53 protein-coding genes (1 of these 53 only partly in view) are annotated in these 57,671 nt (G+C 50.0%); 14 read left to right on the top strand and 39 right to left on the bottom strand.

What is annotated here, in order from left to right; translation table 11 throughout:
* On the top strand, positions 1-158 hold the 3' portion of the coding sequence (locus BR86_RS16685; RefSeq protein WP_031473541.1) for a flagellin. The gene continues 1,768 nt to the left of window position 1, outside the view; 158 of the gene's 1,926 nt are visible here — the last part of the coding sequence; its start codon lies off the left edge, out of view; it ends in the stop codon at positions 156-158.
* Positions 159-341: 183 nt separating this feature from the next.
* On the opposite strand, the gene BR86_RS0109975 is transcribed toward BR86_RS16685, so the two are convergent.
* Both BR86_RS0109975 and BR86_RS14730 read right to left on the bottom strand, forming a co-directional pair.
* Entirely contained in the window at positions 342-1,736 is a 1,395-nt protein-coding gene (locus BR86_RS0109975; RefSeq protein WP_031473539.1) for a sodium-dependent transporter, read from the bottom strand.
* A 506-nt stretch (positions 1,737-2,242) separates the two neighbouring features.
* Positions 2,243-2,662 (bottom strand): MarR family winged helix-turn-helix transcriptional regulator, encoded by a 420-nt coding sequence (locus BR86_RS14730; protein ID WP_161767313.1) that lies wholly within the window; start codon positions 2,660-2,662, stop codon positions 2,243-2,245.
* Between the two features lie 256 nt (positions 2,663-2,918).
* Between BR86_RS14730 and BR86_RS0109965 the strand changes: the two genes are divergently transcribed.
* The 3 genes from BR86_RS0109965 to BR86_RS0109950 all read left to right on the top strand — a co-directional run bounded on the left by BR86_RS0109965 (position 2,919) and on the right by BR86_RS0109950 (position 6,364).
* A complete protein-coding gene (locus tag BR86_RS0109965; RefSeq protein ID WP_031473537.1) occupies positions 2,919-4,250 on the top strand; it encodes a Na+/H+ antiporter NhaC family protein in 1,332 nt (443 codons plus the stop codon).
* A 373-nt stretch (positions 4,251-4,623) separates the two neighbouring features.
* Complete coding sequence (locus BR86_RS0109955; protein WP_031473535.1) at positions 4,624-5,466, top strand: pyridoxamine kinase; 843 nt, start codon at positions 4,624-4,626, stop codon at positions 5,464-5,466.
* A gap of 157 nt (positions 5,467-5,623) precedes the next feature.
* The gene (locus tag BR86_RS0109950) at positions 5,624-6,364 is read left to right on the top strand and encodes a YggS family pyridoxal phosphate-dependent enzyme (RefSeq protein WP_051684730.1); all 741 of its coding nucleotides are present in this window, start codon (positions 5,624-5,626) and stop codon (positions 6,362-6,364) included.
* 143 nt (positions 6,365-6,507) lie between these two features.
* Here the strand turns inward: BR86_RS0109950 and BR86_RS0109940 are convergent, their stop codons facing one another.
* The 11 genes from BR86_RS0109940 to BR86_RS0109890 all read right to left on the bottom strand — a co-directional run bounded on the left by BR86_RS0109940 (position 6,508) and on the right by BR86_RS0109890 (position 19,513).
* Positions 6,508-8,622, bottom strand: coding sequence for a YgiQ family radical SAM protein (locus BR86_RS0109940; protein ID WP_081844223.1), 2,115 nt, complete (start codon positions 8,620-8,622; stop codon positions 6,508-6,510).
* Positions 8,623-8,891: 269 nt separating this feature from the next.
* Positions 8,892-9,950 carry a metal ABC transporter substrate-binding protein gene (locus BR86_RS0109935; protein ID WP_031473529.1) on the bottom strand — a complete coding sequence of 353 codons (1,059 nt, stop codon included), beginning with the start codon at positions 9,948-9,950 and terminating at the stop codon, positions 8,892-8,894.
* 139 nt (positions 9,951-10,089) lie between these two features.
* Entirely contained in the window at positions 10,090-12,153 is a 2,064-nt protein-coding gene (locus tag BR86_RS0109930) for a glycoside hydrolase family 3 protein (protein ID WP_051684726.1), read from the bottom strand.
* Between the two features lie 134 nt (positions 12,154-12,287).
* Complete coding sequence (locus BR86_RS0109925) at positions 12,288-12,842, bottom strand: TIGR01440 family protein (protein WP_031473525.1); 555 nt, start codon at positions 12,840-12,842, stop codon at positions 12,288-12,290.
* Between the two features lie 45 nt (positions 12,843-12,887).
* On the bottom strand, positions 12,888-13,562 hold the full coding sequence (locus BR86_RS0109920) for a GntR family transcriptional regulator (protein WP_031473523.1): 675 nt from the start codon (positions 13,560-13,562) through the stop codon (positions 12,888-12,890).
* A 222-nt stretch (positions 13,563-13,784) separates the two neighbouring features.
* Positions 13,785-15,056, bottom strand: a complete 1,272-nt coding sequence (locus BR86_RS0109915; RefSeq protein WP_031473521.1) for a TRAP transporter large permease — start codon at positions 15,054-15,056, stop codon at positions 13,785-13,787.
* The gene (locus BR86_RS0109910; RefSeq protein WP_031473519.1) at positions 15,053-15,577 is read right to left on the bottom strand and encodes a TRAP transporter small permease; all 525 of its coding nucleotides are present in this window, start codon (positions 15,575-15,577) and stop codon (positions 15,053-15,055) included. The genes BR86_RS0109915 and BR86_RS0109910 overlap by 4 nt, the downstream gene beginning before the upstream one ends.
* Before the next feature lie 39 nt (positions 15,578-15,616).
* On the bottom strand, positions 15,617-16,714 hold the full coding sequence (locus BR86_RS0109905; RefSeq protein ID WP_031473517.1) for a TRAP transporter substrate-binding protein: 1,098 nt from the start codon (positions 16,712-16,714) through the stop codon (positions 15,617-15,619).
* An 80-nt stretch (positions 16,715-16,794) separates the two neighbouring features.
* A complete protein-coding gene (locus BR86_RS0109900) occupies positions 16,795-17,196 on the bottom strand; it encodes an aconitase X swivel domain-containing protein (protein ID WP_031473515.1) in 402 nt (133 codons plus the stop codon).
* On the bottom strand, positions 17,193-18,404 hold the full coding sequence (locus BR86_RS0109895; protein ID WP_031473513.1) for an aconitase X catalytic domain-containing protein: 1,212 nt from the start codon (positions 18,402-18,404) through the stop codon (positions 17,193-17,195). Before BR86_RS0109895 ends, BR86_RS0109900 begins: the two co-directional genes overlap by 4 nt.
* A gap of 137 nt (positions 18,405-18,541) precedes the next feature.
* Entirely contained in the window at positions 18,542-19,513 is a 972-nt protein-coding gene (locus BR86_RS0109890) for a C-terminal binding protein (protein ID WP_031473511.1), read from the bottom strand.
* Positions 19,514-19,986: 473 nt separating this feature from the next.
* Between BR86_RS0109890 and BR86_RS0109885 the strand changes: the two genes are divergently transcribed.
* The 5 genes from BR86_RS0109885 (at position 19,987) to BR86_RS0109865 (ending at position 24,470) form a co-directional block, all read left to right on the top strand.
* The gene (locus tag BR86_RS0109885; RefSeq protein ID WP_031473509.1) at positions 19,987-21,579 is read left to right on the top strand and encodes a xylulokinase; all 1,593 of its coding nucleotides are present in this window, start codon (positions 19,987-19,989) and stop codon (positions 21,577-21,579) included.
* Positions 21,580-21,597: 18 nt separating this feature from the next.
* Positions 21,598-23,001, top strand: coding sequence for a PP2C family protein-serine/threonine phosphatase (locus BR86_RS15255; protein ID WP_161767311.1), 1,404 nt, complete (start codon positions 21,598-21,600; stop codon positions 22,999-23,001).
* A gap of 63 nt (positions 23,002-23,064) precedes the next feature.
* Positions 23,065-23,370 carry an STAS domain-containing protein gene (locus BR86_RS0109875; protein ID WP_031473505.1) on the top strand — a complete coding sequence of 102 codons (306 nt, stop codon included), beginning with the start codon at positions 23,065-23,067 and terminating at the stop codon, positions 23,368-23,370.
* A 34-nt stretch (positions 23,371-23,404) separates the two neighbouring features.
* Positions 23,405-24,031, top strand: a complete 627-nt coding sequence (locus BR86_RS0109870) for a haloacid dehalogenase-like hydrolase (protein WP_051684724.1) — start codon at positions 23,405-23,407, stop codon at positions 24,029-24,031.
* Positions 24,032-24,050: 19 nt separating this feature from the next.
* Positions 24,051-24,470 carry an ATP-binding protein gene (locus BR86_RS0109865; protein ID WP_031473501.1) on the top strand — a complete coding sequence of 140 codons (420 nt, stop codon included), beginning with the start codon at positions 24,051-24,053 and terminating at the stop codon, positions 24,468-24,470.
* Between the two features lie 154 nt (positions 24,471-24,624).
* On the opposite strand, the gene BR86_RS0109860 is transcribed toward BR86_RS0109865, so the two are convergent.
* The 6 genes from BR86_RS0109860 to BR86_RS0109830 all read right to left on the bottom strand — a co-directional run bounded on the left by BR86_RS0109860 (position 24,625) and on the right by BR86_RS0109830 (position 32,558).
* Complete coding sequence (locus tag BR86_RS0109860; RefSeq protein ID WP_031473499.1) at positions 24,625-25,956, bottom strand: YjiH family protein; 1,332 nt, start codon at positions 25,954-25,956, stop codon at positions 24,625-24,627.
* 268 nt (positions 25,957-26,224) lie between these two features.
* A complete protein-coding gene (locus tag BR86_RS0109855) occupies positions 26,225-27,262 on the bottom strand; it encodes a transglutaminase domain-containing protein (RefSeq protein WP_031473497.1) in 1,038 nt (345 codons plus the stop codon).
* A gap of 87 nt (positions 27,263-27,349) precedes the next feature.
* Entirely contained in the window at positions 27,350-28,297 is a 948-nt protein-coding gene (locus BR86_RS0109850) for a DMT family transporter (RefSeq protein ID WP_031473495.1), read from the bottom strand.
* A gap of 239 nt (positions 28,298-28,536) precedes the next feature.
* On the bottom strand, positions 28,537-30,234 hold the full coding sequence (locus tag BR86_RS0109845) for a sodium:solute symporter family protein (RefSeq protein ID WP_075034472.1): 1,698 nt from the start codon (positions 30,232-30,234) through the stop codon (positions 28,537-28,539).
* Between the two features lie 50 nt (positions 30,235-30,284).
* The gene (locus tag BR86_RS0109840; RefSeq protein ID WP_031473491.1) at positions 30,285-30,827 is read right to left on the bottom strand and encodes a hypothetical protein; all 543 of its coding nucleotides are present in this window, start codon (positions 30,825-30,827) and stop codon (positions 30,285-30,287) included.
* A 204-nt stretch (positions 30,828-31,031) separates the two neighbouring features.
* Entirely contained in the window at positions 31,032-32,558 is a 1,527-nt protein-coding gene (locus BR86_RS0109830) for an HAL/PAL/TAL family ammonia-lyase (RefSeq protein WP_031473489.1), read from the bottom strand.
* A 191-nt stretch (positions 32,559-32,749) separates the two neighbouring features.
* Between BR86_RS0109830 and BR86_RS0109825 the strand changes: the two genes are divergently transcribed.
* The gene (locus tag BR86_RS0109825; protein ID WP_031473487.1) at positions 32,750-34,363 is read left to right on the top strand and encodes a sigma-54-dependent Fis family transcriptional regulator; all 1,614 of its coding nucleotides are present in this window, start codon (positions 32,750-32,752) and stop codon (positions 34,361-34,363) included.
* A gap of 66 nt (positions 34,364-34,429) precedes the next feature.
* On the opposite strand, the gene BR86_RS0109820 is transcribed toward BR86_RS0109825, so the two are convergent.
* On the bottom strand, positions 34,430-34,783 hold the full coding sequence (locus BR86_RS0109820; RefSeq protein WP_031473485.1) for an arsenate reductase family protein: 354 nt from the start codon (positions 34,781-34,783) through the stop codon (positions 34,430-34,432).
* A 333-nt stretch (positions 34,784-35,116) separates the two neighbouring features.
* On the opposite strand from BR86_RS0109820, the gene BR86_RS0109815 reads away from it, so the two are divergent.
* The 3 genes from BR86_RS0109815 (at position 35,117) to BR86_RS0109805 (ending at position 38,598) form a co-directional block, all read left to right on the top strand.
* Positions 35,117-36,061, top strand: coding sequence for an L-lactate dehydrogenase (locus BR86_RS0109815; RefSeq protein WP_031473483.1), 945 nt, complete (start codon positions 35,117-35,119; stop codon positions 36,059-36,061).
* A 293-nt stretch (positions 36,062-36,354) separates the two neighbouring features.
* Entirely contained in the window at positions 36,355-36,663 is a 309-nt protein-coding gene (locus tag BR86_RS0109810) for a hypothetical protein (RefSeq protein ID WP_031473481.1), read from the top strand.
* 66 nt (positions 36,664-36,729) lie between these two features.
* Positions 36,730-38,598 carry an ABC transporter permease gene (locus BR86_RS0109805; RefSeq protein ID WP_031473479.1) on the top strand — a complete coding sequence of 623 codons (1,869 nt, stop codon included), beginning with the start codon at positions 36,730-36,732 and terminating at the stop codon, positions 38,596-38,598.
* A gap of 201 nt (positions 38,599-38,799) precedes the next feature.
* Here BR86_RS0109805 and BR86_RS0109800 read toward each other — a convergent pair whose 3' ends face one another.
* The 13 genes from BR86_RS0109800 to BR86_RS0109740 form a co-directional block, all read right to left on the bottom strand.
* Complete coding sequence (locus BR86_RS0109800) at positions 38,800-40,221, bottom strand: alanine/glycine:cation symporter family protein (protein ID WP_031473477.1); 1,422 nt, start codon at positions 40,219-40,221, stop codon at positions 38,800-38,802.
* Positions 40,218-40,406: a hypothetical protein gene (locus BR86_RS0109795; protein ID WP_075034471.1), complete on the bottom strand. Its 189-nt coding sequence runs from the start codon at positions 40,404-40,406 to the stop codon at positions 40,218-40,220. The genes BR86_RS0109800 and BR86_RS0109795 overlap by 4 nt, the downstream gene beginning before the upstream one ends.
* Positions 40,407-40,446: 40 nt before the next feature.
* The gene (locus tag BR86_RS0109790; protein ID WP_161767309.1) at positions 40,447-41,388 is read right to left on the bottom strand and encodes a malate dehydrogenase; all 942 of its coding nucleotides are present in this window, start codon (positions 41,386-41,388) and stop codon (positions 40,447-40,449) included.
* Between the two features lie 225 nt (positions 41,389-41,613).
* Entirely contained in the window at positions 41,614-42,213 is a 600-nt protein-coding gene (locus BR86_RS0109785; RefSeq protein ID WP_051684723.1) for a nucleoside 2-deoxyribosyltransferase, read from the bottom strand.
* Between the two features lie 384 nt (positions 42,214-42,597).
* Positions 42,598-43,563: an ABC transporter permease gene (locus tag BR86_RS0109780; protein WP_031473469.1), complete on the bottom strand. Its 966-nt coding sequence runs from the start codon at positions 43,561-43,563 to the stop codon at positions 42,598-42,600.
* Positions 43,550-45,079, bottom strand: coding sequence for a sugar ABC transporter ATP-binding protein (locus BR86_RS0109775; RefSeq protein WP_031473467.1), 1,530 nt, complete (start codon positions 45,077-45,079; stop codon positions 43,550-43,552). Before BR86_RS0109775 ends, BR86_RS0109780 begins: the two co-directional genes overlap by 14 nt.
* A 3-nt stretch (positions 45,080-45,082) precedes the next feature.
* Positions 45,083-46,039: an ABC transporter permease gene (locus BR86_RS0109770; protein WP_031473465.1), complete on the bottom strand. Its 957-nt coding sequence runs from the start codon at positions 46,037-46,039 to the stop codon at positions 45,083-45,085.
* A gap of 258 nt (positions 46,040-46,297) precedes the next feature.
* Complete coding sequence (locus BR86_RS0109765) at positions 46,298-47,410, bottom strand: sugar ABC transporter substrate-binding protein (RefSeq protein WP_031473463.1); 1,113 nt, start codon at positions 47,408-47,410, stop codon at positions 46,298-46,300.
* Between the two features lie 236 nt (positions 47,411-47,646).
* On the bottom strand, positions 47,647-47,973 hold the full coding sequence (locus BR86_RS0109760; RefSeq protein WP_031473461.1) for a hypothetical protein: 327 nt from the start codon (positions 47,971-47,973) through the stop codon (positions 47,647-47,649).
* A gap of 203 nt (positions 47,974-48,176) precedes the next feature.
* Complete coding sequence (gene lsrF / locus BR86_RS0109755) at positions 48,177-49,055, bottom strand: 3-hydroxy-5-phosphonooxypentane-2,4-dione thiolase (RefSeq protein WP_031473459.1); 879 nt, start codon at positions 49,053-49,055, stop codon at positions 48,177-48,179.
* A gap of 88 nt (positions 49,056-49,143) precedes the next feature.
* Positions 49,144-50,142, bottom strand: a complete 999-nt coding sequence (locus BR86_RS0109750) for a dihydroxyacetone kinase subunit DhaK (RefSeq protein WP_031473457.1) — start codon at positions 50,140-50,142, stop codon at positions 49,144-49,146.
* A gap of 56 nt (positions 50,143-50,198) precedes the next feature.
* Positions 50,199-50,813 (bottom strand): DAK2 domain-containing protein, encoded by a 615-nt coding sequence (locus BR86_RS0109745; protein ID WP_031473455.1) that lies wholly within the window; start codon positions 50,811-50,813, stop codon positions 50,199-50,201.
* Positions 50,814-51,046: 233 nt separating this feature from the next.
* A complete protein-coding gene (locus tag BR86_RS0109740; RefSeq protein WP_031473453.1) occupies positions 51,047-51,988 on the bottom strand; it encodes a sugar-binding transcriptional regulator in 942 nt (313 codons plus the stop codon).
* 330 nt (positions 51,989-52,318) lie between these two features.
* On the opposite strand from BR86_RS0109740, the gene BR86_RS0109735 reads away from it, so the two are divergent.
* Positions 52,319-52,747: an RNHCP domain-containing protein gene (locus tag BR86_RS0109735; RefSeq protein ID WP_031473451.1), complete on the top strand. Its 429-nt coding sequence runs from the start codon at positions 52,319-52,321 to the stop codon at positions 52,745-52,747.
* A gap of 103 nt (positions 52,748-52,850) precedes the next feature.
* Here BR86_RS0109735 and BR86_RS14725 read toward each other — a convergent pair whose 3' ends face one another.
* The 6 genes from BR86_RS14725 to BR86_RS0109705 form a co-directional block, all read right to left on the bottom strand.
* On the bottom strand, positions 52,851-53,054 hold the full coding sequence (locus tag BR86_RS14725) for a macro domain-containing protein (RefSeq protein ID WP_038288452.1): 204 nt from the start codon (positions 53,052-53,054) through the stop codon (positions 52,851-52,853).
* Between the two features lie 49 nt (positions 53,055-53,103).
* Positions 53,104-53,850: a TraX family protein gene (locus tag BR86_RS0109725; RefSeq protein ID WP_031473449.1), complete on the bottom strand. Its 747-nt coding sequence runs from the start codon at positions 53,848-53,850 to the stop codon at positions 53,104-53,106.
* A 14-nt stretch (positions 53,851-53,864) separates the two neighbouring features.
* The gene (locus BR86_RS0109720; protein WP_031473447.1) at positions 53,865-54,080 is read right to left on the bottom strand and encodes a hypothetical protein; all 216 of its coding nucleotides are present in this window, start codon (positions 54,078-54,080) and stop codon (positions 53,865-53,867) included.
* Between the two features lie 182 nt (positions 54,081-54,262).
* Complete coding sequence (locus BR86_RS0109715) at positions 54,263-55,081, bottom strand: ADP-ribosylglycohydrolase family protein (RefSeq protein WP_038288450.1); 819 nt, start codon at positions 55,079-55,081, stop codon at positions 54,263-54,265.
* Positions 55,082-55,254: 173 nt separating this feature from the next.
* Positions 55,255-56,679 carry an AAA family ATPase gene (locus BR86_RS0109710; RefSeq protein WP_031473443.1) on the bottom strand — a complete coding sequence of 475 codons (1,425 nt, stop codon included), beginning with the start codon at positions 56,677-56,679 and terminating at the stop codon, positions 55,255-55,257.
* Positions 56,680-56,824: 145 nt separating this feature from the next.
* Positions 56,825-57,502 (bottom strand): vWA domain-containing protein, encoded by a 678-nt coding sequence (locus BR86_RS0109705; RefSeq protein WP_031473441.1) that lies wholly within the window; start codon positions 57,500-57,502, stop codon positions 56,825-56,827.
* Between the last annotated feature and the right edge of the window lie 169 nt (positions 57,503-57,671).

The raw sequence follows: 57,671 nt of genomic DNA, 5'->3' as shown, positions 1-57,671 counted from the left end.
ATGAAAACATCACTGCTTCCGAATCCCGGATCCGGGATACCGATATGGCAAAAGAAGTTGCAGCATTTACTAAAAACAATATTCTCTCTGAAGCGGCTCAGGCCATGCTCTCTCAGGCCAATCAAACCGGACAGGGGGTACTGTCTCTACTCCGGTAGTCTTCCAAATCCGGCAGGAGAGCTCCTGCTCGGTTTTGCAGGCTGACACTTCACGCTTTGCGTTCTTTCGACCGGAGAATACCAAAGCGGGCCGACGCACCATCTCTGATGCGTCAGCCCGCTTCTTTTTGCGTTTATCCAGTATAGCGGTCAAAGCCGCTTTCATCACTGCTGTATTAGGTTTTACAGTGTCAGCAGTCCGAATGCGCTTGCCACAGAACTTGCGAGAATGATCGCCGTGAACAGCGGAGCGACATAACGGATGCAGATATGGAAAACCGGCTTTCTCTTAAATTCAGAGGACTGCTCGATCTCCGCATCCAGCCTGACCAGAGTGATGACCTTCACGATCAGCACGCAGTTGCAGAATGCTGCGATCGGCATCATCACGGAATTGGTCAGGAAATCAAAGAAATCAAGAATCTGCATTCCGATGATGGTAAAGGAACTCCAGATGCTGTATCCGAAAGTGGACAGCGTTCCGAGACCGATAATGACAACACCCATTATAATGGATGCTTTCTTGCGGTCCCAGCCAAGCTCATCCTCGAATGTGGATACCGCACTCTCCGTGAGTGCAATCGCACTGGTCAGCGCTGCAAACAGAACCAGCAGGAAGAACATGATTCCGCCAAGTCTTCCGAGTCCCATGCTGGCAAATACCTGCGGAAGCGTGATAAACATCAGGGACGGACCTGCTTTCAGTGTGTTCGGATCGCCGCCGTTGAAGGCAAATACCGCCGGAATGATCATCAGACCTGCAAGGATCGCAATTCCGGTATCGAAGATCTCAACCTGAGTGGTGGATTTCTCCACGTCCAGTTCATTTTTCATATAGGAACCGAAGGTTACCAGAATTCCCATCGCAATGGAGAGGGAGTAGAACATCTGTCCCATCGCGGAGACAACCGTCATCCAGGAGAAATGCTCAAAATTCGGAACCAGGAAGTACTTTACGCCTTCCATCGCGCCCGGTCTGGTCACGGAATAGGCCGCAACGAAAATCGCCAGAATGACGAGAAGCGGCATCATTGCCTTCGATACACGCTCGATTCCGTTCTGAACGCCCATATAGATGGTAACGATGTTGGCCAGAGAGAAGAGCACAAAGAAGAGCTCCACCGGCGCCGCCTGCGTAATGAATCCTCCGAAATATCCGTCTGCCGCAACCGCCTGTGTGTTGCCGATCACATACTCAAAAAGATACTTCAGAACCCATCCGCCGATAACCGAATAATACGGAACGATCAGAATCGGGATGATCGCATTGATCCAGCCGCCGAATTTCAGGAAACCGGTCTTGCCGAAATGCTGGTACGCGCCCACCGGGCTCTTTTTTGTCATACGTCCCAGCGCGGTCTCCGCCATGATCATGGTGTATCCGAATGTAAGCATCAGAATCAGGTAGACCAACAGAAAAATGCCGCCGCCGTATTTTGCCGCGAGATACGGAAATCTCCAAATATTTCCCAGTCCAACCGCAGAACCTGCGGCTGAAAGAACAAAGCCCAGTCTTCCCGAGAAGGTGCTTCTGCCAGGTCCCTGGTAGAGCGGTTGTACGTTTTTCTTGTCTGCCATGATATTTTCCTCACCTTAATATTGAATATTTTGTAACACGATTGAATGGATTGTATCACTCCCATCATCTTTTGGCAATAGTTTCTATGAAAATTCATTATATCTGTCCATGAAAGAAAATACACACGGCACTTTCCACTCTATGACGTGCGCATCCTCGCGGGATATTTTGGGGTTTTCATAGGAAATGCGAAGCACTTTCTCAATGGGATAAGAACAAAGTCCGCGGAGCGTTTTAGTTTCATAGGGAATTTCGGAGAAATTCCTATGAAATGAAAAAACAGAACCGCATTTCACGGTCCTGTCTTCTCTTCCTTATATCCTCGATTTTCAGCCCTGTTTTCCCGGATTGTTTTCAGTTTTTGCCCTGATTATCTCAGGTTTCTTCCGGATTATTCACCGGTTTCTCCCCGGATTATCTCAGATTTCCTCTCTGCTCTTCTCCGGTTTCTCCCCGGATTATCTCAGATTTCTTTTCTGCTTTTATCAGATCTCTCCTGTTCCTCTCAGGAATTCAGCACCTGCAGAATCCTCTGTGTAATTCTCAGATACTCGGCTGCATCCCCCTCACCGAGTGCTTCGAGAATCTCGGCGCGCTTGGCAACATTGCGCTTATTGATCTTCTCGATGTGTTTTTTTCCGGCCGTCGTGAGCGTCACAAGAACCTTTCGTCCGTCGTTCAGATCCGTAGAGCGCGTGACAAACTTTTTCTGCTCCAGCGTCCGGAGGATATTTGCAATCCGCCCCGAAGTCAGCGAAAGTTTCTTTGCCAGATCGCCGGAATACAGCGGAGTCCCGATGCGATAAAGCCACATCAGAACACAGTCCTCGCCCTTTACCGAAAACTCTTCCTGAAGCCGACAGAAACCGTTTTCATATTCAAAATCCAAAGTATAAAGCTTTTCTGCAATTTCTTTAATCGCCATATTTTTTTCCATAATTATAATTTTCCCCAAACCAGATAATGTCAGCTTTTCGCTACGTTTTTCCTATAATTTAGTCTATTCCGGGCATCGCCTTTTGTCAACTTATTACGATTAAAATTAACTCATATAATCATAATACATAATTCATTTTATTTTATTCATATCTGTCTGTTTACTGTTACCTTGACGCATGAAAGCGTTAACCATATAATGTTTCCGAATGTCCGAAATCAGGCACACAGGAGGAATATAATATATGAATGAACGCAGACCGAATGCAGCGGCGCTGCTGCCGATTCTCGTTTTTCTTGTAATCTATCTGGGAAACGGAATCTATTTTGAATACATTTCCCCGGCTCCGGGCGGCATGGGCTTTTACATCATGTCCGTTGTAGTAGCATTTTCCATCGCCCTCTTCACCGCTTTTTTTCAGAACCGGAAGCTGACCTTTGACGAGAAAATCCATGTCTGTGCCACCGGCATCGGCGATGACAACATCACCATCATGCTCTTCATCTTCCTGATGGCGGGTGCGTTCAGCGGCATTGCACAGAAAGCGGGCGGCGCGTCCAGTGCGGCAGGTCTTCTGCTCAGCATTCTTCCGGGGAAAATGGCGATTCCGGGACTTTTTGTCATCGCCTGCCTGATCTCCATGGCAATGGGAACCAGCGTCGGCACCATCACGGTTCTTGTCCCGATCGCGGCGGCCGTTGCACAGAATGCCGGCTATAACCTCGCGTTCTGCACCGCCACCGTTGTCGGCGGTGCCATGTTCGGCGACAATCTGTCCTTTATCTCCGACACCACCATCGCCGCGACGAAGACGCAGGGTGTTGCGATGAAAGACAAGTTCCGCACCAATTTCCGGATTGCATTCCCGGCCGCGGTAATCACCCTGATCCTCCTTCTCATCCGTGCGCTGCAGGACGGCGAAGGTATCATTGATCACTATGCCTTCTCTACATCGGAGGCGCTTCCGTACTTCATCGTTCTGATGCTCTCCATCCTCGGAATCAATGTTTTCATCGTCCTGAGCATCGGGATCCTGCTGTTCCTTGCTGCCGGTGTATACAGCGGTTCTCTCACCATTTCAACCGCAGTCGCCGCGATGGGAACCGGTACCTCCGGCATGTTTGAAACCATGATCGTCACGATCCTTGTCGCAAGCATTGCTGCACTGATGAAAGAAGACGGCGGTTTTGACGCCATTCTCAATTTCATCCGTACCCATTTCGACTCTCGAAAGGGCGGGATGTTCGGGATCGGTCTTCTGACCATCCTGATGGACATCGCAACCGCCAACAATACCGTGGCCATCGTCATCGCGGCTCCGATCGCAAAGCGCATCAGCACGGAATATGATATCGAACCGCAGAAGACCGCATCGCTTCTCGACACCTGCTCCTGCGTCGCACAGGGAATCATCCCCTACGGCGCACAGCTCCTGATCGCAGCCAGTCTTGCGGGAATTCCGGGAATTACCATTCTCCCATATCTCTACTATCCGTATCTTCTGGCCGTTATGGTAATTTTTTCCATCATCACGGACCGGAAGAAAACAATCCCTGATCCGACCAAATCCGTCTGATCTTCCGGATTCTTACGCAGAGGCTGCGCGTGACTTTGCTTTCTGCGTAATCAGGCCAAATCTCTGTCCAATGCCGGAACATCCATGTCCTGCGGATGTTCCGGTTTTCTTTACCCTGTCGATAGTTCTTTCCATTCTTCTATTCCCCTATTCCTCTATTCTTCTCTCCCTCTATTCTGCTCTCCCTCTATCCCTCTCTCCCCGCATTCTTTCCGGCTACGTCCTGCCTTTCCAATCTGGTTATATATAATTATACTGAACTGTTTCTATCCATATATTCAGTTTCATGCAAAGATATAGATAATCCATGTCATCCTTTTGACAGGCCGGAGAAAAACATACATAATACAAATATTCAGAAAGAAGGGTTTTCATGAAACGAATCGTTACCATTCAGGATATCTCCTGCGTTGGAAAATGCTCTCTCACAGTAGCACTGCCGATCATCTCCGCAATGGGCGTAGAGACGGCGATTCTTCCGACCGCCGTCCTGTCCACCCACACCCAGTTCAGCGGATTCACGGTAAAAGATCTTCAGGATCAGATCGAACCGATCTCCGCTCACTGGAAAAAAGAAGGTTTTCACTTTGACGCCATCTACACCGGCTATCTCGCTTCCGCCGAACAGATCCGTCTGGTCGCCGGTTTCTTCGATAACTTTCATTCCGATGATACCCTTCTCTTCGTCGATCCTGCGATGGCCGACAACGGAAAGCTCTACGCCGGTTTCCCGGACGACTTTCCGAAAGCAATGGCCGAGCTGTGCGGAAAAGCCGACATCATCGTTCCGAATCTGACCGAAGCCTGCTTCATGACCGGCATGGAATATAAGACTGAGTATGACGGTGCCTACATCCGGGAGGTTCTTCGAAAGCTCGCCGCACTCGGCACGAAAAAAGCGGTTGTTCTGACCGGCTGCACCGCAGACCCCGGCATGACCGGAGTTTCGGGGCTGAACGTCGAGACCGGCGAATTCTTCGGCTTCTCGCATGAAAAGCTGTCCGCGAGCTATCACGGCACCGGAGACATTTTCTCCAGTGCAACGGTCGGCGCCCTCATGCGCGGAAAGACGCTGGAAGAATCTCTCAAAATCGCAGCACGCTTCACGGTCGCTTCCATCCGCGAGACCATCGAACACGATCCGGAGAAGACCTACGGCGTCGACTTTGAGGCTGTAATTCCGGAGCTGATCTCCGATCTGAACGCATCCGTCTGAACACGCAAATTACCTCTCGCCCGTGCTGCGTCCGGAATATTTTCTTACCTTGGGCGGCCCCCTTTATCACGGCTCTCCCCGTCTCCTGCGGGACCGCGATGTACCGTGGCGCATGGGCAATACAAACGAGGATTACACAACAAAAAAGGAGAGTAACATGACACCAGAAATAACGGAGGGCGTGGAGCTCACGCCGGAAGAAATTCGTGAAAACTTGGACCTGATCGAGGAAAATGTAAAAAAAGCATGTGAACGCGCAGGCCGCGCTCCCGAAGAAGTGACCATCTGTGCGGTCAGCAAGCTGAAGCCGGTGGAAGACATCCGCGCCGCCATGTCTGCCGGTCAGAAACTCTTCGGTGAAAACTATGTTCAGGAAATCCAGCAGAAATACGAGATTCTGGGAAATGAAGCGGAATGGCACATGATCGGCCATCTCCAGCGCAACAAGGTCAAATACATCATTGATAAAGTGACACTGATCCACTCCGTCGACAGTATTCCGTTAGCGGAGCAGATCGAGAAAGAGGCTGCCAAACACGACAAGGTGATGGATGTCCTTTTAGAGGTCAATATCGCCGGTGAGGAATCCAAATGGGGCTTTACTGCGGAAGCGACCGAGGAAGCGGCAAAAACCATCGGTGCCCTCCCCCATGTCCGGGTTCTCGGTCTCATGACTTCCGCGCCGTACACAGAGGACGCGGAGACCAACCGGGTACATTTCCGCAATTTAAGACAGCTCTTTGATCAGCTGAAAAAGGATTCCTTCCCGGGCGTCGAACCGGAAATCCTCTCCATGGGCATGACCGGCGATTATGTGGTTGCGGTGGAGGAAGGTTCCACCATGGTCCGCGTCGGCACCGGCATCTTCGGCGCAAGAGACTACTCGAAGAAAAACTGAAGGATGTAAAGCAGTAATTGCGTACATTCGTATCGCAGTCGAAAACAACCGATAAATGAAAAAAACCGGCATCTCATTTCCCGAGATGCCGGTTTTTCTGTACGCCAAACGCTTTTTCCGCAAAATCTTTCATACGCGAGGATTTATCTTCGTCCGCGTGCCGGTTTTTCATATGTTTTTTTGCCGAATCTTCCGTCTTTCTTCGCGGCGTTTCTCCGATCCGGTCCTGCGCTGTTCTTTCTCTGCGTTTCCCCGGACCTGCCGAACGACGTTCCCGATCCCGGAGCATTCTTTTTCCCAAACCGTACGTCTCCTTTTGGCCCTGTCGGACGGGATGTCACTTTGCGTCCTGCCGGACGGGACGTCTCTTTGCGCCCTGCCGGACCGGACATCTCCTTTTGTCCTCCCAGCCCCTTCTTCCCGGATTTTGCCGGATGAACCGACTTTCCCGCCTTATACTCCATTTTCCTCGGAGGGATCAGGAAATCGGCGCCGAATCCGATCAGATCCTCGCGGCCTTCCTGAAGCAGCGCCTCCTTCACCAGCTCGTAGTTCTTCGGATCGCGATACTGAAGAAGTGCTCTCTGCATCGCCTTCTCATGCGGATTGCGCTCCACATAGACCTTCTCCATCGTCAGCGGATTGATGCCGGTGTAGTACATGCAGGTCGATACCGTTCCAGGCGTCGGATAATAATCCTGAACCTGCTCCGGATTCAGATGATTCTTCTGAAGATACTCCGCCAGCTGAATCGCATCCTTAACCGTGCTTCCCGGATGAGAACTCATCAGATACGGAACCACATATTGCTCTTTTCCGAGTTTCTGATTGATCTTCTGAAATTCGTCGACAAATGCCGTGTAGACCGAGAAGGAAGGTTTCCCCATCTCCTTCAGGACATTGTCGCTGATGTGCTCCGGCGCAACGCGGAGCTGACCGGAAACATGATATTTGCATATCTCATAGAGGAACTGCTTGTTCGGATCCGCCATCAGATAATCGAACCGGAAACCGGAACGGACAAACACCTTTTTCACTTTCGGAAGCTCCCGGAGTTTCCGGAGCAGTTTCAGATAATCGCTGTGATCGACAATCAGCTGGCTGCACGGCTTCGGAAAAAGACACTGACGGTTCTTACAGGCACCGAACTTCAGCTGCTTCGCGCAGGCCGGGCCGCGGAACTCCGACGTCGGGCCGCCGACATCGTGAATATATCCCTTGAAATCCGGATCTTCTATCATCTGCTCCGCTTCCCGGATGATGGACTCATGGCTTCTCACCTGAACGATCCGTCCCTCATGGAACGTCAGAGCGCAGAAATTACACTGGCCGTAGCAGCCGCGGCAGGACGTCAGACTGAATTTGATCTCGGAAAGCGCCGGAATCCCTCCGTCCTTATCGTAAACCGGATGCCATCTCCGGGTGTACGGAAGCGCGTAGACATCGTCCATTTCCTGCTCTGTCAGCGGCTTTGACGGCGTATTCTGCACCACAAACGTCTTCCCGTCATAGGTCTCATACATCCGCCGCGACGCGATCGGATCGGTGTTCTCGTACTGAATATGCACGCTCTCCGCCATTTTCCGCTTGTCCCGGAGGATCTCCTCGTAATCCGGCAGACGGATGGCATCCTCCACCAGCATTTCATCCCTCGTCTTGAACACCGTGCCCTCGATCCAGGTGATGTCCTGCACCCCGATGCCGGACGCCAGCGCATCCGCGATCTCCACAATACTGCGCTCTCCCATTCCGTAGGAAATGATGTCGGCGCCGGATTCGAGCAATATGGAACGGCGGACGCTGTCCGACCAGTAGTCGTAGTGTGCCATACGGCGAAGACTCGCCTCTATGCCGCCGATGATGATCGGAGTATGCTTAAATGTCCGCCGGATCAGATTGCAGTATACCGTAACCGCACGGTCGGGGCGTTTGCCCATCTCACCGCCCGGGCTGTAGTAATCGTAGCTTCTGTGCTTTTTGGCAACCGTATAGTGATTGACCATGGAGTCCATATTGCCGGATGAAACCAAAAACCCCAGTCTCGGTTCTCCGAATTCCGCAACGGACGCCGGGTCTTTCCAGTCCGGCTGACAGCACATGGCTACCGTATATCCGTGGGCCGTCAGCACGCGCGAAATGATCGCTGCGCCAAAGCTCGAGTGATCCACGTACGCGTCTCCGCACACATATACAAAGTCAGGCTGCGAGATTCCCTGTTCCAACATATCCTGACGGTTGATCGGTAAAAATCCTTCCATCTGATCCTCTTTTTCTTTTCTCTTTGATCTTTTACTTTTCTCTTTTCATTCGCCCCAGATCTCTCTGCGGTTTGGCTCTCGCGCTATCGTTTTCTCTGCACAATACGCATTGTACGGAATTCGCGCGCTGTCGTTTTCTCCGCACAATACGCATTGTACGGAATTCGCGCGCTGTCGTTTTCTCCGCACAATACGCAATGCACGGCATTCCCGCACCTGGCGGTCATGCCGTGCATCCGCTGTTTATACGAACAACGAGTGTTTTCTTATCATCCGTTCAGCGCTTCCTTCAGCACCTCTGCATTATGCTGCATCAGGTCGACGTAAGTCACGCCTTTTGCAAAATCTTCCGCGCTCACATTGTGAACCGCATTCAGAAGTTCTGCTTTTGCCCCGGTCGCCTCCGCGATCGAATCTGCCATCTGCTCATTGGAGAGCTCCATATGGAATACCATCGGAATCTGATCTTCTTTCACCTTGTCGATCAGAAACGCCACCGTCTGCGCGGACGGCTGTGTGTTGGATGCACATCCCGGGAACGCCGCATAATACTTCAGGCCATATTCCTTTACAAAATACAGGAACGGGAAACGGTCTGCAACGATAATCTCTTTTCTTGCCGCATTTGCCGTAATATCCCTAAACTGCTCGTCGAGATTCCGGATTTTTCCGATGTAATCGGCAGCATTCTTCTCATATTCTTCCTTGTGATCCGGGTCAATGTCCGCGATCTGCGCCGACATCTTCTCCACGATCTGCATCGCGTTGACCGGAGACGCCCAGACATGTTCGTCCAGTTCCGGCTCTTCTTCCTGATCCGATTTTCCGAGATTCTTCTCGTCCTGCTCGGACTTTGTCTCCTCTTCTTCGGCTTCCATTCCTTCCACATGTTCTTCTTGGACGGTATCGACCTGATCCATCAGTTTAAATACATGCATTTTGGACTGATCCATGGAATCCAGAATGTCTGCAACCCACTCATCGGAATCGCCGCCGACATAGACAAACATATCACTGTCCTGAATCCGGATGATATCTTCCGGAGACGGCTCATAAGTATGGCTCTCCGCCCCCGGCTTCAGCAGCATGGTAATCTCTGCCTTATCGCCGGCGATGGCTCTTGCAAAATCATACTCCGCAAAGTTCGTACACACAATAGAAACTTTTGCTTCCGATGCTGCAGCGGACTCCGCTTTCGCTTCCGACGTTGTCTCCGTATTTTTCTCTGCTGCCGAACCGTTACCGGAAGCCGCCTTGTTTCCGCAGCCGATCATCATTGCTGCCGCCAATGCCACAGCCGCTGCAGCTGCAAATAATTTCTTCTTCACTTTACTTCTCCTTCAGAATCCAATCTGAGAACTTTTTTCTCTATAGTATTCGCTTTCATCTTTTTGCCAAAATGAAAACCGTTATCATATTACTCTCCCGAGAGGGATGTGTCAATATGAAAACGGTTTTCATTTTATCTTATTTTGTAATTCCGGAACCGATCGGATAAAGAATGCGGTCGGTGAATTCGAATTTTTCGTTCATTTCCGGAATGCTGACCGGAAGTTTTCCTTCCGCTTTGCTCATCCCGGCAGCCGTGCCGATCGCCGCCGGAATATTCATTCCGTAATGTCCAGCAAACACCGGCTCTTTTCCGGATTCCATCTGAAGCTTTGTAATTCCCCGGCCGCCGTAAGAGATGAGGATTGCATCCGCATCCGAATACGCCACCGCATCGTACGGAAGAAGCGAACTGATCAGGACTACCTTTTTCCCCTGAGCATGTGCTTCCCGGATAACTTCATGCGCATATGCGCAGGCCGGCGTCTTTTGTGGATTCATGCTATCCTTCGAGGTCGTGTACGTAATCAGAATCACCTGCTCCGCCTCCCGGATCGCATCGGAGATCCCGGATGCCGGTGCATTGCCGTAAAATACCCCCTTCAGCTGCTCGCTGCCGTCTGCCGGAGTCCGGAACGTTTGACTCTCCCGAAGCCGGTATTCCGCATATTTTACAGAATTCAGCATATCTTCCATCGGACAGAACACGACGGTAGACGCATCCTTTAACGGAACGGCGGCATCATTTTTCAGCATGGTCACTGCCTTCCGGGAAAGTTCCCATTCTTCCTCCCGGTGTTCCCCGGATCCGACAATTTTCTTTGCTTCCTCACCGGACCTTCTGATCTCTTCTTCCGTCAGTGCCTTCCACGTTTCTGCCTTGGACAGGATTCCGCGATCGTATTTTAAACGAAGTATCCGGGTAACCGATTCATCAATCCGCTTTTCCGGAATCTCTCCTGTCTGAACCCGCTGGGCAATTTTCTCGATATAATCCCCCATTTCAGCGATATTGTCTTCCGTGACCACATCTCCCGGATTCAGAATCAGATCCACGCCGGCATTGATCGCCAGCACACCGGCATCCACCAGATCGAAGTGTTTACGAATCGCCGCCATGCCGAAGGAGTCCGTCACAACGACTCCGTCATATTTCATCTCATCCCGCAGAATCCCGGAAATGACACGTTTGGACAAGGTCGCCGGAAGCGTAATCTCTTTTCCGTCTGCCATCGAAACGTAAGTCTCTTTTTCGATCTCCGGGTACTGAATATGTGCCGTCATGACCATATCCGTTCCCGCTGCAATCGTTTCAGCAAACGGACGAAGTTCTTTCTTCCTCAATTCTTCCAGCGTTTTTCTGACTTTCGGAAGTCCCGTATGACTGTCTGTCTCCGTATCCCCGTGGCCCGGGAAATGTTTCGCTGCCGAGGCAATTCCGTTTGACTGCAGTTCCTTCAAAAACGCCGTTCCCAATTCACCGACGAGATCCGGATCTTCCGAAAAAGAACGGACATGTATGACCGGATTGTTCGGATTGGTATTGGTGTCTACAACCGGTGCGAAGTCCACATTGATGCCCATCGCAGCCAATTCTTCCCCGATAATATCACCTACTTTCGCCGCGGAATCTGCCGTTCCGATCGCTCCCAGCGCCATATTGCCCGGAAAATGTGTTGATTCCGGAATCCGGACTACTTTTCCGCCTTCCTGATCGATTGCCAGAAGGAGCGGAATGTCTGTCCCGTTCCCCTCAGAAAGCTGTGTTTTCTGAAGACCTGCCGTAAGATTCGCAATCTGTTCCGAATTCTTACAGTTCGCCTCGAAAATAATGTATCCCCCAAATCCGTACTCCGCCGCCTTCCGGTTGAAGTCGCTGATTTCCGTGATTCCGCCCTGCTCTTTTGCATGTTCATTCCGGATCGACGGCATCATCATCTGGGCAATCTTCTGTTTCAGCGTCATCCGCGAGAGAAGGTTTTGTACCGTTTCTTCTCTCCTGGCAAACGCTTCTTCTGATTCACTCATGGAAGAAGCAGCTGTACCGCTGTTTTCAGCCGTTTCCTCTGCGCTGCTTTCCTTGGCTGCATTATCCTGCGGTATTCCTCCGGGCCGGGACGCTCCCGCCGAGCATCCCGCAAGGCTCATAAAAGCAAATAATGCGCAGAATATGGCCGCCGCTTTCGCCTTTCTTCGTATCATACGCTTCCTCCCCTGTCTTTCCGCACGGAATCCCTTCCGTCTGCGGTCTATTCCGTTTTTTATACGTTGAAACTGGTTCTCCTCTGTCTTAAAAACGTTTTTCTCAATGGATGGCTGTTCTGACATCTTTTCCGTCACATCAACGTTTCATCATACACAGCTCTCGCTCCGCCCACGTATTTCGGTCTTCTCCTTGCACAGATGATCCTTGCCTCACCGATCCGGTCCACCGAGATCCGAAGAGGAACCACCACCGGTTTAATATGCATCCCGATCAGGGTTCCTCCGATGTCGATGCCGGCCTCCGCTTTTGCTTTCAGATCTTCGACCACCACCGGATCTTCCATCCGCCGGTATGCAACCGTTGCAAACGCACCGCCTGCGTGGTTCGGCTGCGGGATCGCATTGACCTGTACCAGATCATATTTTTCCATCGCTGCCCGCTCCACAACCAGTGCGCGGTTCAGGTGTTCACAGCACTGTGCTGCAAGAAAGACACCGTTTTCCTTCAGTGCTTCCTGAATTCCGGCATACAATTCATCCGCAATCTCCGTGCTGGTATTCGTTCCGATCGCATCGCCCATCACTTCACTGGACGAACATCCGACGACAAACAGATCCCCGGCGCGGAGATGGGCCTTTTCCAGTATTTCCCTGACCGCATTGCGGCTCTCTTCCCTGATATTCATTCTTTATGCTGCCTTTCTTTGCCTTTCCGCTCTCACTGCATTATTTCACAGTTCCATATTGTCCAGCAGAAGCTTCAGCGACCACTCCAGATGCTTTTTCAGATGTTCCTTCAGCTTCTCAAGATTTCTCTCCTGAATGCAGTCCAGAAGATCCAGGTGCTGCTCCGTGCTCGCCACCAGATTCAGCGATACCTTAAAGGAAATGATACGGAACCGGTCCACATTGAAATAAATCTGCTTCACCAGCGATTTGATGTAGGAGTTGTCCGATTTGTTAATGATCATGTCGTGGATATTTCCGTCCAGACGGCTGAATTCCATCCGGTCGATCTCTTCTCCCGCTGCATGCCTTTTTAACAGATTCTTCAGGAGTTTCCGTTCTTCCTCAATCTCCGCATCCGTAATCTTTACGATCGCCGTCTCACACGCGGCCAGTTCCAGCAAAATGCGGATCTGATAGACATCCCGGACATCCTTTGCCGAGATCGGCTTTAAAAATGTTCCCGCTCCCTTGATCGACTCCAGAAGTCCCTCCGCCTGAAGTCTCCGGATTGCTTCGCGGACCGGCGTCCGGCTCATGTGAAGGTACTCCGCCAGCTGATTTTCGCTGAGAAGTGAACCCGGCCGGATCTCTTCGGTCAGAATCAGATTCCGGATCCCCGCATATGCCAGATCAACCATGCTCTCTTTTTTCTTCTGAACGAACGGTCTGTTTTGCATAAAACATTCTCTCCTTAATCTCGAAGTCTAAAAAAAATTATAATAATGAAAATGGCGCCTGTCCATATCAACAGACGCCATACGTTATAATTTCCGCGTTCAAAAGGCCTTAATCCATACTTCCATGAATATCCGGCAGCTGTCATGATAATAAGACATTCTCCTCGACAGACTTGACACATCTGTCATGTTCGGTGACATGCTTTCTTCCTTTTTTCCCGTTCACTGGATAAACATCGTCGTCAGGAACGGCACATAAGTCACGGCCAGCAGAACCAGAATCAATGCCATCAGCGGCTTTGCGATCTGCTTTACGATCGCCTCCAGCGGCACGTCCGAGATGGCCGTGGCGACAAACAGATTGATGCCGTACGGCGGACTGCAGAAACCGATCGCCAGATTCATGGTCAGCATGATGCCGAATGTCACCGGATGCATTCCGACGCCCTGACAGATCGGAAGCAGAATCGGCGTCAGAATGATCGTCGCCGGAATATTGTCAATGAACATTCCGACAATAATGAGCAGCAGATTGATGATGAGCAGAATCAAAATTCCGTTGCTGGTAAAACCGAGAATCGCATCCGCAATCATCCTCGGGATCTGCGCCATGGTCAGAAATGCCGCAAATACGGTGGAAAATCCGACCATAAATGTCGTTGCTCCATTGACCACGATCGCATCACGGAAGGACCGGTACGCGCCCTTCACATCCAGTTCCCGGTAGACAAATACGCCGACCACAAAGGAATAAACCACCGAGACAACGGCCGCCTCCGTCGGCGTAAAGAAACCGGAATAGATTCCGCCGAGAATGATGACCGGCGAGAGAATCGCCCAGACCGCTTCCCGGAATGCCGCCCAGATCTCTTTCGGGGAAGACGCGTGTTCTTTTCCCCGGTATCCGTTCTTTTTGGATACGAGATAACATACGATCATGAGAGCGGCTCCCATCAGAATGCCCGGAAGAAAACCGGCGGTAAACATATCGGTGATCGACGTGCCGGATACAACGCCATAGATAACAAACGGAATGGACGGCGGGATGATGACGCCGATGGTTCCGGCTGCGGCAGTCAGCGCCGCGCAGAATGCCTTGTTGTAGCCGTGTGCGACCATCTGCGGAATCATAAACGCCCCGACCGCCGATACCGTCGCCACCGCCGAGCCGGAGATGGCGGCGAAAAACATGCAGACCACGATGGTAACCATCCCGAGTCCGCCGGTCACATGACCGATCAGCGCATCGAAAAAGTTTACCAGCCGCTTTGCGATGCCGCCGGAACTCATCAGATTTCCGGCGAGCATGAAGAACGGAATCGCCAGAAGCGGGAAGGAATCCACACCGGTGATGCATTTCTGCGCGATAATCATCAGCGGGATATCGGAAAAATAGTAGATCGCAATCAGGCTCGAGATACCGATGGCATACCCGATCGGGACTGTCAGCATCAGCAGAACTACAAAACTTCCAAATAAAACAGCAGCACTCATGCACTCTCACCTCCGTCGCGTTTTCCGGAAATCACGGTTCGAAAATCATCTCTGAGACAGCCCAGAAGCCGAAGCGCCGTGAGGAACGACGCAGTCGGAATTGCAACGTAGATCAGAACCATCGGGATATGCATTCCCGAAGAGACCGCCTTTCTTCCGGCCATGGATTCTAAAAGCTCATATCCGTTCCATATCATATATACATTGAACAGAAACCAGATGATGTCCGCCAGAGCCGTAAGCACCGCTTTCGCCCGCTCGGTTTTCAGAAAACCGAGTGCCATTTCCACACGGATATGTTGTTTTTCTCTCAATGCAATGCTGGCGCCGAGCCAGATCTCCCAGATATAAATATACCGGGAAAGCTCCTCCGACCAGGTCAGTGAATTCCGAAAAACCGTCCTCATGATAACCTGAGCAAACACGAGCACGACGTTCAGCACCAGACTCCCCACCAGAACATATTCTTCGAGATGATCATACAGGCCGGTAATCCGGGCAAGTCCATTCTTCCTATCCATCGATATCCCCCTGTTTCCTGCCACGCAGCATTTAACATCTTATTTGTTGTATTTTTCCGCCATCTCGAACAGATCTTTGCCGAATACCTCGCGGTACTTGGTATACATCGGCTCCAGCGCCTTCTTAAAGGCATCCTTCTGCTCTCCGGTGAGCGCATTGACCTCCACGCCCTCGCTCTTCAGCTTATCCACAAAGGTCTGTGTATCCGCAAGTTCCATCTTCCTCTGCTCGGTGACAAAATGCTGCGCCGCATCCGAGAGAATTTTCTGCTGATCGGCGGTCAGACCGTCATAGAACTTCTTGTTAAAAATGAAAGCGAGGAAGTTGTGTGTATGCTCGGTCAGGCTGAGATACTTCTGTACTTCCTGGAACTTGCTGGCATAGATCAGTGACGGCGGGTTCTCCTGTCCGTCAACCGTGTGCTGCTGAAGGCCTGTGTACAGCTCGTTGAAGCTCATCGGTGTCGCGCTGGCTCCGAGTGTATTGAAGAAATCAATGTAGACCTGGTTCTCCATGACGCGCATCTTTAATCCCTTCAGATCTTCCGGACTTGCGATCGGGCGGGCACTGTTGGTCATGCTTCGAAGGCCGTTGTAGGAATAGCCGAGACACTTGATTCCGACTTCATCCAGTTTCTGGTTGAAATAGACGCCCATATCTCCGTCCATTGCATCGAACGCCGCCTGAGAATCATGGAAAAGCCACGGAATATCCATGATGCCGAAATCATCCGAGTATGTTACCAGAACGGATGTGGACGGAAGCGCCGCTTCCAGCGTTCCCATGGCGACGGACTCTGTCAGCTCCGTATCGCCGCCGAGCGCGCCGTTCGGATGGATATCGACCTGAATCTGCCCGTTCGATTTCTCTTCCACATCTTTCTTGAAACACTCCAAAAGTGCCTGATGCGTCGACCGGTCTTCCGCCTCGACATGGCCGAGCTTGATGGTTACCACAGATCCCGCTCCGCTCGGATCCGCCGCGGCTGCTGTGGATTCCGACGCTGCGGCACCGGTACTCTCACCGGCGGCTTTGGCCGCGGTTTCCGCCGGAGCATTGCCGGAGTTTCTTCCGCCGCACGCGCCCAGCGTCAGCGCTGTCAATACTGCCATTCCCATTGCGATTGTTTTCTTCATAAGCCCTCTCTCCTTTTCCTTTCTGTTTGAATGATTCACATTTATGAAAAAGCAAATGCCTTCCCTCAAGTATGTTCCGGTCACAGAATCTCAATCAATCCGTTGGTCGCGTCCACCTTCACCGTGTCTCCGTCTTTGACTTCCTCGTAAAAGGCCGGATCAACCTTGTCCACCATCGGCACCTCCATGATGATCGCACTCGAAACCAGCACCGTCTCCGGATATTGAATGATCATCGCCGCCGGCATATTTTCATGCATATTCAACTGATAGAGTCCGTCTGCCTGCACCACGGAACTTCCCTTTCCGCCCGGGAATACCAGAATCTTTTTTGCGACGGATCTTCCTTCCAGATCATGTGCTTTCTCAATCACTTCCCCCGTCTCCGGATTCATCAGGTAAAACATGATGTGATCCTTCGAGACAATCACCTGCGCCTCCGCACAGCCTTCGGAAATCTTGTGACATTTATACTGCTTCATCCCTTTACCTCCCCGGTCAGTCCGGCCTCAATACATGTATCCAGATCACGAATGACAAAATGGATTCCGCGGCGCTGCGGATAGTACGCGCATTTCGGCGACTCGGTAATTCCGATCTTTCCTCTCAGATGTCCCCAACACGGCTGATCCGGGCAGGTATCCGGCACGATCGTTCCTCCCGCATTTTCGATGATCTCATCGAGTCCCATGCGGACCGCCATCTCCTTGACCAGACTGGAGGTCAGAATCCACATTTCCTTTTTCAGTTTCTTTCCCCTGACCTTTTCCGCGATATGCTGGACTTCGCTGAGTGTGAAATGCGGACATCCGAACATGACAAAGTCGATCGGCCGGTTTCCGGATACGGAGATCTCTTCCAGAATCTCCTCCATATCCCGGTTGGTCAATGTCACCTCCCGCTTCGGCTTATTTCCGCCGAATGCGGCTTCCAGTGTCGGTGCCTCCGGCGTAAATCCCGGGATGTGATACATCGCGTAGGCTCCGGATGTATTCAGCTCCGCGCCGAGGTTTCGAAGTCCCTCTTTCGTGATCGTCTCTCTCGGAAGTCCTTCAAATACCGGAATTCCCTCTCCGATCTTTTTCCCGAGCATACCGAGAATGTGGTAGTCATAGTCATTTTTGATGTCCGCCTCCACGTGAACCAGAATGTCGCCTTTCCGGTTCTCCTCAAGAAGAAGACCGTATTCCGGAACATAACCGGTCACTGCCGCACACAGCGCACTGTTCGCGCCTTCCCGGTTCGACCGCGCGCCCCAGACCGAGTTAACATACGGCGTTGCGCTGGACTCAGAAAAGGCGACGGTCTCACCGAACATCGGAACGTTCGTATCAATATACGGCGTGCAGTTGTACGTCAGCTGCGCTCCGATCGCCTTGTACGCTTCATTGGTCCGGTGCATCAGATCCGCAAATTTCTCGTCCACCATCTTATGTGATGTGAAAAAGTCATAGCAGAATCCCGGGTTTACCGTCGGCGCAATCCGGCACTTTGCTCCTGCATGCACCAGTTTTTCGCAAAACCACAGATCCGCCTCCTGATTGGACAGTGCAACGTGCGCTCTCGTGATCGGAACCATCCGCTCTGCGTCAAAACATTCGCCGATCGCCACCTGAATCTTCATCGCGTATGCGGTTCCCTCACCGTACTTTCCGTCCAGCATATCCTGCTGTTCTTTTGTGAGAATCATGCTGATATCCTCTCCCTTCTTGACTTGTATAATACTTGTATAATTCTGTTCTAAAAAAATATAAATGCCGAATGACTTCCTGTTCTGCCGCCATTGGCATTTATTCCATGTTTCATTTCTGTTTGGTTCTTCTATTTCTAATTGACCAGATCTCTCGGCGTTTTTCCGTCCAGCATCGCCGTCAGATTGAAGAGCGCAAATTCTTTCAGCGCACGGAACGATTCCACCGATGCATAGGATACATGCGGTGTCACATAGATCCCCGGACAGTCCAGAATCTTCTCGTCACCGGTCGGCGGCTCCTGACGGATTACATCGAGAATCGCTCCTGCAATTCGCTTTTCTTTCACTGCGGCGATCAGATCGTCCTCATGGATCACAAGTCCGCGGGAGGTATTGATCAGCCACGCGGTCTCCTTCATACGGCTCAGTTCGCGTGAGGAAACCTTATACTCATTTTCGGGGCATCCCTTCAGGTTAATGCTGATGTAATCCGATGTCTCGAACAGTTCCTCACAGGATACTTTTCTCACTCCGTACTCATTCATCTGATCCCCGGAAACAAAATCATCACAGGCGATCACCGTCATTCCGACGGCCTGAGCATGCTTTGCCACTTCTTTTCCAATCACTCCGAAACCGTAGATACCGAGAATCTCATCACACAGCCGATGCGGAATCCGGTCCACTGCCATCATTCCCCAGCGGTTTCTCTTTGCGCCTTCCAGAACATTCTGACTGAAACCGGCAATGTTCTTATTGGCAAAATACATGGCTGCGACGACATAGTCCGCCAGATCCGGCGCGCAGTAACCGCTGATGTTGGTCACGCCGATTCCCTTTTCCCGCGCAGCTTTTGTGTCCACGCGCTCATATCCTCCGCCGTATACCGCAATCCCTTTGCAGCACTCCAGCCGATCGATGGTCGCCTTCGGAATCGGCGCATAAACCTGTGCCAGAATCCCGTCCGCCCGGTATCCGAACTCCGTCAGATCCTCTTCATAGTCGTAGGAGGAACATCGGATTTCGACGCCCGGATACACTTTCTCAAGGTATTCCCGTTCCATGTCGTAATCCTTCCACTCCTCGTCAATGATCCATATCAGCACAACTGAACCTCCTCTCGAGCAAATTGCATGACGAATTATTCTTTTAACTTGTATAATCAAATTATACAAGTATGATTTAGAAAGTCTAATGAATATTTTTCTCGTTTTCCTCTGTTTCGATTCCTTATATTCATAATTTCGTATCACTGTTATAATCTATTATTTATATCTTTTTTCTCTTGTTATGTCATGGAAATTTCGAGGAATCCGTCCAATGATGCAGGACATCCGACTGCCCGATGCTCCCGATCAGCCGGATATCCCCCGCCGAATCCCCTGTAAAAGAATGTAATATGACCTTCTTTCTTGTGGTACAATAAAGTTATACATAACACCCAGTATGGGACACTATTTGCCGTTGATCTGTATTCTTCTTCCGATTGTATGTTCTGCATCTGCCGGATCAGACGGCATGTCCCGTAACAGCAGGATATAACCGGGATGTTATCCATTTTCAAAAAGGACAGCATAGCATGTATATTATCATTTATGATTTCGGCACAAGCTGTGTCAAGACCTGCTTGTTTCATATCGATTCCGGGATAGAGCTTTTAGCCAGCTCTTCCGCTTCTTACGGGCTTTATATCACCAAAGACGGAGGCGCCGAACAGGATACGGAAGAATGGTGGGCAGCGCTTTGTTCCACCACGCGGGATCTGTTTCTTAAATCCGATGTACTGCCAAAAGAGATTGCCGGAATGGCATTCTGTACACAGATTCAGGGAACCGTCCTTGTCGATGCGAATGGTAATGCCCTGCGGCGTCCGATGAACTATCTGGATCAGAAGGGGATAAAGGAATATGAAGACTGCATGGGCAGGGGCATCATTAAGGTTTTCGGCTGCAGTCTATATAAACTTATAAGAAATCTGAGCGTGAATTATGCGGCTTCCACCAGTGCCAAGGATCCGGTATGGAAATATAAATGGGTGGAAAAGCATGAGCCGGAGGTTTTCGCCAGAACCGATAAATGGCTGGATATCAATGAGTACCTTGCAGGCCGCTGTACGGGACGGATCATTCGAACCGCCGATACCGCATTTGCAACCTTTCTTTATGATACAAGAAAAGGAAAAGAAGGCTGGAATAAGGGACTCGTAAAAATGTACGGTGTAAAACCGGAGCATCTGCCGGAAATCATTGAAAGCACCGATCTGGTTGGCGGACTTACCCGGAAAGCCGCCGACGATCTGGGGCTGGTGGCCGGGATTCCGGTCTTCGGTGGCGGGGGAGACACTACTTTTGTGAGTATCGGCGCCGGATCCGCCCGCCCCGGAAGAACCCATATCTATGTCGGAACATCCGGATGGGTGTCTACCTTTATGGATCACCAGGCATTTGACCTCCGATCGACGATCACCGGCGTTCTTTCAGCGAAACGCGGGTACTTCAATTATTATGCCGAACTGGAAACCGCCGGAAAATGTTTCGATTGGGCACTGAAACACCTTGCTTTGGATGAGGTGGGAATCTATCTCAAAAAAACCAAAGTGACGGATGATCTGGAGAGCAGGTATACCAGCCTTTATGAATATCTCTGCGAAGAGATCGCTCAGGTCCCGCCGGGGGCAAACGGTGTGATCTTTACTCCATGGATGCACGGAAACCGGTGCCCTTTCGGTGATTCCAACGCGGCGGGAATGTTTTTCAACATCCGGATCGAAAACGGGAAGAAAGATATGCTCCGGGCCGTTCTGGAAGGAATCTGCTACCATTTGCGCTGGATGCTGGAACGCGAGGATGCCAAAATAACGACATCCGATCCGGTCCGTTTTGTGGGAGGCGGCTCTCTGTCTCCGGTCACCTGTCAGATGCTGGCAGATATCACGGGGCGAACCATCGAAACCGTTTATCATGCGCAGGAAGTCGGCGCCATCGGAACGGCGCTCGCCGTTGCTGCCGGAATCAAAGGTACCGATGTTTTACAGCTTTCAGAACAGCTTGTCAAAGTGAAGCAGACTTATCTTCCGAATGCGGAAAACAAAGAGGTTTATGAACGCAATTACCGGGTTTTTCAAACACTCTACCGGTCAAATGCAGCCGCATTTCAGAAAATGAACGGATAAGTTATGGGGGAAAAGAATATGAATTATGATCCCATCTTACGTGAGAATGAGTTGGACGCGAATCGCATGATGGCGCTGGTCCTTAATGTTACCTTCGTGATCGTGGCGATAACCTGGTTTTTATTCGAAGCGGGTGTTTTCTATATCCGGATCCCGTACCGCGGACTGATGATCTTCAACCTTCTTTTAATCAGTCTTGTAAATGGGATCAGCCGGTATCTCCAATATAATAAAGTGTGGATCAAGTATCTTCTGATGACGGCGAGTATCCTCGTTTATGCCGTAACCACGATGGTACTTACCTATAATGTCACTTTTTTGGCGGCAATTCCGATCCTTTTATCCATCCGGTATTTTAATGAAAAATACACGATATACATTTCCGTGATATCTGTCATTGTTTTCTTTTTTGCATATATTCTCGGAGCAAATTACGGAATGCTGGATCTGAATTTTGTCGCGTACAAACCCGGAACCATCATTGTCACCAACGATGCCATGTGGCTTGACGACGCCGTCAGGGGAATTCCGTATGACAGCGTGAAAATGCTCAAGAATACCATTATTTCAAACTATTTTGTCAAATTGTTACAGCTGATCATCATTTCGGTGGCTTCCCGTCAGATGGTGATTTGCTGCCAACATCTGTTGCAGAAGGAGAAAACGCTTGCGGAAGGCAATGCAAGAATCGGAGCCGAACTGGAAATGGCCGAGAAGATCCAGAAGGATATGCTGCCGAACATTTTCCCCACGTTTTCGGAAAAAAAGGAATTTGACCTTTTCGCATCCATGACGACCGCCAGGGAAGTGGGCGGTGACTTCTATGATTTTTTCATGATCGATGAAAACCGTCTTTGTATCGTGATCGCCGATGTCTCCGGAAAGGGGATCCCGGCCGCTATGTTTATGATGACGGCCAAGACGATGATCAAAGATTACGCACTGACCCAGACGGATACGGCGGACATATTTACAACAGTAAATGACCGTCTTTGCGACAATAACGACGCCGGGATGTTTGCAACGGCATGGATCGGAATTCTGGATTTAAGGACGATGATCCTGCAGTTTACCAATGCGGGACACAATTTCCCCATGATCCAGAGAAATGGGATGCCCTGCGAAGCGCTGGAAAAGAAACACGGTCTTTTTCTGGCCGGAATGGAAGGTATCGTATATCGGCAGGATGAAATACAGCTTTCCTCCGGAGACCGTATTTTACTTTATACGGACGGCGTTACCGAGGCTCATAATTCCCAGAAGGAACTCTTCGGAGAGGACCGGCTGATGAATATTCTCAATCATACCGACGATAAAAAAGGAGAAACTGTTCTTTCCGAAATATTGGATCAGGTTGAAACATTTGCAGCGGATACGGAACAGTTTGATGATATCACAATGTTGATTCTGACCATAAAATAAGACGGGATGCTCTTAATGATGGTCATGTGATGCTGAAAAATACAAAAACCGGGAGGAAAGAAAATGGAACTGGAAATGCTGAAAAAAAAGGAAGGAAACCAGCTTGAAATTCTTTTAAAAGGAGAACTGAATACGAATACCGCACCGGAACTGAAAGCGCTTTTTGAAGAAGAACTGGATGTTTCCGGAGTACTGATCCTTGATTTTGAAGGCTGCGATTTCGTCTCCTCCGCCGGACTCCGTGTTCTTTTAAGCACCTTTAAAAACATGAAGAGTGCGCACGGTCAAATGAAGTTTCTGAATATCGGGCCGAATTTCCATGAAGTCCTTTATATCACCGGTCTGGATGCGGTTTTCCAGATCAAGTGACCCCGAATTTCTGCTGAAAGGATGCAATATTGAAATGAATGTGTACGATTTTGACGGTACGATTTATCATCCGGATTGCGCTGTAAGCTTTGCCTTTTGGTGTTTATGGCGGCATCCTTCTTTAGCTTTTACCTATGTACCGAAACTGGTGAAATCTGCGATTCAGCTAAAGCGGAAAAAAATCCCCAGGTTTCTTTTTGAGCGGACGTTTTTCAGTTTCCTTTGTCTGATTGACGATTTTGACGAACAGATAGAAAAATTCTGGGATAAGCATATCAGCAGAGTTTCCGCATGGTATCTGGCGCAAAAACGACCGGATGATCTGATCATCAGCGCTTCTCCGAACTGCATCATCGAACCGGCCGCCAGAAGACTCGGCGTCAATTTCATTGCAACCGAGTATGATCGGGACGTGGGCGCATTTGTGGATAATCTGATGTTTGCAAGAGAAAAAGCGGCATACATTTTCGACCAGGGTTTTCCGGATATTGAGAATTTCTATTCCGATTCTCTGGCCGATACTCCTCTCGCTTTGTGTGCAGAGAAAGCTCATTTAGTGACGCATAAGGCACAACAGGTAGAAGACTGGCCGAAACTGGACATTGACACGGTAAAGAAGATTCATGAAAAAATAGATACGGGATGGTCGGTTCATTTATAGAAAAGAGGTCTTTGTGTAAATGAAAGAATTTCATGTTGATTCCAATGTTGAGAATATTCCGTCCGTAAAGAATTTCGTCCTTTCTGAGCTGGAAAAACTGGGATGCACGGAAAGACTTATGATTCAGATGAAAATGGCGGTGGATGAACTGTTTGCAAATATCAGTTCCTATGCTTACGATTCGGAAGCCGGACCGGTCACCGTACAATTTGATTTCGAGGAGACATCTTCCGCAGCCGTTCTGACGTTCATCGATGAGGGGAAGCCCTATAATCCCCTGGAAGCGGATGAACCGGATGTGGAACTGGAGGCAGATCTTCGCCCGATCGGAGGGCTCGGTATCTTTCTGGTTCGAAATCTGATGGACGATATGCTGTATGAGTATAAGGACGGCAGGAATATCTTAACCTTAAAAAAGTATACCCATGTCCTTTCCTAAACTTCTAAAAATCAACATCGTCCGCAAGCGGGCTTTGGCTCCCGTTTTCCCTTCAACCCTGAGTGGTGCCCGGCGGAACAGACCATGTCAAAATCCGGCCGCTGATTTTCATCAGACGGCCGGATTTTGACATTTCAACACAGTAGAACGATTGTTATAATACCAGCAGAGCAACCGCACCGGCCAGAAGGATCGACAGAATCACTCTCTCAACCCACAGGATCAGAATCTGCGGAATGGTGACCGGAATCTTGGTCGAAAGAATACACGGAATGACCGCCGAGAAGAACAGCAGCTCCGAGATACAGGAAACCGCGATCACGTATCTGGTGCGGATCGACGCTTCCGCGACAAATGCCGCCGGAAGGAACATTTCCGCGATCGACGTGGAAATCGCTTTTGCCGCCGTCATTGCCTCCGGCAGCTGAACCGCCATAGTGAACGGATAGAACACATATCCGATGATGTTGAATACCGGCGTGAACAGCGCAATCAGCATTCCGACAAAGCCGATGGACATGATGGTCGGAAGAATGTTCGCAACCATGCGGCAGCCGTCCTTTGTGTTTCTCACTACATTGTCCACGATTGAGCCGGAATTATGGGATGCGGTCAGCGCATCTTTCCATGCGACATTCAGACGGTCGCTTGTGACAATCTGCTCCGGATCCGGTGTAACGCCTTCCATATACTCATCCGGAACTTTGGATGTCGGATAGATTCTTGCAACGATCGCGGTGACGATAAAGGTGATCACCAGCGTTGTCCAGAAATAGAAGTTCCAGCGATCCATCAGGCCGAGGGTCTTTGCCACAACAACCATGAAAGTGGTCGATACGGTAGAGAATCCCGTTGCGATAATGAAGGCTTCCTTCTTGTTGTAACGTCCGTTCTGATAGAGACGGTCCGTGATCAGAAGAGCCAGTGAATAACTTCCGACAAAGGATGCGACCGCATCAATTGCGCTTCGGCCCGGTGTCTTCCAAATCTTGCGCATGACCGGCTGAAGGAACACTGCCACAAACTCCATCAGACCATAATCCGTCAGAAATGACAGGAATACCGCTCCGATCGGAATCAGGAAACATAACGAACAGCAAAGCGTGACATAGAGGAACGGAAACAGATCCGCATTCGTATGCAATTCTTCCGGTCCGAGATGGAACATATACATAATTCCGCAGATCAGACCAACGACCTTGAAGACCGAAAAGACCACGGACTGTGTGCTCTGGTTCCAGGTTTTCTTCACAAACGGCAGTGCCGCTCCGGCAGCGATGACAGCGAGAACAACCCATTTCTGAGCTTCACCGAGAGCGCCCCTTACAATTGTCGTCAGATGATCCAGCGGAATCGTGGATTTACCGCCAAAACTGACACTGATGAAGAACATAAAGATGCCGAGTGCACTGCAAAGCACAAACTTGGCGATGTCCGTTCCCCTTGAATCAGCTTCATGTTTTGTTTCAACTGCCTGTCCTGTCATAACATTTCTCCTCCTCCAAAATATTTTTTTACAAAGTCCGCAAGCGGACTTCGCCTACCCCATCCCCTCAATCCTGAGAGGATCGCCCCGGACTTTGCGCGCCGCCGATGGTCACCATAAGGTGACCTATTCCATTTCAGCGGCGTGCGCATCCATGACATATAGCCATATCCACTATAACCAGATTATAGTTCCAATATTTTCCAAAAGGCAATACTATTTTGATGGATTTTGAAATTATTTTAATTTTTCTGTAACTTTTATATCTTTACTCTTCGAATTTCTCTGAGATATTCGCTTCCTCCAGAATGATCTCTTCCTGTTTCTCCGGTTCGCGGAAGCTGACTTTCATCACGGCCTGGGCAAAATTCGTGGAAATACAGGCTGTCAGATTCTTCTCTTCCCCTGCTTTCCGCACACAGTTCACCAGATTGAGAAAGATCTCTCTGGTGAAATACCCGCCTCTCCAGTGGAAAATCAGCGTCTTCTTCTTTTTTGCCGCCTGAAGCGCCCGCTTATAGACATCCTCTTCTTTCGTAAAGGACAGTTTCTTTTCCCGATAGTAAAAATGATCTCCTTCCGTGCATTTCGGCGCCGGAGCAATCAGAGGTTCGTGATCCCGGAAGATCTGCTTATCCGGCAAATTAAAGTAATCGTACCGGATGGAGAGCTCTTTTCCGGGTGCTTCCCTGGTCAACGTGTTATCGAAGGTCGCATCCATATGGTAGTACGTCCCCCCGACCCGGACAACGTTCCACACATGACGGTATTTGATCCCCCTTTCCGGGTTGTTTCCGCACAGAACGATAATATTCCAGACCTTCGCCGCATCCAGAAGGATCTTCACCGACTTCGCAATTCCCTCACAGACACCGACGCCCTGTCCGAGCGGTCCGATCACCTCATGCGAATACGGCTTTTTGAGTTTGTCGTAGCGGACATTTTCACAGATAAAATCATGGACGTACTTTTCTTTTTCCAGTTCTGTCATTCCGTCCATCCCGCGGACAATTTTCCGTACTCTCGCATCCATCGCTTTCTGATGTTCCAGAATTTTATCTTTTTGAAAAAGATACTCCGGGCAGAAAATGATATTCGGTGAATCCCGGTAAAACCGGTAATGATAGCCCTTTACCCAGAAGATCTCCGGGTGGTCCATCCGAATCTGAAAGAAAATATCATGGAGTCGGGACGCCTCGCACACCGGGATGAGAAATTCCGTTTCCAGATCCCGGATTCCCTTGAGAATCGCATAATAGACGCCCTGTTCCATTTTGTCAAAGTGATTATAGTAAAACTGTTCCATACCTTATCTTTCTGTCTCTGCGTAATTGAGGGAGATTCCTTTCTTCCTTTCTTCCGGCGGATCAGAGAGATCATTCTCTATTTCATCCTATCCCTGCGGTTTCTGAGCTGGTTTCTGTTCCCGGCTCCCGCGTTTATCCGGCAGACAGCTGATGATAACCGTTGACACAATCATGGCGCCGCCGACAAAGAAACGGCTGCTGAGGGATTCTCCCAGAAGCATGACGCCCAGAAGAGCGGAAAAGACCGGCATCAACGGATAAAACATGGAGCATGTACTGGCCGGAAGTTTTGAAAGTGCAAAACTCCACAAAAACTGCGGAATCGCGGTTCCGCAAATCCCGGAATAGAAAATACAGATTACCGTCATCGGATGAATGACCGGCATTCCCTTCACTGCCACTTCAATCGCCGCAGTCGGAATATGGAAGAGGAGGCTTATGGTGATGACAAGAAATGTGATCATCAAAGCATTGTATCGATCCGACAGCCGGCGAACGTACATCACTGCCCACGCCCAGGTAGTGATCGATCCCATTCCCCAGAGAACACCCGTCAGCTGCCCCGGTTCCGCAGAGGGCCCTCCGGAAACCACCAGCACGCCCAAAAGACCGAGTGCCAGGCAGAATATCTTTTTCACGGTCAGTTTTTCTTTCAGGAAAAATGCGGCAAACACGGAAATGATCACCGGATTCAGCGAATTGATCAGCGATGCCATCGAAGCACCGGTCCACTGAATCGAGAGCATCGCACATTCAATGGAAAAGAAATAACCGATAAACCCGATGCAGAGAAAAGTCTTCCAATCCTTCTTCTCCACATGGATCTTTTCTTTTCGGGGGCGCGAAGTCCGCAGGCGTACCACGGCTCCGCCAAGGGCGATGGCCGCGACTGCAAAACGACAGCAGGCCAGTTCTATGGAACTGAGCGACTGAAGGATATAGCCGTTCGCCACATATACGCTTCCCCAAAGAAAGAAAACGATGAGAAGTGCGATATATGCGATTCCTGTTTTTCCGGATATTGTTTTTTCCATGTTATTCACACCATATCAGTATTGTTTCCCTCGACAGCCGTCAGCGCACTCCTGCTTTCCGCAGGAAGGACAGATAAAATCCGTCGAATCATGAGCAGCCGGCAAACCGGCCGGCCGAAAGAAACACATCCGCGGTCTCCTTTTTATCAGACAGTTTTAATTATAGCATAGAAAACGGATGTACAGAACCATGTCTGACTGCAGACTCCGTTCTGTACATCCTCGGGGGATTCGTTATTTTATCTGTTTTTTCCATTCATCACGGACGCAACTTCCGTGAGATACTTTGCAAATACGCCGATCACAATGCCCATGGCGATGACCGGAGCACCGTATCCGATGATCCATTCCACCTGATTGATAATTCCGTATCCGTAGAAACATCCAAGCAGAATATAGAGCAGGACAAGCGCGCCGTCCATGCCGATCCATTCGATCCGGATCTCTTTCTTATACTCTTCCGAGAGCGTCCGATCCTCTTTGACCAGTTCTTCCGCCGGGGTTCCCTTCGCCAGAAGATCTTCTTTTCTCTTCTCCGTCAGATCAACGCCGAAACGGTTGCCGATGACAAATGCAATCAGCGAAAGCGGCAGGCCGATCAGAACCGGATCAATGACGTATCCGTCGATATCAATCGGGAGAAAATATCCAAAGAAAATCCAGGATGCCGCTCCGACAATCATGGAGGCGAGGCCGGCAACATTGGTCTTTCTTCCGTCGTACATGAGCGCAGCGATCATCGGAACAAAGAGGAGTGTCATGGAAAGACTGGCAATAAAGAGAAACGCGTCATACACGCGCTCAAAACGGAACGCGGTTGCAAGGCCGATAATACCGAACACCACCGCCGAAATCCTTGTCACAAGAATACTGTTCCGGTCAGACAGCCGCTTGTCGCCGCGCAGCATGTAGATGATATCATTGGCAATGATTTCTCCGCCGCAGAGATAGTAACTGTCCAGAGTGGAAATGATGGCGCCCGCCACACCGACGATGAATACGCCGCGGACACCGACCGGAAGATGCATCAGCACCTGACGGATATACTCGACTTCCGGCTGACTGGAGAGCGACGGATCCAGCACACGGATGACGATACCGGTCATCATGATAACAAGGTCAAAGGACATAAAGATGGAGAAACAGGTCAGCATCGCCCTCTTTTCGGTTTTCGGAGATTTTGCCGCCGCAAAACGCTGATAGAATGTGGGGTCCTTGTAGATGTTGATGCAGAGAAGAATCAGAATAATCGCCTGGGGCACCGGAATTCCGCCCAGCGGGGTCATCATCGCCGGATCTACCGTATCGAGCGCTGCATGGAATCCGTGAATTCCTCCCACCTCAAAAAACATCTGCGGGAAAACGGCGCAGACACAGCAGACCATCATCGCGAAGAAAATCATATCCGTGATTGCGACGCCCATGAGACCGGAAAGACAGGTCAGCGCGATGGAAATTCCGACAACGATGACCGCAGCCAGAACCTTGTCGGCATTCCAGCCGGCTTCGCCGATATAACCGATGCAGGCGATCTCACTGATGGAAAGACAGGTGATCACGAGGACGACCGCACCCATAATGGATGTAAATTTTCCGTAATTCAGCCGGAGCAGCTCCGGGATGGTGCCCTTCGCTTTCACGGAAATTCTCGGCGCAACCCAGAGCGCCAGCGGAAAACGAACCGCGTGACACCCGATCGACCACAGGAAAAATGCGGCAAAACCCATCGTGCAGACATAACCGACGGTTCCCATAATTCCGGCTCCGTTATACCAGGAAGCCATGAGTGTGCCGACACATAACGACCACGGAAGCGCATGATTGGCATTAAAGAAACTTTCTGAACTGCTGCTTTTCTTTGAAAGATACGCTCCGATGCCGAAGATCAGACACACGAGAGCCACGACCGCAAGGTCATCCACCAACGTCATTAACATAAATCTTCCTCCAAATCCTTTTCGCATACTCAAAAACTCTGTTTCCTGTTTCACAGCGTGGTATTGATTTCATTGCCGTCTGCTGCGATCGGCAGATACCGCGCTTTTGTCCCCTCTTTCATATCCCCGTATACGGCGATATAAAACGGTCTGTATACTTTTTCCATTGAGAGAGCCCGAATGGATATCTGCTTTCCGACACGGCGCCGGACCATCCGTTTTGCCATATTTGCTCCGCAGTCCTCCAGCCGCTGATCGTCATAATAGGATCCCTGCACACTGAGATCATCGGTCTCCTTCCGGACCGTGACAATCGGATCTGAAGTATAGGACGCCGAACAGGTCGTCGCGTCCACCATGATGCGGATTTTCTGTCTCTTTTCCACTTCCTCCTTTCCAAAGAGACTGGCAATCGGGCTTTTATGGTAGGTGATTTCATAGATGTAATAACGGTTTTCGAGGTACATCAGCCGGAGATTGATCTTCTTTTTTCCGGCCATCATTTTCACAAACGGATTCCGGTATCCTCCGGCAATTTTCAAAGCCTCTTCTTCCGGCATGACTAGCGGAAGTGTCTGTATTGTCGTCATCATGTGCCGTATCTCCTCCTAAGATCCGCGAATCGCGGAACACGCATACCGTATGCTTTTTCTCACTCATCCCGGACTCATTCCTCTTCACTGCATTTTCATTGCAGCGGCCCGGTGAGCACTTCCGTGATTCTCAGCAGTTCCCCGCCGTTTTCACTTAGCGGTCCGGTGATCGCTTCCATAATCCGAAGCATTTCCCCGCGTTTTTCATTGCAGCGGCCCGGTGATCGCTTCCGTGATTCGCAGCAGCTCCCCGCTGTGGATCATCTGCCGTAGGAACTCAATATGCGGGTACAGGAATTCATCCTCTTTCAGCACCGGAACCCGCTCTTCGATCCGGCGGTAAACGGCTTCGGTAACCGCAGCAATCGTTTCGGCCGGCTCCCGGAACGCCTGTGCCTCGTAATCGGTCAGTAGTTCAATCGCAAGCACATACTCAAGTTTTTGAACCATCTCGCAGGCCTTCCGGGCTGCGGTATATCCCATCGCAACATAATCTTCCTGATTCATGCAGGTTGGCGTGTTGTCGACGGAAGCCGGATACGCCAGAACCCGCATGCGGTTGATCAGTCCGGCCTGTGTATACTGGGGCACCATGAGACCGGAATTGAGTCCCGGATTCCGGATCAGAAAGGCCGGTAATCCGGACGTATTGCCATCGATCATCCGGTTATTTCTTCTCTCCGACATTTTGGCCAGCATGACGGCCGCAATGGAGCAGGAATCCATCTCCAGCCCGACATAGGAAGAATCGCAGTTGCAGGCGGAGATAACGTCTTCCGCTCCCGCTTCCGGCCAGATGGTCGGATTGTCGCAGCACGAGTTCATCTCTGTCTCAATCGTCCTTTTCGCGTCATACAGCGTTTTTTTCACCGCTCCGTGGAGCTGCGGAATACAGCGGAGAGAAAGTGCGTCCTGAAGGTGACTGGTCTTCGCGTTCTCGATCACCTTAGAACCGGCCAGAACGGTGCGCACATTTTCCGCGCAGCCCTTCTGCTCCGGATGCGGTCTCACGGACATCACCCGCTCATCAAACGCCGCAAGAAGCCCTCTGCAGTTTTCCAGAGAACAGGCGCCGATCACATCCGCGCTCTTCGCCGCCTGAATCATGTCATATACGGCAATTGCTCCCATCGCGGTCACGGATGTGGTGCCGGAGATCAGCGCGAGTCCCTCCTTGGAGGCGAGCGTGATCGGAGCAAGTCCCGCCCGTTTCAGCGCTTCTCTTCCATCCAGAAGTTCTCCCTTCCAGGTCGCTTTTCCTTCCCCCAAAAGCACCAGCGCCATATGCGCTTCCGGGCAGAGATAACCAACCGATCCGTCTCCCGGCGCCCACGGCGTGAGATCCCGGTTTAAAAACTCCCGGTACATTTCCAGAAGTTCAAACCGGACACCGGAATATCCCTGTCCCAGATTCTGAAGGACCATCAGCATGGTTCCGCGGACTGCCTCCTCCGGGAGCGGTTCGCCGACCGAAACCGAATGAGAGAGAAGAATATTCCGCTGAAGCTGCGCCGCCTCCTCTTTGGATATTGTTTTCGTGCAGAGGGCGCCAAAACCGGTTGTCACACCGTACATCACCCGTTCTTCGGCTGTCCACTGTTCCACGAGTTCTCTGGATCGATTCACCCGTTCTCTGTATTCCCCGGAAAAACGGACCGGCACATGACCGCGGACAATACGGATAAATTCTTCCAGTGTCAGTTTCCCGCCCAGTTCGATGCAGTTATCCATAACCGTCTCCTTTGAAACACCCTTCGTTGGGTTCCTGATTTTGTTGATGCAAAATTTATTTGCATCTGCATAATTTTTTGTTTTCTGAAATATATGTCGTTTTCTGTAGGATGTCAAGTTAATTTGTTGACTTTTTCAATCTTTTAAGTAAGATAATCTATAGTGCAAATATTTTTTGCAGGAGGACACCGATGTTTGACGTTATCATTTCCCTTGATTCAAACGGTTTCATCACAACCATCGAATGGAAGAATCCGGAACTTCAAAAAAGCCTCGGAGACATCTGGTCTGCCTACCCGGGCGCGGTTTTTTCCGATATACCGGCGTTTGTCACCAATCCGGATGAGGAAACCATCTGTTGGAATGATGAGGAATTTCAATACCATCGTTTCGAGATGCCGGGCGGCGAATCCGCGGTCTTTTTAAAGTACAATGATCACATGGAAGAGCTCCTGAAGGCTGCTCTCGATATCTTTCCGGAAAGCATCCAGCTCTACGACCGCAATGCCATGGCGGTGTATTTTAACAATGCCGGTCTTTCCACCATGGATTTTCCGCACAATGAGATCAAGCACAAGCATGTTCTGGAATTATTTGAGGTTGACGCGGATTACAGTACGGTTTTGACCGCCTTGCGGACACAGAACCGTATCGCGAACCGGTTCTGCCGGTATAAAGCGCGCAGCGGCGCGTCCTTTACCACCGTCAATAACGCCTGGCCTGTTTTTCGGGACGGGAAGCTTCTCGGAATCGTCGATACCGAGATGAACATGGAAATGGTAGAAGGGAAAATCAAAGAACTGAGCCGGATTGAGGATGCGCTGAAAGAAAGCCGGCTTCAGGTAAACCAATTCTCTTGGAAGTCTCTGGAGGACATTCCGGCGGAGAGCGTCGCCATGAAAAAACTGATGATCGACGCCGGAAGGGCCGCACAAAAAACGGAGAATCTGCTGATCTCCGGCGAAGAAGGAACGGAGACGGAGCTGCTGGCATACGGGATCTGCAATACCGGTCTGCGGAAGGATCGGCCGGTTCAGGTCATGAACTGCGCCGCAATTCCGGAAGAATTACAGGAACAGGTTCTTCTGGGCACGGAAACCGGAAATGAGGACGAGCGGACCGGACTGCTCGAAAAGGCGGACGGAGGCATTCTTCTTTTGGAGGAAGTCAGTTCCCTCTCCCTTCGCGCCCAGAGCATCCTGCTCCATGTCCTGCAGGGAGATTCCTTCCGGAGAACGGGCGGAAGCGACGACATTTACAGCTCGTTTTCGGTTGTCTCCACGACATCCGAGCTCCTTCCGGAGCTCGTGAAGACAAAAAACTTCCGCATTGACCTGTATTACCGTCTCTCGGTCTGCCCCCTGTATATACCGCCGCTTCGGGAACGCCGAAAGGATATCCGGAATCTCATTCAGGAACGGATTGCAGCCAATGAGAATCTGTCCATTTTCCGAAACCGTTTTTCCGGCATTTCCGGAAAAGCACTGCAGTACATGGAGGCCTATCCTTGGCCCGGCAACCGGAAAGAACTGAATTATGCGGTGGATTATGCGATGTCACGCGGCAAAGGACCGGAGATCCTTCCAGATGATCTCCCGGCATTTCTCACGGATAACAGTGCTGCCGCGGACCTGCCGGATGAGGATTTTAAGCCGGAAGATCTGAAGAAGGCGGTGGAAAAATTCGAACAGACTTACATCCGAAAAACCATGAATCACTATAACGGTAATATATCGAAATCTGCGGAAGCGCTGGGGCTGAAACGGCAGAGTCTCCAATACCGTCTCCGAAAAAGCAGACAATAGCAATCCAACCCGTCAGGGCCTCGTGCAGACATAGGCTCCGGCGGGTTGCCTGTTTCTCTCCGTTCTTCACAGAAGGACGCTCTCCCACTCCTCCTGCTTAAACCCGGTCAGTACATGATCGTCTTTGATCAGAAGCGGTCTTTTTACCAGCATACCGTCGGTCGCCAGAAGCCGGATCTGCTCTTCTTCTGTCATCGCCGGAATCTTTTTGGAGAGTTCCATCTGCCGGTAGATCTGTCCGCTGGTGTTGAAGAACCGCTTTAAGGGAAGCCCGCTCTTCTGATAATACTCTCTCAGCTTCGCTTCATCCGGGTGATGTTCCTTAATATCAATCACTTCATGCGGAATCTTCTTCTCATCCAGCCATTTCAGCGCCTTTTTACACGTTGTGCATCGATCGTAACAATAAACCTGAACCATACTGACCTCCTGTTTTGCTCACAGCAGTTTCCATGCGGGGATATTGACTCAAAAAAAACTAATACATTTTTTCTTAAAAGGTGCATCCGATTTTGTTACTGCTTCTATTATAGCATTTTCGTGATCATTTAATGCTAAACTGCTATTATAATTTTTCGTCACCATTGCAACAGAAAAGCATACCAATTTCATAGTATATTGTACTCAACAAAGGAACCCGCCCGCCAAATGACATCCCCCTAAACCGGATTTCATCGTTTGGTCCCGTAATTCGGAGTTCAGTGACGAGTTTCAAATCTCAGTTTTGATTTTGAAGATTTCAGGAGGCATATTATGGCATTGAATCAGAGAAAAGCAGCGGTGGTTGGATGTGGATTTGTCGGATCGGCGTCAGCGTTTGCCCTGATGGAGAGCGGACTCTTCTCGGAAATGGTGCTGATCGATGTAAACCGTGAAAAAGCGGAAGGCGAGGCGCTGGATATCAGCCATGGTCTGCCGTTTGCAAAACCCATGCAGATCTATGCCGGGGATTACCGGGACGCGGAAGATGCCGCTGTCGTGGTCGTAACCGCCGGTGCCGGTCAGAAGCCGGGAGAAACCCGACTGGATCTGGTGAATAAGAACATCGCCATTTTCAAGTCTATCATCCCGGAAATTGTAAAATTCAACCGGGAAGGAATACTTCTGGTTGTAGCAAATCCGGTTGACATCCTCACATATGTGGCGGCAAAGCTCAGCGGATTTCCGAAGAACCGGGTGTTCGGCTCCGGAACGGTTCTGGATACCGCGCGGCTCAAGTACCTTCTCGGAGAGCATCTGGGAATAGACAGCCGTTCGGTGCACGCCTTTATCATCGGAGAACACGGAGACAGCGAAATTGCGGCCTGGAGCAGTGCCAATGTGTCCGGCATTCCGCTGAATGCTTTCTGCGAAATGAGAGGACATTTCGACCACGATAAAGCGATGAAAGAAATTGCGGAAAGCGTTAAAAACAGCGCCTATGAGATCATTGAGAAGAAGGGAGCTACCTACTATGGTATCGCGATGAGTGTCCGGCGCATCTGTGAGGCAATCATCCGTGATGAAAAATCCATCCTCCCGATCTCGAGCATCCAGAACGGTGACTTCGGAATCGATGACGTCGCATTGAGTATGCCGGCCATTGTCGGGAGGGACGGGGTCGAAGGTGCAGTTCCGATCCGGCTGAGCGAGGATGAAAAAGCAGCACTTCAGGCATCCGCAAAGACGCTGAAAAAAGTATTAGACACCGCTTTCTGAACCAAGCAGAAGTTTCGGTCCTGTTGAATTTGTTTTTTGTGTCCTCACAGGCATCTGTGGTCACAGGCATCTCTGGTCTCAGATGTCTCTGGTCTCAGGCATCTCTGGTCTCAGGCATCTCTGGTCTCAGGTGTCTCTGGTCTCAGGTGTCTCTGGTCACAGGCATCTGTCGGATCACCGGTCGATAATATCCGGTGCATTTCATCGGTACACTGAGCTATAATATATTATAATATACATTATCATAGCACTCACTTTATGTTCTTAACCGGCGAATGCGGAGGACCTCGATTATGCTTGGGATTTTAAAAAATAACGTTCCCAGGGACATCCTGCGGAACAGGAACATCTATCTTCTGATGGCATTGCTTATCGCCATCGGCATGTATATCGCGTCCACCCTGGCCTCCGTGACTTACTCAACCAAAGCTGTCTGTGAGGAGAATTATATCACTTCCAATTATCAGGACGGCCAGTTTTCTCTTCGAAAACCGCTTGCCGAACCGGCAGAAGACCGACTACAGCAAAAAGGATACACCACCGAACGGATCTTTTCCTTTGACAGGGAGATGGAAAACGGCAGTATCCTGCGTTTTTTTTAAGTTCGTAATAAGATCGACCTTCTGGTTCTCGATGAAGGATCTTACCCCGTTCAGAGCGGTGAACTGGTGATCGATAAATGTTACGCTGCGGCATATGGGCTTTCCGCCGGAGATACCATCCATATCGCTTCACGCGCCTTTCGGATCACCGGTCTCGGTTCGGTCACGGATTATGATATGCCTGCCAGGAACATCTCGGATTACAGTTCCAACAGTGAGCTGTTCGGTCTTGCATTCCTGACGGACGAAGATTATGCGGCGTTATTATCCGAACTGGGTTCGGAGACAAGACAGGACTTTGTCTATTCCTATAAACTGGCAGAAGGTTTAACGGATGATGATCTGCGAAAGGAACTGCTGAATATTGGCGATCACAACGACGCTGTCCTGACCTTTGTCCCCCGGGCCAACAATGCCAGAATGTGCCGGGCGATCATCGACGGATATGCATATGAACTGGGAGGGGACATTCTCGGCATCGGACTGGTTGTTCTCGTCTCCGTTGTGTTCTATCTCGGAATAAAGACATCGATTGAGAGAGAAAGCGCATCCATCGGAGCGCTTTACGCCATGGGTGTGAAAAAACACGAGGTGATCCTTATGTATCTTGCGCCCTCCACGCTGATCGCCCTCATCGCCGGATGCGCGGGCTGGACAGCAAGCATATGGTTCAGTGCGGCGACGATCATCTCTCCTTCCAACTATTACTGCATCCCACGGGTGCCGGTCATAGCCTCTCCTTTCAGCATTCCGTATTGTATCCTGATGCCGCCTGTCATCTGCTTTCTGATCAACTGGGTGAGATTGAACAAAACGCTCTCGATGTCCCCCGTGTCATTGCTGAAGGGAACATTTGATACCGGTATCCCCCGGCGCCGGAATCCGGGAAGGGCGCACCGGATTATGTTTGATCTTATATGTTCGCAGTTTATAAAGGATAAAGGCTTATTCCTGATCCTTATGACCGGTTCGCTGGTGGCGGGGCTGATCTATATGCTCGGTACCGGTCTCGACCAGTATCTGGTAAATATCATGGACCGCCTTCCGGCCGAAATCAACTACGAATATGTATATGACCTTTTAGACGATACCGACGTGCCATCCGATACCGGTGAATCCGTATATAAAAAGGTATTTAAAATAAACAACATGGATTATGTGGCAGATGTCCCGTTTATCGGACTGGAATCGCCCAGCGAATTCTTCCCGGTCAATACCGAAAACCTCGACGGCAAAGTCATCATCAGCAACGCACTGGCCTCCCGCTACGGCCTGAAGGAAAATGACGAGCTGAATGTATTTGATGAAGTAACCGGAAAAGAATATGCCTTTACGGTCGCTTCCATCACCGATTACCGGGTCATGTATACCGCTTACATGAATATTGATGATCTGAGGGAACGGCTGGGAAAGGAACGGGTCTACAACAGCGTCTATTCAAACAAAGCCTGCGATTATAAGCCGGCCGAGCTCCTTGGCGCTTACCGGAAAGAAGACTTTATAAGACCGGCCGAAAGCCTGGAACCGGAGTCCAAACGAATGAGCATATTCCTGTATATTGTCGCAACCGTCTTTTACATGGCTGTCGTTGCGTTTATTGTCCGTTTTTCCGTAAGCGCATCACAACGGCAGATTGCGATCTTTTCCGTGCTCGGATACAGCTACCGGGAGCTCAAGACCATCTTTCTCTCCAGCACCGCGGTATTCTCCGCCGTGTGCGGAGCGGTCGGACTGATCGCGGGATTTCATTTATCCAAACTGGCGGTACCCTATCTTCTCGGCACCACCGCGATCGGTGTGTTCTTATACTACTCTCCTGCGGCATTTTTAAGAGATTTTCTTGTGGTCCTTTTGATCTATGTTCTGTCAGCAGGTTTCACCCTGAATCAGATCAAAAAGATCAATGAGCTGGATTACGTCAGTGCGAACGAATGAACAAAGTCCGCTGGTCACCGCATGGTGATATCTTCCGCTCAGCGGCGTGTGCATCCTCTCGGAGCGTTTTTTTTCATCGGAAAGTGTGAAGCACGTTCTGACGAAAAGAAAAACGGGGCACATCGCACCGACTTTTGTGTCAGTGCGATGTGCCCCGTTTTATACTGTGTAAATCTTTTTATGCTGTGTAAATCTCAGAATTCAGAACAAAACGCCTTTCTTCGAGTTCTTCAAAACCGGAATCTCCGTCTCATCCTTGTCCGCAAGATGCTCGCCGGAGTACTTCTTCGTCTCTTCCGTGATCACTTTTGAGAGAAGAAGCACCGCAATAATGTTCGGAATCGCCATCAGACCGTTCAGAAGATCCGCGATATTCCATACCAGATTCAGTTCCACCAGCGATCCCACAAAGATGGAAACAATCCAGAGAATCTTATACAGCAGGATGACTTTCTCGCCAAACAGATAGACCGCGCACCGCTCGCCGTAATAATACCATCCGAGAATGGTCGAGAAGGCAAACGTCACCAGACCGATCACGAGCATCGGCACGCCGATCACCGGAATCATGGAAAACGCCATCGTTGTCAGCTCGGAACCATTGCCCGACAGGCCGTCGATCGCCGGATACTTGATGATACTGGAGACAAGCACCAGTCCCGTCATCAGGCAGACCACCACGGTATCCCAGAACGTTCCGGTCATGGAAACCAGCGCCTGTCGCTTCGGATTACGGGTCTGCGCCGCGGAAGCAACCAACGGAGCCGAGCCCATACCGGATTCATTGGAGAACAGTCCTCTCGCAAAACCGTACCGGCAGGCGGTCGCCACCGTGCTTCCGACAAATCCGCCGCCTGCTGCCGTTGTCGTAAACGCAGAGGTGATGATCGTCCTGACCGCCTCACCGAGAACATCGGCGTTTCGGACCAGAATCACCGAACAGCTGATGACATAGAACAGTGCCATAAACGGAACAAGTTTTTCCGACACGCGGGTGATCGATTTCAGACCGCCGATGATGACCAGACCGACCATCGCGCTGAGCGCAAATGCAGCCGTATACATCAGCATTGTCCCGTTCGGACTCTCATCCCATGCAAAATTCTGTCGAAGATTTGCCACGATCGCATTTGCCTGCACCATGTTGCCGATGCCGAACGCACAGACCGCTGCCAGAGAGGCGAAAACGACGCCGAGCCATTTCTTCCCCAGTCCCCGATCCAGCGCGTACATCGCGCCGCCCAGCATGGAACCGTCCTCACTCTTTACACGGTATTTCACGGAAATCAGTGTCTCCGCGTACTTCGTCGCGATACCGAAAATTCCGGTCAGCCACATCCACAGCACCGCCCCCGGTCCGCCGAGAGCCACCGCCGTTCCGACGCCAATGATATTGCCGGTGCCGATCGTCGAAGAAAGCGCCGTGGTCAGAGCACCGAACTGTGAGACATCGCCCTCCACATCCGGATCTTTGGTCACGGACAGGCGGATTGCCTTAAAAATCTCCTTCTGAATCAGACCGGTTTTCACGGTCATGAAAAGATGCGTGCCGAACAGAAGAATGATCAGCGGCCACCCCCACAGAAAACTGTCAATACTCTCGATAATTGAAGCAAAGCTCAAACGTTTTCCCCCTTTACAGTGTTAAATTGTTTTTTGAGAGCATTATACATTTGTTTTGTATGAAATGGCAAGACTTTCTTAGCAACCGCTTCCTGAAAACGAACGATATCCTTGGGATTTCCTGTCGTTCCTGAAGAATGAAGAATAAACAGCAAAAGCAGCTGCATGGAGATCAAGAGGTCCATATCCGTAAAGCTCATCCAGATAACGAATTCATTTTGGATCTCATACAGGAATCCCGGCGTCCTGAGCCGCCTTCCTCACAACATCCACCGAAGCCAGAAAACCGTTTCTCTCGTCTTCCGTCATCTCATATTCCGGGATCCCCTCGACGCCGTCGCGTCCGATGATCGACGGCACCGAGACGGCAACGCCGTGCACACCGTACTCGCCCTGCAGGACGGTGGAAACCGGCAGAAGCTCCCGGCGATCTTCGGCAACCGCGGAGACAATCCGGCAGACCGTCGCAGAAATGCCGGTGCTGGTATATCCTTTTCCACGAAAGATTTTTAACGCCTCATTTCGGACAATCTCATTCAGCTGACTGCTCTTCAAAACCATCTTCTCACCGGTTGTACTCCTGAGATATTCCTCCACGGTCATCCCCATAATCCGGATCGAACTGAGAAGCGAAACCGCACTCGCTCCATGTTCTCCGACCACTGACAGCTGAATCGACCGGCTTGACACCTCCAGAAACTCCGCCAGAAACCGGGTCAGTCTTCCGCTCTCCAAAAGTGTTCCGGAGCCGATAACCCTGCGCGGATTCCGCCCGGTGAGCTGCCGGACCTTCATGGTAATCACATCCAGCGGGTTGGTCACAGTAATGATCAAACCACCAGTGTTGTACCGGTTGATTTCCGAAAAAACCGTCTCCGCGACAGCGCAGTTTGCCCGAAGCAGATCCATCCGGTCTTCCGTTAAGTTCGGTGCCCCCGCAGTAAAGATCAGAATGTCAGCTCCGCCGGAAGCTTCGTATCCCCCAAAGGAAAGCCTTGGACATCTCGCATCCCTCACCACGGCAGCACTTTCCGCATCCAGAACTTCTGCCTTCACTTTATCCAGATTTCGTCCGATCAGCGTAATCTCATCGATCATATTCACATATTGAAGGTCGTGAAATATCGTTTTTCCTACATTGCCGGCTCCTATAATCGCAACTTTCATTCCGCAATCCTCATATTCTCCTGCATTGTCTGTGCAATAGTATATTTCAAGAAATGCCGCCTGACTCACGACGAACGTCACGAGTGTACAGCGGCAAATCATCCATATGATATCCGTAAACTTCACCGGTCACCGGATAATGCACGGAAGACCGTGTTCTTCCCGGAACCGTGACTTATCCCGTTCTTTCCAGCGGTATAACTTTTTCCCTTTCCTTCGGTCTGCTTACAGATTATTCTCTGCCAGATACTTCCGGATCTCCTCGAGCAATGCATCCCCATCCGTATTCTTGAAAAATCTGTTCATGCAGCCGCTGATCATCGGATTCAGATCCAGTCCCAGCTCCACGGAGCGGGTGTCCGTCTTAAATCCATAGCATCGTTTTCCTTTTCCGAAGGCAATGCCAAGTTCAACGCAGGCTCCCTCATCCGGAACCCGGCCGTCCAGATTCATAAAGATGATATCCGCCTTTTCCACCTCTCCGGAATCCAGATCAAAGATCATCCGCGTCAGCTCTTCTTCGCTTTTCCCCTCCAGAAGTGCCGCCTCAATCCCGTCACGCTGCGGCAAAAAGACCTGATAACCGTTCTCCTCGAGAATTTCCACCACTTTCCGATTAAAATCTTTCTCCGCGTGGTTGAAGAGCGGTCCTGCAAAGTAGACCTTTTTTCCTTCCGCCGCCTTGTTTGCTTCCGTTTTGACTTCCCTGGTCTCTGCAGCGGCGGAGCTTTCAGCCGCCTTCTGATTACCAGCGCATCCGGAGACAAACGTCAGAAGAAACATTACCGCCAGTATCTTCACCAGTTTCATCGATCCTTTTTTCATCTGCAATATCCCCTTTCTGCTTCAACCATCCAAAAAAACATGAAAGCACACCAACCTGCGCAGACATCAAACACTGTTCTTATCCGGGCCGACCTCTTGTTCTCTGCCTGCATCGTCCAATGCAGCCACCATCCACTTTGTTTCATTATATACTATGTCCGAAAAAAAATCCCAGCGAAGGATCACTGTGCATCATCTCGAAGCGTTTTGTGACATAAGAAAAACCGAAGACCCCCGTGAACAAAGTCCGCGGGGCGTTTTAGTTTCATAGGGAATTTCGGAGAAATTTCCTATGAAACTAAAACACAGCAGAGCAATCGCAATACCACCGTATCCGGTCCGGTATTGCCTTTACTCTGCTGTAATATTCTCTGCCTGATTCGCTTATCCAAGCTTGTTTCCCATCATTTTCCTGGTGCGCAGCGCGTCCACATACATCGCTACAAATATAATAATACCGCGGACAAACGGTGTGACAAAGAGGTCGATACCCATATTCGCCATACCGGATGCAAGATACAGGAGAACCATGGAGCCAATGACCGCTCCCGGGAAAATGCTGCCGTGTCCGCCAAGCAGACTGACGCCGCCGAGCACCGCGCCCGCAATGGCGAGGAACTCATAGCCGTTCAGACCGCTCGTCACGATCGAGCCCTGAACCACGATCCAGAAATAGGATCCCGCCATCCCGCAGAGAAGTCCTTCGATCATCAGTGCCTCGGTCTTGACCCGGTCGGCATTGATACCGATTCTCTTCGCGACGTTTTCATCGCAGCCCACCAGAAGCAACCGGCGTCCAAACGCCGTATACTTCAAAATGAACTGAAGAGCCACAATGATCACGATCAGAACGATCAGTGATATCTGCAATCCGCCCAGCGCATCAATTCTCGCCTGGCGGAGCGGTTTTACTTTGTCAAGCGTGATGGTTTTATCATTCGTAAAAATTCTGCCCACCGCGCGTAAGACGAGCATCATACCAAAGGTGACCAGCATGCCGTTCATCTTGAATTTCACGATCAGCAGCGAGTTTATCCACCCAAGGAAGAGACCGACCGCAACGCCTGCCAGAAACGCCACCGGATACGGCACGCTGTACAGATGCAACATCATGCCGGCGACCACACCGGACAGATAACCGATGGCGGCAACCGAGAGGTCGATGATGCCCACCAGAAGTCCGAAGGTGGCCGCACAGGCGATCAGAATCTGTGCAGAACCGTTATTTGCCGTGGCATACAGGCTTTTTAACGTCAGGAAATTGTTGCCTCCGATGCCAAAGACAATCAGGATGGCCAGCAGCACAAAATAAGAAGACATATTGTATAAATCAATCTTATTTTTCTTCATTTTTCCCCTCCTGACTGACAATACCTCTCATCAGATTTTCCTTTGAGAAGTCCTCTTTTTCCACTTCACCGACAAGTCTGCCCTCATAAATCACAATGATCCTGTCGCACAGACTCATGATCTCTTCCAGCTCCGACGATACGATCACAAAAGAGGTACCGTTTTCCGCCTTCTGGAAAATCAGATCTTTGATTTCATTTTTTGCGCCGACGTCAACGCCCTTGGTCGGCTCGTCCATAAACAGAATTTCGGGATTTTTCAGGAACCACTTGGCAATGATGACCTTCTGCTGGTTTCCGCCGGAAAGCTTCGAGACCTTCATGTTCTCGTCGATTGCCTTGACGTTGACATCCTTCATCAGCCTTCGCGCTTCCACATGTTCCTTTGCCGTGTTCAGAATTCCCAATCCTTTTGACGCAAACTGCTCAAGATTGGAACTGGTGATGTTCTGACCGATCGACATATTCAGAAAAAGGCCATCGTAATGTCTGCCCTCAGTCAGATACCCTATATGCCTGTAAAAATCTTTCTGTGAAATTTCGCTGAGTTCTCCGTTCTGCCGGAACCAGAGTTTTCCATCCACCATCCGGTCAATTCCGAGAACAGTATTGAACAACTCGCTTCTTCCCGATCCAAGCAGTCCCCAGACGCCGAGGATCTCTCCTCGATGAAGTTCAAAGCTGAAATCCTTCGGCAGCTTTTCACCGGTGATATGTTCCGCTTTGAAAATCACCTCGCCGATCGAACCGCTGCGGGTATGCGCCGAGCCCTCGATCTGATACCCCAGCATCATTTCAACCAGTTTTTCCTTATTAATATCGCCGATTTCCGCTTTTCCGACGACCTGACCGTCCCGGAGAATGACGACATGATCGCACAGCTCAAAAATCTCGTCGAGGAAATGGGAAATGTAGAATACGATGTGCCCCTGCGCCTTCAGTCTCTTGATGATCTCAAAGAGTTTGGCAGTCTCATGATCGGAAAGAGATGCCGTCGGCTCGTCAAACAGCAGAATCTTCCCGCCCTGACTGAGCGCTCTGGCAATCTGGATAATCTGCTTGTCACCAACCGTAAGAGAATACACCGGCGCATCGACATCGATAGGACTGTCGAGTATATCCAGATATTTCTGTGCCTCTTTTTTCATCGCGGCCCGGTCCAGAATAAACGAATTCTTTTTTCGCCACTTATTCAGATCCGAAGCCAGAATATTCTCGTACACACTCATGGTGTCAAAAGCCTGAACCTCCTGCTGAATAAAGGCAATGCCGTGATCCGTTGCGGATTTCGGGTTCTCAATGACAACCTTTTCTCCGCTGATCAGGATGTCTCCGCCCTCGTCGGGCTGGTGAATACCGCCGAGAATATTCATCAAGGTGGATTTGCCTGCGCCATTGACGCCGACAAGGCCGCACACCTTACCGGGAACGGCCGAGAACGATACGCCGGAGAGTGCCTTTACGCCGGGAAAGGTTTTGCTGATATTTCTCAGCTCCAAAGAAAGATTGTTTTCCATCTCTTACGCTCCCTTCTTTGCGGCCAGATGCCCCCGGAAGGACGCAATCCCCATCGCGCCGATGACGATTCCGCCCTTTACCAGCGTCGTATAATAGTCCGATACGCCGAGCAGATTCATCACGTTGGTCAGACCGACGATCAGAACGGCGCCGAGCGCTGCGTCACGGACACGCCCGCTTCCGCCGTTCAGAGACACACCGCCGATGACCGCTGCGCTGATGATATCAAGAATCTGAGACTGCGGTCCCATGTTCGCTCTTGCGGTGGCAATGGATGCGGTATTGATTACCCCCGCAATGCCTGCACAGAATCCGCTGATGGTATAGGTGAACATGATGAGGTTTTCACTGTCGATACCGGAAATCTTTGCCGTCTTCGCATTGTTGCCGATGTAATAAAGCATTCTGCCGAATTTTGTTCCGGTCAGCACAAAATCGAAAACCGCAACCACGACAAGGAGAATCACAATCACCGCATATTTGTTGAGGAAATTCGAAAAAGACGCCGGAAGAATCGGAAGACCGCGGGTTCCGCTGAGGATCGTGGCAAGACCGGTGCCGATCGTCATCATCGAGAGTGTAACAACCATCGGGACCATCTTCAGTTTTGCGATCGCAAAACCGTTGATCAGCCCAAGAAGCGATGCGACCAATACAATGACAAGAGCGCCGACGACAAGATTTCCGCCCATCGTCGTCATAAAATACACGCCAACCACGGCGGATGCCGCCATAACGGCGGGATTGGAAATGTCCATTCCTCCGATTGCAAGCACATATGTCGCTCCGGTCGACATGACGGCGATCGGCGCAATCTGCTGCAAAAGGTTGGTAAGGTTTCTGGCGGTGCAGAAATTATTGACGGTTAACGAGAGTATGATAAACATGCCTGCGATTACACCCAGCATAATCATCAGCTGTCTGTTGTCACTTGAGTAGCGTTTCAGTTTCTCTGACACAACCGTGTTTCCCCCCATTCTTAGAAGATAGCGATTTCAAAAGATACCAGAAATGATAATGAAACAACACGGAAAAACCGTGAAGCATTCATGCATCATAGTCATATCATCTGACATATGCAGCAATACTTACGATATGGGGCGAGGCAGTCGCCTCGCCCCACAGAGAGTTGTACATCAATGATGTTGCAGAGCTTTCTACAGAATGTGCAGAAAATGATTTCGCTATGTCATTTCCTGTAATCTGTCCCCGGGGGATTAATAATCTGCGTAGTCGTTACCCCACAGCGGGATCTCTTTCAGGATTTTCTCGATATCGTTGATGGTCGCGCGGGTTCCGAGAACCAGCTGTACCTGCTCAACCTTTTTGCCTTCGAGAAGATCAAATGCGCCTTCCGCTGCGTGAACTGCGAAGTTATAGCATCCCTGGTCTACCGCGGTGTCCATGTAACCTTCGCGCAGATGCTGAATGCCGAGCGGATACATATCGGACGCAGAGAAGTAAACGTGACCTTCCTCACCGTGCTTATGCCACATTCCGGCATTTTCCATAGCGGTCTGGATACCGGAGTTCAGGAAGTCGGAAGAAGAATACATGACATTGGCATCCGGGTTTGCAGCGAGGACCGGCTCAAGGTTCTGACCGCATACATCCGGCTCCCAGTGTCCGCACTCAACCTCAACCAGCGGAACATTCTCAAAACCATAGTCCTTCAGCGCTCTCTGAAGTCCCTTTTCTCTGTTGTGAGCGTTCTCATCCGTCTTGTCGCCATAGCAGTCAATGATCTTGACCGGTTCAACGCCTTCGGCCTTCATCATGTCAAAGAGATCCACCATGCCGTAATATGCCTGATCCTCGGAAGCGAAGTTGACTGTCAGATCCGGAACCTGATCGCCGGTTGCGTCATGGGAAACCTCTCGGCAATAAGAAACATAGATGCGTCCGGCATCATGAACTTCCTTTACGGACTGAAGGATAGCCTGAGAGTCAAGGCACGGGCAGAAGATGACCTCGCATCCTGCCGCAATCAGATCACGGATATCGTTTGCCTGTTTGGTGACGTCGTTATCCGCATTGGTCGTGATAAGCTCAACCTCGTAACCGCGATTGGCCGCTTCGTAGTCCAATCTCTGCTGAAGATAATCTGCCCATGCATGGAAGGCCGCAGCCTGAAGGCTCTGCATTGCAAGTCCCATCTTAACGTGCTTGAGTTCGCCTTTCTGCGCCTTCTCCGTGGCTTTTGTCTCTGCCATGTCCTGTGTTGGCGAGCCGGCGTTGCCCGTCTGAGATGTTGCGCCCGACTGCTGTCCGCATGCGCAAAGTGAGAGTGCCGTAACCAAAGCAAGTCCAATCGAAAGTACCTTCTTCATAACTCCTCCTATGATTTTTTGATGATATTGTCCAAATAGAATCTCAATTCTTTGTATAATCCATCCCGAATCCCCGGTTTGTTTTGCGGCTTCCCATGAGGACGCCCTCTGAGGATTCTTCATTTCAATTGATGCTGTTTACGATTATCGGAATGCTCTTTTGATTATCTCTTTATGTCTTTCCCTTTTCTGTTTTCTTTTTCTATTTTCCCTTTTCCTTTTTCGTTCAGAGTTTCTCAGCCCTTATCCTCGTACAGTTCGATGATGGCGTCATCGACGATCACGAACGCAAGGCGCACCGTGTCGGAAACCGCCTCCGGTCCGAAAATGATCTGCTGAGCCTGCGCTGCGTACGGCTCGAGATTATCGACTTTGTACGCTACATGCGGCTGTTTGGAAAGGATCTCCGGGAAACGGGTTCCCTCGTCAAACTTGAGATACTCGATTTTATAGTCATACTCATCGACGCTCTCATTTACCCAGAACCTTCCCCACTCGTTGTAGATCATTCCCGGTTTTTTGTTCAGAACCGGAATGCCTACATGCATATATTCCGCTGACATGACTTATCTCTCCTTCCATATATTTTCCGATAATGGATTCTTCTGTTCGATATCGGAATTTCCTGTTAATTACCGTATACACCTGTCCGATGCAGGAATCTCCTGTTCAATACCGGATTTTCCTGTCTGATGCAGGAATTCCCTGTCTGATGCAGGAATCTCCTGTCCGATACAGGAATTTCCTGTTCATGAACGGATTTTCCTCAGTTGACAGAATCGAGGTAGAACTCGTACGCTTCCTTATCCGTGAAGCCTTCGTGAACAACCTTCCTTACCGCCTGCGCCATCTCGATGGGATGCTGGCTCTGGAAGATATTGCGGCCCATATCGACGCCCGCCGCGCCCTGGCGAATCACGTCATAGGCAAGCGTCAGCGCCTCTTTCTCCGGCAGTTTCTTTCCGCCCGCCACCACGATCGGAACCGGGCACGCTGCCACAACCTCGTCAAAGTGCTCGCAGTTGTAGGTCTTTACGATCTGCACGCCCATTTCCGCCACGATTCGTGTGGCAAGTTTGAAGAAACGGTCGGTGCGTTCCATATCCTTTCCAACCGCTACAACACCGAGCGTCGGAATCCCGTAGCGCATGCCGGCATTGACCACTCGGTTGAGGTTATCCAGGCTGGAGAGCTGACCGTCTGCGCCAATAAAGGTCTGCACCGCCATACAGTCCGCATTCAGCCGCACTGCCTCCTCGATGTCCACTGCCACAACCTCATGGCTTAAATCGTCATTCAGCATCGAACTGCCGGAGGTGACGCGCAGTGCCACGCCGCAATTGTTATTTGCAGGAACACAGGTGCGAAGCGCTCCCCGGGTACACATCAGCACATCCACATAGGGCATCAGATTCGGCACGGTAATGTCGAGACGCTCGAGTCCCGCAGTACTGCCCATAAAATAGCCGTGATCGAATGCGAACATCACGGTCTTTCCCGTCCTGGGGTTAAAAATCTTGCTCATACGGTGCTTCATACCCCAATCGAGTGCTGCAGCGCCCTTGACCTGAAAATTGCCCTGATTCGCAAATGGTTCATTGACCTGATAATCCTTGGCAACCTTCAGCCCATCCTTATCAGCCATACTATGGCCTCCTTTCCAAAGTGTTATTTCTTTTCCGCTCGCGATATTTTCCTCCTCATGAAAGGTTCGAACTCATCGCTGCGGCATTTTACTCTTTAAAGAAGTTGCAGGCATGTGCCGGTGCATTCCAGAGGGCTTCGATCTCATCGTCCCACTTCGCGATATTCATCTGGAAACCGCCAGCCTCCTGAACGGTCAGAACTTCGCCGACCATATTCGCCACAACCTTTACGCCCATGTTCTCAAGATATGCAACGGTCTCCTTATAGAGAATGAGCATTTCCATCATGGTCGTCGCGCCGCAGCCGTTGATCATCACAAATGCCTTATCACCGGACTTTAAGCCAAGGTGTTCTGTGATCGGTTTGGCAACCGTCGCCACGGTATCCTTCGCGGACATCATCGGAACGCGTGTGCCGCCGCCTTCGCCGTGCTGACCAGCGCCAATCTCCATCATGTCGCTCTCGCCCAGATCGCCGAACGACATACCATTCATCGGATGAGTTGCATCGGAGACCTTAACGGTAATGGAAGCCATGTTCTTCGCGTAGCGCTCACAGATCTCGGCTACCTCATCCAGACTCTTGCCTGCTTTTGCTGCCGCTCCCGCAATGTGATACATCGGAACTGCACCGGCAAGACCACGGCGGTTGTCCTCACCATTCGGATCAAAGCGGATCTCTTCATCGGTAATGACCTGACGGACATTCATTCCGGCTTTCTTCGCGAGTTTCATCGCCTGCTTGCCTGCCAACTGGTCACCGGCATAATTCAGTGTGAGCAGCAGAACACCGTGTCCCTTGTCCGCCAGCTGCATTGCTTCGAAGACAAGCTGGCCGGAAGGTGCGGCGAAGATATCACCAACCGCAGCAACATCAAGCATGCCTCTGCCGGTAAATCCCTGCAGTGCCGGCTCATGTCCGGAACCGCCGTAGGTCACAACCGTCACACGATCGGCATTGGCAAGATCCTTGCTGATTACCAGATGGCCGTTTACTTCAACAACGTCGCTGAAAGCCATTCCGAGTCCGATGAGTTCTTCGTCTGTGATTGTCTCTGCACTGTTGATAAACTTCTTCATCTTCATACCTGTCGTTCTCCTCCTAATCCTTCATGTGTTTTTATTTTTTAAGGAAACCGCGCTCATTCGTCCTTCGCGAGTCCCTCAAAGAACCTGGACATGGAAACCGCACCGGCGTCCGGCGTTCCGATCGTCTTCTCTCCGTAGCTTTTCGCCCGTCCGAATTTCGAGACGAAATTCCTGCTGTTTTCCGCTCCCTTCCGTGCCGCCTCCGCAGCAATGGAAAACAGTTCCTTCTCGTCCTCACCCTCGTATGCCGCAATCGCCTCGCTTGCCGGAATCACCGCATCCATCATGGTCTTATCGCCGACCTTTGCCCCCGACATATCATCAAGGGCTTCAAGGGCAGAAGCAAACATGGTCCGCAGCCCCGTGGCATCAATTTCCTCCGTTTGCGGAGAACCTTCCTGCATACCGTCAAGCCACGTATTCCACAGCGGAACGGCACTTCCTCCATTCAGTGTCATAACTGCCATCGCAGCGTCATCCAGCATCTCCTGAATGTTTCCGTCCGATGCCTCCACCGCCGCCCTGATCGCATCCGCGATCTTGTGCATTGTCAGACCGTGATCGGCATCCCCGAATTTGGAATCGATCTCGGTCAGCTCGGTCTCCGCGGCAATGACGTTTTCACACGCATGGATAAATCTGGTCCTCAATTGTGTTTTGGTCATCATCTTCTGTAATCTTCACTCCCCTTCCAAAATCTAACATTTGTTAATTTCTGTCAAAATATCCGATAAAAACTCGATTTGTTTCTTGACAAAATTTAACTTACAAGATAATAATTATTCATTTTTGGGCACATTGTCAATATATCAGGATATTTTTTACATAAAAACAGCACTATCGCTAAAAGTTTGTTTTTCCCTTTAGCAATAATGCCGTTAGTTTTTAACAAATGTTATTTTTAGTATGTCACAAGCGCCACTTTTTCCGCCAGCCCCTGCGAGATAACCAGTTTATCGATGATTCCCGTCCGCAAAGCGCCGATCACACTTTGCGGCTTGACCTGGTTCGAGCAGACGGCGACCACGTCGGTCTGCCGCAGCTGTTTGATCGATGCCTGAAGTGTCGATTCGGTAACCGGTGAAATGATCTTTCCATAGGAGTCATAGTAATACGCCAGGATTCTTCCCACCGCTTTTTTCTCAATCAGCGCATTTCCGTAAATCGACCGCACGCCAAGATCCGGATACGACGGAAAGTTCGAGATGGACACTACCGCCTGCTCCATGTATTCCCATTCATCCTCGATCGCCGAAAACTGTTCCGTCTGTTTTAAATATTCCAGTTCTGTCGGAGTTTCATTCAATGCTGGCATATACAGGAAATACGGTTGTCTGCCGGTCTTCAGCGAAAAAATGCGAACCAGCTCATTGGTATGATACCCCCGCGTCACCGAATTCACGCCCCCGGTGAGCGGGAAAACAGCTCCCCGCTTTTCTCTCGGCTCTTCCAGTGTTTCGGCATGATCCGCCATCTTTCCGATAATGGATCCCCAGCCCACGCCGATGCGTTTTCCGTCGTTTGATCTGCCGAAACAATAGTTATATCCTGCCTCGGCAATGCGCCGGTTTGTCAGATCATCGTTGGCGTCATCCTGCGCGGTGATGACCGTGTCGATTCCGTAGCTTTTTTTCAGCTTATCGATGACCTGCTCGGCGGTGATCACCGCATCCTTTATCGTTATCGTCACGATTCCGCATGCTTTCGCTTCGTTCAGGATAACGCTCACCAGAGGCCGGGAGATATGCAGCCGTTCCGCAATCACTTTCTGACTGCAGTTTTCCTCATAGTAAAGGCGTGAAACCTCGATCATTCTCTGAACTCTTTTTTCTTCCGAAATCATTGACACCTCCGGCTGGATCTCATCACAAATCAGCGCCCGCGAAAACCGGGCTCAAATATTATCCATTATTTCTTGTATTATAACACCCTCTCATAACTTCTCTAACGGGAAATGTGCTGTACTGTATTGCATGCCGAAATCGATAAGCGTATATTGAAACTATGGTAGCTTTGACCGGCATGGTGCCGGCCTGACAAATCATTTTCAAAAGGAGAACGCTTTTTGATCAGACGTAAAACAATGGAGATTGTAGCATAACCGGGAGGTTTGCTGACAATCCGACAAACCTCCCAAAAGGTTTATGATTTTACTTTTAGGAGGACAATCCCCATGAACAGGGAAAACAAACGAAAATCATTCCATAAAGGTTACTATAAAACACATCCTTGCAACGAGACATTTGTCTGCAATGTATGCGGAAGGACCGTCGTTCCGAACGGCGCCGGAAGCGAACACAGAAATCATTGTCCGTATTGTCTTCACAGCAAGCATCTGGACATTGAGCCGGGAGACCGCCAAGCTGATTGCGGCGGAGCGATGGAGCCGATCGCCGTCTGGGTCAGAAAGAACGGGGAATGGGCGATCGTCCACCGATGCCGGGTATGCGGAGCGCTCAGTTCGAACCGCGTGGCGGCAGATGACAACCCAATGAAGCTGATGTCCATTGCAATGCGGCCGGTTTCCGCGCCGCCGTTTCCTCTGGAACGGATTGAGGAAATGACGCGGATGATGGGTGGCGACGGTGTGCTGAAATGGTAACTCTTTGGGGAACTCTTTCGTGAGGAAACAGGAAAAGAAAGAAACGGGGCAGGCGCACTAACTCAAGTTAGTGCGTCGGCCCCGCTTCGTCCCGTTCTTTGCATTATCGGATGATGCACGGAAGACCGTGCTCTTCCAGTTTTTTTCCGATATGGTCGATCCGGTATTGAAGGAGTTCTTCATATCCTGCTGCATTATGGACGGCGGTATCACATCCCTCTCTGACCACCGGCACCTCGCCGGCCGTGTTGACGATGGCGTCCGTGTCCATGCGCGTAATGTCATTACGGACAATTTTCAGCGGCATATCCATTCCTCTTTTCTTCTTATGAGCGTTTTCTGTAAAGACAGATTCTTCAAAGGCAGATATTCGTGTCTCCGTAAATCATCAGCCGGAGAATTCCGATCACTGCCAGATGAAGCGGATAATAGGCATAAAAGAACCATTTCATCCATGCCGCATTTCCCCGCGCGCCGTTATACATTTTCAAAATCGGATAAACCATGAGGACGCCGACCTGAACAAACGCATAGGTTTTGCTGACAAAGAAATACGACACCAGCGCATAGACAAACACCCACGGGATCATTTTCCGCATCTGACGTTCCAGATTTCCTCTCTCCCGATACATCCCGAGAATCGCAAGGACCGCGATGCAGCTCCAGTCCGCCGGAAACGCGCTGAAGATCAGAACCGTCTGAAGAAGGTGCCTGATCCAGTTCTTCATCCGGTCCGCATGATCTTCCAGATACAAAACCACCACGGCGATGAAGAGCGGATACATGACACTCGTCCGGTTGAAAATACTGCCCTCAAACGGGTTCAGACTGATGCCGAACCCGAAACAGTAGGCAAAATGTGAGATCACGGCGAAGATTCCCAGCCGAAGTATATACTTCTTTACATCTTTTGTGTAGTGATATCCCTCACACACAAAAAACCACATGATCGGCGCGGTCAGTCTTCCAATCAAATGCAGAAGGATCGGGACCGGCTCCGCCGGAAATCCCGGATAGAGCAGGTCCGATCCGTGGTCGATCGTCATGGCGAGGATCGCGATCAGTTTCAGATAGTTGGAGGTGAAATAAGGTTTCAGGTTCATATCAGTTATCTTTCTCAGTTGTCAAAATCGTCATCCGATTCGAATTCTTTGTCCATATCGTCATCATCGAAATCCTCGGATTCATCGTCACATTCGTCCGAATCTCCGTCTTCGCTGCTGCCAAAGATTTCGTCCATTACCTGCATTCCAAATGCTGTCTCCATTGGGCTGATGTTTCCGTCGCGATTCAAATCATTAAATCCAAAGTCAAATAACCCTTTTCTTTTCATAACAGACGCCCTCCTTAACCTTCTCCATTGTACACTCTGTCAATAGACTTTTCAAAGAAGTCGATTATAATAGTATCAGGAAAATGCTTTTTCATTATCCAAAAGTGTTTTGAACTGACAACGCAATCAATAAAGAATATTTGACCGACGAGGTCTCTCTGGTTATCCAGTGTGAGGTATGGTTAGCACCATACCTCTTTTTTTACATTTTCTAAATCAAACCGCACCACCACCTCCTTCATCTCCTCCATCAGCCTCTTCATTCCTTCTTCCTTCAATTCGTCCGGAACACCGTAAAATGCTTCCGCAATGCTGCAGGCAATGCATGTGAGGGTATCGCAGTCGCCGCCGAGGGAGACCGCCGTGCGGATCACATCTTCAAAATCCTGTCCTTCCAGAAATGCCGTGATAGCCTCCGGCACAGTCTTCTGGCAGCTTTCCATGTGATGATAATTGGGGCGAATCTCATCGCAGGTTCGTGACAGATCATATCCGAATTCCCGCGTGACATATTCCCGGATCTCCTCTTTCGATGCGCCGGTCCTTGCAAGAAAGATACAGGCGGCCGTTGCTTCCGCGCCTCTGATTCCTTCCGGATGGTTGTGCGTCACTTCCGCTGTCCACCGTGCCACTTCCCGCGTCCGCTCTATCGTTTCGTAAAACCAACCGACGGACGATACCCTCATCGCAGAACCGTTCCCCCAAGAATTATATGGTTTCGGATCGTCCTCAAAGATCCAGTCAAAAAACTGACTGCCGTATCCGGCGTACGGATACCGGTGTCCCCAGCGGCGCATGGAGTAGATCAACAGGTTCTTCGCCTCCGCTTCGCCTGCATTTTTTCCTGCTTCCATCAGCGCATCGGCCACAGCGATGGTCATCACGGTATCGTCCGTATATTCCGATCCCCGGATAAAAAGCGGGCCAAAATCCTTCACCTTCGGTCCACGGTCAAACTCGTACGGCGCGCCGATGATATCACCTAAAATTGCTCCGATCATCGTTTTCTTCCCCCTCTCATCCATGATAGAGCATTTCTTAAAGTCATCCTTATTATACGAAGCCTGACAGCAAAAGAGGTCGCCCCGCAGGCGACCTCCCCGATCATGTTGTATTATTCATCTGCCTTCAAAACGTCTCGATCATCTAAGAAGTTCTAATCATTTTTTTAGTCTTATGTTTCAAACAAATCTTCACCGGTAATAATGTTTTGAGCTATGTTGGAATACTTATTATATTTAAAACCATTTCCGCATATTAAAGTGACATGAATGGCTCCCTTAGCGTCCGATTCATTTTGAAAACTGTCGATCCTGTTCTGAATTTTTTTGTATTCGTCTTCATCTAATGAGTATTCCGCATTTGTAAATTTCATCTCACATAGATTGATGACACCGTCTTTTCTTGAAATAATAAGGTCAATCTGAGCCCCTTTATCCGAGTCTGTATTTCTCCATGTGAATTCAGAAGTTTCAATTCCACTGATCCCCAAAACCTGTTTGATCTTATCGATATGATTAAAGCATACTATTTCAAAAGAGGTACCTCTCCATGAATTATATCCTGGAGAATTAATATAAGTATTCCAGGAATCAAATGTTTTATTTTCCAGAAACTTTATCGCAAAGAGTGTAAAGGGGTCTATAAGTTGGTAAAACGCTTCCTTACTTCCCTTTTTTATATCGGAATACCTACGGATAAATCCACATTCTTCCAACTCTTTGAGATCTTTGGTTAAAACTGACCCTCCTCCGATTTTTGATTCTTTTGAAAGTTCTGTTCTTGTCATACCGCTTTTCTTTTTTGCCAATGCTTCAAGTATCGACATATGCTTTTCCGGCTTATCAAACAATGAATAGAAAAGATTCGTGTATTCGTCATGTAACTCACCGTATTCTTTAAAGCATAATTCGTTAATATTTTGGGCAAGGCTTAACCGAGAATCCAACAGATTAAGGTATAGCGGAACGCCACCAAATACCATATAACATTCTATCATCTGACTTCTTGTCATCACTATATCGTTAAGTTCGAACAGTTTTTCACATTCCGAAAGCGAAAACGGATTAAGATGAATTTGTTTTGTTATTCTGTTATGAAAACCTTTTTTGCTTGAAAGAAGGTTGGTAATAATCCAGGATGTGGCAGAACCACAAACGATCAACACAAGATCCTCCTGCGAGGATGCCCAACTGTTCCAAAAATAATCCAGAGCGCTCTTAAAATCTGATCTTGCTGTATCCATCCATGGGAGTTCATCCAAAAAAACAACTCTTTTATTATTTATTGGTTCTCTATAAACTTTCTCACTTTCAAGAAGTTTACGAAGACGGCCAAAGGCTTCAAACCAATCTTTTGGCGGCATGTTTTCATTATATCCATATGAACACAGACTTTCATTAAATGCCCTAAGCTGGTTTTTTGTTTTAGTCTCGGAAAGACCTGTGGCATAAAATGAAAACTGACGATTAAAGAATTCTCTTACAAGATAAGTCTTTCCGATTCTTCTCCTTCCGTAAACCACAACAAATTCGGGTCTGTTCGATCGAAGGCATTGAAAAAGACTGTTTTTTTCGTATTTTCTTCCAATTATCTTCATATGCCGCTCCTTCCGCATATAAATCGCCAAAAGCATACTATAATTCATTGTTTTGGCGATTTATATATTATATTTTTATTATAAATCGCCAAATATGTTTTTTCAACATTTTATTATCACTTCTTAAAGATGATTCCGGAAAGCCTCACCGTGGACTCTCCGACCTCCGTCTCCTGTAATCCTCCCGAATTCTCTCGCAGCACATCTCCATGCCCCGCTCCATTTCCTCACGGTCCCGGGATCTCCGGACAGCGGACACGGTCTCGTCTAATACCTGATAATTCAGCCTTGTCCCCTCACGGTCGCAGTGATAATTGAGTGCGCGATCTTTCCGGATCCCGAAGCGCCCGGCCACCTCGATCGCGTCGATGTTCGCGCCCAGGAAGAGAAACTCCCAACCGTACTCTTCTTTTTCCAGTTCGACCATCCGCTTTACATCTTCATAGGAGTAATGCCTGCTGGAATTCTCCATTCCGTCCGTCGTGATGATGAAGATGGTCTTCTCCGGGCGGTCCTCCTCCCTCGCATACCGGTGAACGGTGGCGATGTGATGGATGGCGCCGCCGATCGCATCCAGAAGCGCAGTACAGCCTCTGGCGAAATACTGCCGGTCGTTCATCGGCTCGACACGGTTTACCGATACCCTGTCATACAGGACCTCGGTCCGGTCATCAAACAGGACGGCGGAAATGTAAGCTTCTCCCTCTTCTTTCTGCTGCCGCTCGATCAGAGAATTGAATCCTCCAATGGTGTCCTGTTCCAATCCACGCATGGATCCGCTTCGATCCAGGATGAATACTACTTCCGTTAATCCTTTCCGCATAAATGAATCTCCTTTCTGATGTCTCATACTGACATAAGATCAAAGTCCGCAAGCAGACTTTCGTTTCCCTTCCACCACTCAGGTAATCACTTCTGAAGTTGCCCTCATTATACGAAACCGGATATGAAAAGAGGTCGCCCGGCGGGCGACCTCTTTGTGTTAGTTGATT

Origin of the sequence: [Clostridium] aminophilum DSM 10710 (genome assembly GCF_000711825.1) — a bacterium.
GTDB classification, from domain to species: Bacteria; Bacillota; Clostridia; order Lachnospirales; family Lachnospiraceae; genus Clostridium_R; species Clostridium_R aminophilum.
This window is presented reverse-complemented; position numbering and strand designations above follow the sequence as displayed.

Bases quoted from the DNA above. Each gene is read 5' to 3' on its own strand.
- BR86_RS0109975 (WP_031473539.1), bottom strand. From the start codon at position 1,736: ATGGCAGACAAGAAAAACGTACAACCGCTCTACCAGGGACCTGGCAGA.
- BR86_RS14730 (WP_161767313.1), bottom strand. From the start codon at position 2,662: ATGGCGATTAAAGAAATTGCAGAAAAGCTTTATACTTTGGATTTTGAA.
- BR86_RS0109965 (WP_031473537.1), top strand. From the start codon at position 2,919: ATGAATGAACGCAGACCGAATGCAGCGGCGCTGCTGCCGATTCTCGTT.
- BR86_RS0109955 (WP_031473535.1), top strand. From the start codon at position 4,624: ATGAAACGAATCGTTACCATTCAGGATATCTCCTGCGTTGGAAAATGC.
- BR86_RS0109950 (WP_051684730.1), top strand. From the start codon at position 5,624: ATGACACCAGAAATAACGGAGGGCGTGGAGCTCACGCCGGAAGAAATT.
- BR86_RS0109940 (WP_081844223.1), bottom strand. From the start codon at position 8,622: ATGGAAGGATTTTTACCGATCAACCGTCAGGATATGTTGGAACAGGGA.
- BR86_RS0109930 (WP_051684726.1), bottom strand. From the start codon at position 12,153: ATGATACGAAGAAAGGCGAAAGCGGCGGCCATATTCTGCGCATTATTT.
- BR86_RS0109925 (WP_031473525.1), bottom strand. From the start codon at position 12,842: ATGAATATCAGGGAAGAGAGCCGCAATGCGGTCAGGGAAATACTGGAA.
- BR86_RS0109920 (WP_031473523.1), bottom strand. From the start codon at position 13,562: ATGCAAAACAGACCGTTCGTTCAGAAGAAAAAAGAGAGCATGGTTGAT.
- BR86_RS0109915 (WP_031473521.1), bottom strand. From the start codon at position 15,056: ATGAGTGCTGCTGTTTTATTTGGAAGTTTTGTAGTTCTGCTGATGCTG.
- BR86_RS0109910 (WP_031473519.1), bottom strand. From the start codon at position 15,577: ATGGATAGGAAGAATGGACTTGCCCGGATTACCGGCCTGTATGATCAT.
- BR86_RS0109905 (WP_031473517.1), bottom strand. From the start codon at position 16,714: ATGAAGAAAACAATCGCAATGGGAATGGCAGTATTGACAGCGCTGACG.
- BR86_RS0109900 (WP_031473515.1), bottom strand. From the start codon at position 17,196: ATGAAGCAGTATAAATGTCACAAGATTTCCGAAGGCTGTGCGGAGGCG.
- BR86_RS0109895 (WP_031473513.1), bottom strand. From the start codon at position 18,404: ATGATTCTCACAAAAGAACAGCAGGATATGCTGGACGGAAAGTACGGT.
- BR86_RS0109885 (WP_031473509.1), top strand. From the start codon at position 19,987: ATGTATATTATCATTTATGATTTCGGCACAAGCTGTGTCAAGACCTGC.
- BR86_RS15255 (WP_161767311.1), top strand. From the start codon at position 21,598: ATGAATTATGATCCCATCTTACGTGAGAATGAGTTGGACGCGAATCGC.
- BR86_RS0109875 (WP_031473505.1), top strand. From the start codon at position 23,065: ATGGAACTGGAAATGCTGAAAAAAAAGGAAGGAAACCAGCTTGAAATT.
- BR86_RS0109870 (WP_051684724.1), top strand. From the start codon at position 23,405: ATGAATGTGTACGATTTTGACGGTACGATTTATCATCCGGATTGCGCT.
- BR86_RS0109865 (WP_031473501.1), top strand. From the start codon at position 24,051: ATGAAAGAATTTCATGTTGATTCCAATGTTGAGAATATTCCGTCCGTA.
- BR86_RS0109860 (WP_031473499.1), bottom strand. From the start codon at position 25,956: ATGACAGGACAGGCAGTTGAAACAAAACATGAAGCTGATTCAAGGGGA.
- BR86_RS0109855 (WP_031473497.1), bottom strand. From the start codon at position 27,262: ATGGAACAGTTTTACTATAATCACTTTGACAAAATGGAACAGGGCGTC.
- BR86_RS0109850 (WP_031473495.1), bottom strand. From the start codon at position 28,297: ATGGAAAAAACAATATCCGGAAAAACAGGAATCGCATATATCGCACTT.
- BR86_RS0109845 (WP_075034472.1), bottom strand. From the start codon at position 30,234: ATGTTAATGACGTTGGTGGATGACCTTGCGGTCGTGGCTCTCGTGTGT.
- BR86_RS0109840 (WP_031473491.1), bottom strand. From the start codon at position 30,827: ATGATGACGACAATACAGACACTTCCGCTAGTCATGCCGGAAGAAGAG.
- BR86_RS0109830 (WP_031473489.1), bottom strand. From the start codon at position 32,558: ATGGATAACTGCATCGAACTGGGCGGGAAACTGACACTGGAAGAATTT.
- BR86_RS0109825 (WP_031473487.1), top strand. From the start codon at position 32,750: ATGTTTGACGTTATCATTTCCCTTGATTCAAACGGTTTCATCACAACC.
- BR86_RS0109820 (WP_031473485.1), bottom strand. From the start codon at position 34,783: ATGGTTCAGGTTTATTGTTACGATCGATGCACAACGTGTAAAAAGGCG.
- BR86_RS0109815 (WP_031473483.1), top strand. From the start codon at position 35,117: ATGGCATTGAATCAGAGAAAAGCAGCGGTGGTTGGATGTGGATTTGTC.
- BR86_RS0109810 (WP_031473481.1), top strand. From the start codon at position 36,355: ATGCTTGGGATTTTAAAAAATAACGTTCCCAGGGACATCCTGCGGAAC.
- BR86_RS0109795 (WP_075034471.1), bottom strand. From the start codon at position 40,406: ATGGACCTCTTGATCTCCATGCAGCTGCTTTTGCTGTTTATTCTTCAT.
- BR86_RS0109790 (WP_161767309.1), bottom strand. From the start codon at position 41,388: ATGAAAGTTGCGATTATAGGAGCCGGCAATGTAGGAAAAACGATATTT.
- BR86_RS0109785 (WP_051684723.1), bottom strand. From the start codon at position 42,213: ATGAAAAAAGGATCGATGAAACTGGTGAAGATACTGGCGGTAATGTTT.
- BR86_RS0109780 (WP_031473469.1), bottom strand. From the start codon at position 43,563: ATGAAGAAAAATAAGATTGATTTATACAATATGTCTTCTTATTTTGTG.
- BR86_RS0109775 (WP_031473467.1), bottom strand. From the start codon at position 45,079: ATGGAAAACAATCTTTCTTTGGAGCTGAGAAATATCAGCAAAACCTTT.
- BR86_RS0109765 (WP_031473463.1), bottom strand. From the start codon at position 47,410: ATGAAGAAGGTACTTTCGATTGGACTTGCTTTGGTTACGGCACTCTCA.
- BR86_RS0109760 (WP_031473461.1), bottom strand. From the start codon at position 47,973: ATGTCAGCGGAATATATGCATGTAGGCATTCCGGTTCTGAACAAAAAA.
- lsrF (WP_031473459.1), bottom strand. From the start codon at position 49,055: ATGGCTGATAAGGATGGGCTGAAGGTTGCCAAGGATTATCAGGTCAAT.
- BR86_RS0109750 (WP_031473457.1), bottom strand. From the start codon at position 50,142: ATGAAGATGAAGAAGTTTATCAACAGTGCAGAGACAATCACAGACGAA.
- BR86_RS0109745 (WP_031473455.1), bottom strand. From the start codon at position 50,813: ATGATGACCAAAACACAATTGAGGACCAGATTTATCCATGCGTGTGAA.
- BR86_RS0109740 (WP_031473453.1), bottom strand. From the start codon at position 51,988: ATGATTTCGGAAGAAAAAAGAGTTCAGAGAATGATCGAGGTTTCACGC.
- BR86_RS0109735 (WP_031473451.1), top strand. From the start codon at position 52,319: ATGAACAGGGAAAACAAACGAAAATCATTCCATAAAGGTTACTATAAA.
- BR86_RS14725 (WP_038288452.1), bottom strand. From the start codon at position 53,054: ATGCCGCTGAAAATTGTCCGTAATGACATTACGCGCATGGACACGGAC.
- BR86_RS0109725 (WP_031473449.1), bottom strand. From the start codon at position 53,850: ATGAACCTGAAACCTTATTTCACCTCCAACTATCTGAAACTGATCGCG.
- BR86_RS0109720 (WP_031473447.1), bottom strand. From the start codon at position 54,080: ATGAAAAGAAAAGGGTTATTTGACTTTGGATTTAATGATTTGAATCGC.
- BR86_RS0109715 (WP_038288450.1), bottom strand. From the start codon at position 55,081: ATGATCGGAGCAATTTTAGGTGATATCATCGGCGCGCCGTACGAGTTT.
- BR86_RS0109710 (WP_031473443.1), bottom strand. From the start codon at position 56,679: ATGAAGATAATTGGAAGAAAATACGAAAAAAACAGTCTTTTTCAATGC.
- BR86_RS0109705 (WP_031473441.1), bottom strand. From the start codon at position 57,502: ATGCGGAAAGGATTAACGGAAGTAGTATTCATCCTGGATCGAAGCGGA.